We start from the raw sequence: 46,084 nt of genomic DNA on the forward strand, positions 1-46,084 counted from the left end.
CAAAGCCTGACCCAGCCATATCGGCGCTGCCCTAATTTTAGGCAGGTCGCGACATACTGGTCGCCAGCATCCTCCAAATCACCGATTGCGCTTGATTTTCTGCCGTGACGCCAGTGAAATGGCCTCACAGGGGAGTATGCGATTGGCAGCGTTCGACGAAATGCTTCCGGAAATCTCCGGATTGAGAAAACCGTATTCGGCTTACGATCGCTGGCTGAAGGAGCAGGATCCGGCCAGGCTTACTGAAAAGATGCAGGACGCCGAACGCGTCTTTCGCAAGACCGGTATCACCTTTGCCGTCTATGGCGAGCAGGAAGCCTCCGAACGCCTGATTCCCTTCGATATTGTTCCGCGCATCATTTCCGGCAACGAGTGGCGACGGCTGACGCAAGGCATCGAGCAGCGCGTCCAGGCGCTGAACGCGTTTCTCGACGATATCTACCACCGCCAGGAGATCTTGCGCGCCGGGCGCGTCCCCAAGGAGTTGATCGCCAAGAACGAGGCGTTCCTGCCGGAGATGATCGGAGTGCGGCCGCCGGCGGGCGTCTACACCCATATCATCGGCGTCGATATCGTGCGCATCAGCGAGAACGAGTTCTACGTGCTGGAGGACAATGCGCGCACGCCGTCCGGCGTCTCCTATATGCTGGAGAACCGCGAGACGATGATGCAGCTCTTTCCCGAGCTGTTCCAGCAGATCAAGGTGCGGCCGGTGGAAAACTATCCGCAGCTCTTGCGCCAGTCGCTGGCGGCGGTGCGGCCGCAAAGCACCAAGGGGGCGCCGACCATCGCCGTGCTGACGCCGGGCAGCTTCAACTCCGCCTATTTCGAACATGCCTTCCTTGCCGACCAGATGGGCGTGCAGCTTGTCGAGGGGCAGGATCTGCGCGTCGTCGATGGCCACGTCGCTATGCGCACGACCGAAGGCTACAAGCAGATCGACGTGCTTTATCGAAGGGTGGACGATTCTTTCCTCGATCCGCTGACCTTCCGTCCGGACTCGGCACTTGGCGTGCCGGGCATCATGGATGTCTACCGCGCCGGCAACATCACCATCGCCAATGCGCCGGGAACAGGCATTGCCGACGACAAGGCGATCTATTCCTATATGCCCGAGATCGTCGAATTCTACACCGGCCGCAAGGCGATCCTCGGTAACATCCCGACCTGGCGCTGCTCGGAGCCGGACAGCCTGAAATACGTGCTCGAACATATTGACGAGCTGGTGGTGAAGGAGGTGCACGGGTCCGGCGGCTACGGCATGCTGGTCGGGCCGGCGGCGACCAAGAAGGAATGCGAGGATTTTTCCAAGAAACTCGCGGCGAAGCCATCGAACTACATCGCCCAGCCGACACTGGCGCTGTCGACCTGTCCGATCCTGACCGATAAAGGGCTGGCGCCGCGCCATGTCGATCTCAGGCCTTACGTGCTGGTATCCGATCGCATCCAGATCGTGCCGGGCGGGCTGACGCGCGTGGCGCTGAAGCAAGGCTCGCTGGTGGTCAACTCCTCGCAGGGCGGCGGCACCAAGGATACGTGGGTGCTGGATGATTAATTTTCATTTGAAGGTTTTTGGATGCTTTTAGGCCGCACTGCCAACGGGCTCTACTGGATGAACCGCTACATAGAGCGGGCAGAAAACATGGCACGGCTGGTCGATGCCGGGCTGCGCATGGCGCTGACCCGTACCCAGAACGCTTCTGAGGAGTGGAATTCGGTGCTACTCAGCGCCGGTTCGGACGCTGCCTTCACGCAGAAATATTCCGACTATACCGCCGCCAATGTCGCGGATTTCCTGCTGCGCGACACATCGAACCCGTCGAGCACGATGGCGTCGATCGAGACGGCCCGCAACAACGCCCGCATGGTGCGCACCGCCCTGACGCGCGAAACCTGGGAAAGCATCAACGAGGCCTGGATGTCGCTGAAGCGCATGCTGGCCAAGCCGATCGACGAACGCGATCTGCCCAGCGTGCTCGACGCGATCAAGCGCGAAACGGCGCTGATCCGCGGTTCGTTCTACGGCACTATGCTGCGCAACGAGATCTTCGATTTCTCGCAGCTCGGCACCTATGTCGAACGTGCCGACAACACGGCACGCATCCTGGACGTGAAATACTACGTGCTGTTGCCGTCGATCTCGTGGGTCGGTTCGACGCTCGACAACTACCAGTGGGAATCGATCCTGCGCTCGGTGTCAGCGCACCGCTCCTATCGCTGGGTCTACGAGGCCGACTACAAGCCGAGCAACATTGCCGACTATCTGATCCTCAACGTTCGCATGCCGCGCTCGCTGACCTTCTGCTATCGGTTCCTGACGGAGCATCTCAGATTCCTGGGCGACGATTATGGCGAGCGCCATGCCTGTCATGTGACAGCCGGCAAGACCCAGGCCATGCTGGCGGCCGGCTCGATCAAGGACATATTCGACGCCGGCCTGCATGAATTCCTGGCGAATTTCATCCGCGACAACATCAGGCTCGGCGACGAGATCGCGCAGGACTACAGGTTTTATTGAGTATGATCCCGGAAAGTGGAAGCCGGTTTCCGGAAAAGGTTATGCTCAGGGGACGAGAGCAATGCGGCTGAAGATCACTCACCGGACCGAATACCGCTATGATGCGCCGGTGCACTATCTGTTGCAGCGGTTGCGGCTGCTTCCGGTCAGCGGACCGACGCAGACCGTTTTGTCCTGGGCGCTGAAGATCGAGGGGGCGCGCGAGGAAGTGCGCTTTAACGACCATTTCGGCAACGACACGCGGCTTTTGAGCGTCGAAGGTGACCGCGATTTCATCACCGTCGAGGCATCAGGCGAGGTGGTGACCCGCGACACCGCTGGCGTTTCCGGGCCACATCAGGGTTTCGCGCCGCTCTGGCTGTTTGGCCATGAAACCCCGTTGACCACGATCGGCGGCGGCATTCGCGAACTCGCGGCCTCGGTCGGCGAGGGGACCGATATCGAAAGATTGCACCGGCTGATGGCCGTGATCGGCGAGCGCGTCGCCTATACGCCGGGTACCACCAATGCGGCGACCCCGGCCGAGGACGCGCTGGCGCTCAAGACCGGCGTCTGCCAGGACCATAGCCACATCTTCGCCGCCGCCGCGCGCGCCATGGGGTTTCCGGCCCGCTATGTCAGCGGCTATTTGATGATGGATGCGGCGGTCGAGCAGGCGGCAAGCCATGCCTGGGCCGAGGCGCATGTTGCAGGCCTAGGCTGGGTCGCGTTCGACGTCGCCAACGGCATTTCACCTGACGAACGCTATGTAAAGGTGGCGACCGGTCGTGATTACCGCGACGCCACGCCGGTGTCGGGAATTCGGCTGGGACAAGCGGAAGAACAGCTTGCGGTCACCGTCACCGTGGAGCAGTAATCCACGGCAAGATTGCTGCCAAAGAGATTCGATGACCTATTGCGTCGGCATGAAGATCGATCGCGGGCTCGTGTTCATGTCGGACACGCGCACCAATGCCGGCATGGATTCGATCTCGACCTTCAAGAAGATGCATGTCTGGGAAGAACCGGGCGAGCGCGTAATTGTGCTGATGTCGGCCGGCAATCTGGCGACGACGCAGGCCGTCGTCAGTTTGCTCGACGAACGCACCAAGGCGGTGGCCGATCGCCACGCGACCCTGCTTGAAACGCCTTCTATGTACCAGACGGTGCGGATGGTCGGCGACACCGTCAAGGAAGTCATCGCCAGTTCGTCACCCGCGGGCGAAAAGGCGGATTCCTATTTCAATGCCTCGTTTATCCTTGGCGGCCAGATCAAGGGCAGCGCGCCGCGGCTGTTCATGATCTATCCGGAAGGCAATTTCATTGAATCGACCGACGACACGCCGTTTTTCCAGATCGGCGAGACCAAATACGGCAAGCCGATCATCATCCGCGCCTATGAAAAGACGATGAGTTTCGCCGAGACGGTGAAACTGCTGCTGGTGTCGTTTGACTCGACGCTGAAATCGAACCTGTCGGTCGGTCTGCCGCTCGACCTGCTGTTCTACGAAAAGGATGCCTTCAAAGTCAGCCTGAAGAAGCGAATTGCCCAGGACGACCAATACTACCGCACCATTTCGGACGGCTGGTCGAACGCGCTGAAGGCTGCTTTTGCGAGCCTGCCCGATTTTCCCGAATGAAAGCCTCCGTTTTTCGTGCTCTTTGATTGCTGGGCTCGATGCGACGGAGAGGAAAAATGAATAGCGACGAATTCCGGGAATGGTCGCTGTACGCGGCCGAATGGGGTGCCGACTACAGGAGCACACTTCGCGAACGGCCGGTGCGGCCGCTTGTCGAACCGGGCGAAATCTCTAGAAGCATCGACGTCTCGCCGCCGGAAAAAGGCGAAACGATGCAGGCAATCTTCGCCGATTTCGAGCAAAAAATCCTGCCGGGCATGACGCATTGGCAGCATCCGCGCTTCTTCGCCTATTTCCCGGCCAACGCCGCACCGGTCTCGGTGGTGGCCGAATATCTGGTCTCGGTGATGGCCGCGCAATGCATGCTCTGGCAGACCTCGCCGGCTGCGACCGAACTCGAGACGCGCGTCGTCGACTGGATGCGTCAGGCGCTTGGCCTGCCGGAAGGGTTTTCCGGCGTTATGCAGGATTCGGCATCGTCGGCGACGCTTGCCGCCGTGCTGACCATGCGCGAGCGTGCGCTCGACTGGCAGGGCAACAAGAAGGGCCTGCAAGGCCAGCCGATATTGCGCGTCTATTCTTCCGACCAGGTCCATACTTCCATCGACCGGGCGATCTGGGTATCGGGCATCGGCGAGGACAATCTCGTGCGCATTCCGGTTGCCGGCCGCCTTCGCGCCATGGATGTCACAGCCCTCGAAACGGCGATCGTCGCCGACCGGGATGCGGGCATGCTGCCGGCCGGCATCATCGCTTGTGTCGGCGGCACCAGCACCGGCGGCACCGATGACATCGCCGGCGTCGCCGCTGTGGCAAACCGGTACGGGCTCTATCTGCATGTCGATGCCGCCTGGGCCGGATCGGCGATGATATGTCCGGAATACCGACATTTCTGGGCGGGCGTGGAGCAGGCGGATTCCATCGTCTTCAACCCGCACAAATGGCTGGGCGCGCAGTTTGACTGCTCGATACAGTTCATCCGCCGGCCGGAAGACCTGGTGCGGACGCTCGCCATCAAGCCGGATTACCTGAAGACGCATGGACGCGACGGCATCATCAACTATTCCGAATGGTCGGTGCCGCTCGGGCGGCGCTTTCGCGCACTGAAACTATGGTTCCTGCTGCGCGCCCATGGGCTGGAGAATCTGCGGACCATGATCCGCAGCCATGTCGCCTGGAGTGAAGGCCTTGCCGCGCGGCTGGCTCGGGAATCGGATTTCGAGATCGTCACGGAACCGATGCTGTCGCTGTTTTCGTTCCGGCATCTGGCGGCGGCCGGTATCGATTCGGACGAGCACAATCTGCGGCTGGTCAACGCGATCAACGACGATGGCCGCATCTACCTGACGCAGACACGGGTGGACGGACAGGTCGCGATCCGCTTTCAGGTCGGTCAATTCGAGACGACGGCGGCGGATGTCGACACCGCTTTCGAGGTCGTCACCGAAATCGCCCGCGGTCTGGGTTGAGTTGAATTGGTCGGCAAAGTTGCGGCGAGGTTTGTCTTTGGACGCATGTAATTTCGTTAGCCGGCTTATGCCTTTTCATCACTTTCGTTTTCCGCTATAGACAAGAAAAACGAAAACGGGAGGTCCCCAATGTATCTGTCGCCGCGTCATTCCGAAATCATCCAGATGGCCAAGGACAATGGCCGCGTGCTGGTCGACGATCTGGCAACGCATTTCAACGTGACGCCGCAGACCATCCGCAAGGACCTTAACGATTTGTGCGACCAGCGGCTGCTTTCCCGTATCCATGGCGGGGCGCTGTTTCCGTCCGGCATCGAGAACATGGAGTATGAAGCGAGGCGCAAGATCGCCGCCGAGGAGAAGGAGGCGATCGGCCGCGCAGCAGCCAGGTTGATCCCGGACAATGCCTCGCTGTTCATCAATATCGGCACCACGACGGAGTCGGTCAGCAAGGCGCTCCTCGATCATACCGGCTTGATGGTCATCACCAATAATATTAATGTTGCCAATAGGATGCGTATATATCCTTCGATCGAGGTGGTGATTGCCGGCGGCGTCGTGCGCGGCTCCGATGGCGGCGTGGTCGGCGAGGCGGCGGTCGATTTCATCAGGCAGTTCAAGGTCGACTACGCGGTGATCGGCGCCTCGGCGATCGACCATGACGGTGCGTTGCTCGATTTCGATTTTCGTGAAGTCAAGGTGGCTCAGGCGATCATCGCCAATGCAAGGCATGTCATCCTCGTTTCCGACCAGACCAAGTTCGAGCGAACGGCGCCGGTTCGCATCGGCCACCTGTCGCAGGTCAACACCTTCATCACCGACCGCTGCGACATCCCGTCGGTGTGCAAGATCTGCCAGGAAGCAGAGGTTCAACTGATCGAAACGTCGCTTTCCTAGAGGGTTGCCGTTGCGGCAACGGCGGCTGTTTATATTTCGTTTGACATTCGTTCCCATTTCGAAATAATCCCCCTACGGTTTCGTAAAAACCTAAAAATGCTGCAATGCGAAATCCGGGAGGACTATTGTGGGCGCACCTCCGATCCATGACATCTTCGTCATCGGTGGCGGTATCAACGGCTGCGGCATTGCCCGCGATGCGGTTGGGCGCGGCTACTCGGTTTTCCTTGCCGAAATGAACGATCTGGCCAGCGGCACTTCCTCCGGCTCGACCAAACTGATCCATGGCGGCTTGCGCTATCTCGAGTTCTACGAGTTCCGCCTGGTGCGCGAAGCGCTGATGGAACGCGAGATTCTCTGGAAGAACGCACCGCACATCATCTGGCCGATGCGCTTCGTGCTGCCCTATGCCAAGGGCCTGCGACCGGCCTGGCTGATCAGGCTCGGCCTTTTCCTTTACGACCACATTGGCGGGCGCAAATTGCTGCCGGCGACCAAGACGCTGGACATGGCAAAGGACCCAGCCGGCAAGCCGCTGAAACCGTTGTTTCGCAAAGCCTTCGAATATTCCGACGCCTGGGTCAACGATGCGCGGCTGGTGGCCCTGAACGCCCGCGACGCCGCCGATCGCGGCGCAACGATCCGAACCCGCACGAAAGTCATGGCCGCACGCCGGGAAGGCCAGCTTTGGACGGTCAGACTGGAAAATACACAGACCGGGGAGGCCGAAGAGGTCAAGGCGCGGCTTTTGGTCAATGCCGCCGGTCCATGGGTCGACCACGTGCTGTCGGCTACGGTCGGCTTGAACGATGTGCACAATGTCCGGCTGGTCCAGGGTAGCCATATCGTCATCGGCAAGAAGTTCGACGATCCGCGCGCCTATTTCTTCCAGAACAAGGATGGCCGCATCATCTTTGCCATTCCTTACGAGGAAGAGTTCACGCTGATCGGCACCACCGACCAAGACTATTCTGGCGACCCGCACGACGTGAAGATCAGCGATGCCGAGATCGATTATCTTTGTGCTGCGGCGAGCGAATATTTCGCGAAACCGGTCAAGCGTTCGGACATCGTCTGGACCTATTCCGCCGTGCGCCCGCTTTATGACGACGGCGCCTCGAAGGCGCAGGAAGCAACCCGCGATTATGTGCTGAAGACCGACGGCGGCGAGGGCACGGCGCCGATCATCAACACTTTCGGCGGCAAGATCACCACCTATCGCCGGCTGTCGGAATCGATGCTCGAGAAAATCGAGGGTTTTCTCGGCAAGCGCGGCAAGCCGTGGACGGCAAACGCGCCGCTTCCGGGCGGCGATTTCCCGGCGAGCGGGTTCGACACCGAAGTGGCGAAATTGAAGACGGCCTATCCGTTCCTCGACGCGCGTCTGGCGCGCCGCCTGACCCGGCTTTACGGGACTCGCGCAAGGATGCTGCTGGGCCTCGCCAGGTCGAATGCCGACCTTGGTCGCAACTTTGGCGCCGATCTCTACGAGGCCGAGGTCCGCTATCTCGTTCAAAATGAATGGGCGATGACGGCTGAAGATGTATTGTGGCGCAGGACCAAGCGCGGCCTGCAGCTGAGCCGCGAGCAGACGGCAGCGCTCGACGAATTCATGCGCGGGATAAGCCGGCGCCATGTCGCGGCTGCCGAATAGTCATGCAGAAAGCCTGGGAGGAGGCATCATGCTGGAACTGAGAAACGTGACGAAGACGGTCGGCGCGACGGAGCATATACGCGACGTGTCGCTGACGCTTCAGCACGGCTCGCTCAACGTCCTTCTCGGACCGACGCTTTCCGGCAAGACCAGCCTGATGCGGCTGATGGCCGGCCTTGATGTGCCGACATCCGGTTCGGTCTGGTTCGATGGCAAGGATGTCACCGGCATCCCGGTGCAGAAGCGTAACGTCGCCATGGTCTACCAGCAGTTCATCAACTATCCGGCGATGACCGTTTACGAGAACATCGCCTCGCCGCTGAGGGTGGCCGGGACCGAGCGGACAAAGATCGACAAGGAGGTGCGCAATGCCGCAGCCCTTCTCAAGCTGACACCCTTCCTCGACCGCACGCCGCTCAGCCTCTCCGGCGGCCAGCAGCAGCGCACCGCGCTGGCGCGCGCCATCGTCAAGAACGCCAGCCTCGTGCTGCTCGACGAGCCGCTCGCCAACCTCGACTACAAGCTGCGCGAGGAGCTGCGTGCGGAATTGCCGAAAATATTCGCCGCGACCGGCAACATCTTCGTCTACGCCACGACGGAGCCGCACGAAGCCTTGCTGCTCGGTGGCAACACGGCGACGCTTTCCGAAGGCCGCATCACCCAGTTCGGCCCGACGATCGACGTCTTCCGCAGGCCGAACGACCTCGTCACGGCCAAGACATTCGCCGATCCGCCGCTCAACACGATCGTGCTGAAGAAGAGCGGTTCGAGCTTCCTTCTTGATGGTGGGGTGAACCTCCCGGTGCCGGCCGCGCTCGCCGGTATTGCCGATACGAGTTACACGATCGGCTTCCAGCCCCACCATCTCTCTCTTGCTCGGCCGAGCCCGTCGGCGGTTCCGGTGAGAGCCAAGGTCTCGGTCACCGAGATCACCGGTTCGGAAAGCTTTGTGCATCTCGACTTCGCCGATGTCCGCTGGGTGATGCTGGAGCACGGCATCCTGGTGTTCGAGCCGGACCAGACCATCGAGGTGTTCATCGATCCGCGGCACATCATGGTTTTCGACGCGAACGGCCGCTCGGCCGCGCCGCCACAGATGCTGGCGGCTTGAGGGAGGAGGGCACATGGCGCGCATCGACTGCAATCACATCCGCCACGCCTACGGGCCGCATCCGAAGTCGGACAAGGACTATGCGCTGAAGGAGGTGCATCACGCGTTCGAGGACGGCGGCGCCTATGCGCTGCTTGGGCCGTCGGGCTGCGGCAAGACTACGCTGCTCAACATCATTTCCGGCCTGCTGTACCCGTCGCATGGCGAGCTTCTGTTCGACGGCAAGGACGTGACCAATCTGTCGACGCAGGAGCGCAATATCGCCCAGGTGTTCCAGTTCCCGGTCATCTACGACACCATGACCGTCTACGACAATCTGGCGTTCCCGTTGCGCAACCGCGGCGTTTCGGAACCTGACGTCGACCGAAAGGTCCGCGAAACACTGGAAATGACCGGTCTGGCCGATATGGCCAAAAGAAAGGCGAGGGGGCTGACTGCCGATCAGAAGCAGAAGATCTCGCTCGGACGCGGGCTGGTGCGCTCTGACGTGAACGCGATCCTGTTCGACGAGCCGCTGACCGTCATCGACCCGCATATGAAGTGGGTGCTGCGCTCGCAGCTGAAGCAGCTGCACAGGCGCTTCGGTTTCACCATGGTCTATGTCACGCACGACCAGACCGAGGCGCTCACCTTCGCCGAGAACGTCGTCGTCATGTATGAGGGCGAGATCGTGCAGATCGGCTCTCCAGCCGAACTGTTCGAGCGTCCCAAGCATACATTCGTCGGCTATTTTATCGGCTCGCCGGGCATGAACGTCATGCCGGTCGCGGTCGAAGGCAGGAGCGCGCGGCTCGGCAGCCAGACGATCGAATTGCCGGGCGCGCCCAAGGCCGGAATCAAAGGCTCGATCGAACTCGGCATCCGCCCCGAATATGTCAGGCTTGGCGCTAGCGGCATGCCAGTTTCAATCCGGAAGGTCGAGGATATTGGCCGCCACAAGGTGGTGCGCGCCAATTTCGAAGGCCGCGACATCGCGGCGATCGTCGGCGAGGACGAGGATATCCCCGCCGATCCGAAGATCGCTTTCGACCCGGCCGGCATCAACATCTATGCCGATTCCTGGCGCGTCGAGATGGGAGGCTGAACTCCATGGATAAGACCTGGAACAACAAGGCGTGGTTCATGGTGCTTCCGGTGCTGGTGCTGGTGGCGTTCAACGCAATCATCCCGCTGATGACGGTGGTCAACTATTCAGTTCAGGAGACGTTCGGAAACAACCTGTTCTTCTTTGAAGGCGTTAAGTGGTTCCAGGAAGTCCTTAATTCGCCGCGCTTCCACGCATCGCTCCTGCGCCAGTTCGCCTTCACCGGGTTAATCCTGCTGATCGAGGTGCCGCTAGGCGTGGCGGTGGCGCTTGCCATGCCGCGTTCCGGCCCATGGGTCGCGGTCTGCCTGGTGTTGATGTCGCTGCCGTTGCTGATCCCATGGAACGTCGTCGGCGCTATGTGGAACATCTTTGCGCTGCCGGACATCGGGCTGCTCGGTTATGTTATCAACGCGATGGGCATTAGCTACAATTTCACCAGCCAGCCGCTGTCGGCCTGGTTCACCGTCGTCCTGATGGACGTATGGCATTGGACCTCGCTGGTGGTGCTGCTCGCCTATGCAGGCCTCGTCTCGATACCCGACGCCTACTATCAGGCTGCAAAGATTGACGGTGCATCACGCTGGTCGGTGTTCCGCTTTATCCAGCTGCCCAAGATGAAGCGCGTGCTGACCATTGCCATGCTGCTGCGGTTCATGGATTCCTTCATGGTCTACACTGAACCGTTCGTACTGACAGGCGGGGGACCGGGCAATGCCACGACCTTCCTGTCGATCGATCTTGTCAAGGCAGCGCTCGGCGAATTCAACCTCGGAATCGCGGCGGCCATGAGCATCATCTACTTCCTGATGACGCTGCTGGTGTCGTGGCTCTTCTACACCCTGATGACCCAATCCGAAGCGGAGGGCTGAGATGACATCAGTGAAGGAAGGCCTTGGGGATAAAAGGGGCGACGTTTTGATGCGAGAGCAGACAACGCCGCCACCGGCGTCGAATGCGGCGGGTCTCCAGTCGGCGAGCGTAATGAGCGGACGCCGCCGGGAGGCGCGCTTCCTTTGGCTCGTGCCGACGGTCTACATCATCTTCCTGATGCTGCCGATCTACTGGCTGCTCAACATGTCGTTCAAGACGACGAACGAAATCCTTGGCGGCTTTTCATTGTGGCCACGCAGTTTCACGGTGGCGAGCTATGTCGAGATCCTCACCAACCCCGTTTGGTACAATGGCTACATCAGCTCCATCAGCTATGTATTTATCAACACTGCGATTTCGGTCAGCGTGGCGCTGCCCGCTGCCTATGCCTTCTCGCGCTACCGCTTCCTTGGCGACAAGCATCTGTTCTTCTGGCTGCTGACCAACCGCATGGCGCCGCCGGCGGTTTTCGCACTGCCGTTTTACCAGCTCTACTCGGCCATCAATCTCTTCGACACACCATGGGCCGTTGCGCTGGCGCACTGCCTGTTCAACATACCGCTCGCAGTGTGGATTCTCGAAGGCTTCATGTCTGGCGTGCCGAAGGAGATCGACGAGACGGCCTTCATAGACGGCTATTCCTGGCCGCGGTTCTTCGTGAAGATATTCATGCCGCTGATCGCTTCCGGCATCGGTGTCACGGCGTTCTTCTGCTTCATGTTCTCTTGGGTGGAGCTGTTGCTCGCCAAGACGCTGACGTCTGTCGCCGCGAAGCCGATCGCCGCCGTGATGACCCGGACGGCGAGCACATCGGGCTACGAACTCGGATTGTTGGCGGCCGCCGGCGTGCTCACCATCGTTCCGGGCGCGATCGTCATTTGGTTCGTCCGGAACTATATCGCCAAGGGGTTTGCGCTCGGCCGCGTCTAGCGGGGGCGCGGGAAGGAGTAAAGACGATGGATCTGTCATGGATGGCCTGGACTTGGCAGACCGCCACCTTCTTCGGCGTGATCCTGCTTCTTCTGGTCGGGATGACCGTGTGGGAGTGGGCCAGTCCTGGCGGAGCGCCGCGCCATGGCATTCTCGGGCTCGATACTACGCGTGGCGACCGACTGTTCATTTCGCTGCTAGGCAGCGCCTACATCCATCTCGCTTGGCTGGGTCTTGTCGGACCCAACCTGTGGTGGGCACTCGCCCTCTCGATCGTCTACGCCATCGGCGTTTTTCGATTCGTCTAGGGGGAGAAACTGTTGGAGCGGCCGCACAACGACCGCTCCGATCGCACTTGAAACCGAAATGGGAGGAACCTCATGCGACGTCACCTACTAACATCGACAACGGCACTAGTCCTGCTGCTCGGGGCCAGTCAGGCCTACGCAGGCATGGACGAAGCCAAGACATTCCTTGACACGGAAATCAATGGTCTTTCGACCCTTGATCGCTCGGCTCAGGAAGCCGAAATGCAATGGTTTGTCGATGCCGCGAAACCCTTCGCCGGCATGGAAGTCAACGTGCTGTCGGAAGGTATCCCGACACACACCTATGAATCGACCGTGCTCACCAAGGCGTTCGAGGCGATCACCGGCATCAAGGTCAACCACCAGATCCTCGGCGAGGGCGAAGTCGTCCAGGCCGTGCAGACCCAGATGCAGACCAACCGCAACCTTTATGACGCTTATGTCAACGACAGCGACCTGATCGGCACCCATTCGCGGCTGCAGCTTGCCGTGAATCTCACCGATTTCATGGCCGGCGAAGGCAAGGATGTCACCCTTCCGACGCTCGATCTCGAAGACTTCATTGGCATCAAGTTCACGACCGGCCCGGACGGTAAGCTCTACCAACTCCCGGACCAGCAGTTCGCCAACCTCTACTGGTTCCGCAAGGACTGGTTCGACAAGCCGGAACTCAAGGAAAAGTTCAAGGCCAAGTATGGCTACGATCTGGGCGTCCCGGTGAACTGGTCCGCCTACGAGGACATCGCCGAATTCTTCTCCAAGGACGTGAAGGAAATCGACGGCGTTCAGGTCTTCGGACACATGGACTACGGCAAGCGCGCACCCGATCTTGGTTGGCGCATGACTGACGCGTGGCTGTCCATGGCCGGTACCGGCAGCCCCGGCGAGCCGAATGGCATCCCGATCGACGAATGGGGCATTCGCATGGAGGCGGGCACCTGCAATCCGGTCGGCGCGAGCGTTTCGCGCGGTGGCGAGGCGAATGGTCCGGCGTCGGTCTATGCCATCGCAAAGTGGGACGAGTGGCTGCGCAACTTTGCGCCTCCCGGAGCAGCGAGCTACGATTTCTACCAGTCGCTGCCCGCGCTGAGCCAAGGCAACGTGGCCCAGCAGATCTTCTGGTACACGGCTTTCCTCGCCGACATGGTGAAGCCCAAGTCGGAAGGCAACAACACGGTCGATGATGAGGGCAATTTGTTGTGGCGCATGGCCCCGTCGCCACATGGCCCGTACTGGAAGGAGGGGCAGAAGATCGGCTATCAGGACGTGGGCTCTTGGACGATCCTGAAATCGACCCCGGCCGATCGTGCCAAGGCCGCCTGGCTTTATGCGCAGTTCGTCGTGTCGAAGACCGTGTCTTTGAAAAAGTCCCATGTCGGGCTCACTCTGATCCGCGACTCCGACATTCGGCATCAGTCGTTTACCGACCGCGCGCCCAAACTCGGCGGCTGGGTGGAGTTCTACCGCTCTCCAGACCGGGTTGCCTGGTCGCCGACCGGCATCAACGTGCCCGACTACCCGAAGCTCGCCCAGATATGGTGGCAGCAGATCGGCGACGTGAACTCCGGGGCGTTCACGCCGCAGCAGGCGATGGACCGCCTCGCTGAGGAAATGGACATCACGATGGCCCGCATGCAGGCCGCCGACGAGTCCGCTAAGGTCTATGGCGGCTGTGGTCCACGACTCAACGAGCCGAAAGATCCGGCCGAATGGTTAGGCAAGCCGAATGGTCCTAAGGCCAAACTCGAGAACGAGAAGCCAAAAGGCGAGACCATCGTCTATGAGGAACTGATCAAGCGCTGGACCACCCAGTAGGCTTGCCGAACCGCGAAAGCGGAAAGAGGCTACAGGGAGGCGGCGCGAGCCGTCTCCCTTCTTTGCGAATGATGGGGGACACAGCATGACCGGACACATCCTAGCAATCGACCAGGGAACGACATCGAGCCGGGCGATCCTGTTCGACCGTGAGATGAAGGTGGTGGGCAGTGGGCAGAAGGAATTCACCCAGCATTATCCGGCTTCCGGCTGGGTCGAGCACGATCCGGAGGAAATCTGGTCGAGTGTCGTGGCGACGGTGAAGGCTGCGCTGAAGAGCGCCGGCCGCGATGCGTCGGATGTCGCGGCAATCGGCATCACCAACCAGCGCGAGACCGTCGTCATCTGGGACAGGGCGACCGGCAAGCCGATCCACAACGCGATTGTCTGGCAGGACCGCCGCACCGCGCCGCTGTGCCAGAAATTGAAGAAGCAGGGGCTGGAGAAGAAGTTCACCAGAAAGACCGGCCTGCTGCTCGATCCCTATTTCTCCGGCACCAAGATCGCCTGGATGCTGGACAAGGTGAAGGGCGCCAGGAAACGCGCCGAGAAGGGCGAATTGCTGGCTGGCACCATCGACAGCTTTCTGATCTGGCGGCTGACCGGCGGCAAGGTTCACGCCACGGATGCCACCAATGCCTCGCGAACGCTGGTCTTCAACATCGAAAAGAATGCCTGGGACGACGAGCTTCTGGCCATTCTCGGCATACCGGAAAAAATGCTGCCACAGGTGAAGGATTGCGCTGACGATTATGGAATCACAGAGAAAAGCCTGTTCGGCGCAGAAATAAAGATCCTCGGCGTGGCCGGCGACCAGCACGCGGCGACCATCGGCCAAGCCTGTTTCGAGCCGGGCATGATGAAATCCACCTACGGCACCGGCTGCTTCGCGCTGCTCAACACCGGCAGCGATCTGGTGCGCTCGAAGAACCGGCTGTTGACCACCATTGCCTACAGGCTGAACGGCAAGACTACTTATGCGCTGGAAGGGTCGATCTTCATTGCAGGTGCTGCCGTCCAGTGGCTGCGCGACGGCATCAAGGTGATCGGCAAGGCCGAGCAGAGCGGCGTGCTGGCGGCGAGCGCCGACCCGACTCAAGATGTGTATCTGGTGCCGGCTTTCGTCGGGCTCGGCGCGCCGCATTGGGACGCCGAGGCGCGCGGCGCCATCTTCGGGCTGACCCGCAATTCGGGCCCGGCCGAATTTGCCCGCGCCGCATTAGAATCCGTGGCTTTCCAGACCCGCGATCTGCTCGACGCGATGCGCAGGGACTGGAAGGGCGCGTCAGTAAAGACCGTGCTTCGGGTCGATGGTGGGATGGTGGCGTCGGACTGGACCTTGCAGCGGCTGGCCGACATCCTCGATGCGCCGGTCGACCGCCCGACAATCCTTGAGACGACCGCGCTCGGCGCGGCATGGCTGGCCGGCTCGAAGGCGGGTGTCTGGCCGAAGACAAGGGAATTCGCCAAGAGCTGGGCGCTCGAACGGCGGTTTCAGCCGGATATGAATGTCTCGGTCCGTTCCTCAAAGCTCGCCGGCTGGCGCGATGCCGTGCGCAGGACGCTGAGCACGCTGTAGATTCGCGCACAAAAAGCCTGCGCCGTTGCCGGCGCAGGCTCTTCAACGACCCTTATTCAACTCTGCCCAAGGTTATCAATAGGGCGAGATGCACTGCCGGCGGGGTCCGTAGTAGGGCTGATACGTGTTGTCATATGCCCGGTAAGATCTGTAGCGGCTGTAGCACCACTCCACGTGTGAATCGCCCCGATAGATGCGGCGGGGCTGATTGTTAATGATCGCGCCGGTGATCAGCGCCCCAGTGGCGAAGGCAGCCAGCGGGAACCAGTAGTCGCCGTGACGGCGATAGCCGCGACGCCAACTGCGATAGCCGCGATGGCCGCGCCAATACCTGCCGTCGTCACCGGCGAAATCGCGACGGCGGAAATCGCGGCGGAAATCACGGCGGAACTCACGGCGGAAATCGCGGCGGGAAAAATCGCGATCGCCGTCGAAATTACGCCTCCACCGCCAGTGGTCGACGGTCTGGACATCCGACGAGACGTTCTGACCTAGCGGCACGTAAATGGGCTGGGCGTTGACGGGCACGATTTCCGCTACTGCGAATGACGCTGACAGCGCGGTCGCCAGCAAGCCCGACATGATCCTGTTCATGATCTTCTCCTTGAAAGCGTCGTCCCTTGTAGCGACAAAAACGGGCAGGTTGCGCAATTGTTCCGCCCAAAAAAGCAAGCTGCTGATTTGTAATGCGTCTCGGTTTTGTGCGAGACAGCCGCTCCGACCTTATCGAAACGGTTTGCGAGGCGTCACGAGACCGCAAAAGCCCGGCTTACGCGCCCACTTTTCCGGTTGACCGGTCGAGGCACTCTCCCTATGTTCCGCGCAATTTCGAGGGCGGCATTCTGAGCCCGCGGGAGCGCGTAGCTCAGCCGGTAGAGCAACTGACTTTTAATCAGTAGGTCCAGGGTTCGAATCCCTGCGCGCTCACCATTGTTTCACGTTAAAATTCAGTTATTTAGGCTTATCCGCGGATTACTGCCACGACAAACGCGACCAGCAACAGGCGGATGAGGCGAGCATCGAGGCAGCTCTCCCAATGAATCGTGTGTTAGACATCCGGAAAACTTCGATCACACCAGCGAGACGTTCCCGCCGGCGTGGCGCTCCAGCCGGCCGGCGAGGTCGAGTTCCAGCAGCACCATGAAAACCTGGGCGGGATGCAGGCCGGTGTGGCGGATGATTTCGTCGATCGCCACCGGCGTCGGGCCGAGGGCTTCGATAACGCGGGCGCGGTCGTCTTCGCCGGGCGGTGGCGTTGCCGAAAAGTCGGGCGGCTCCCCAAGCGGCGCCGTCCTTGGCGCCAGCGCGCCGACCAGCGGCGCGATCGCACTGGTGATGTCCGATGCCTCGGTGACCAAAGTGGCGCCGTCTTTGAGCAAGGCGTTGGCGCCGGCGGCGCGCGGATCGAGCGGCGACCCGGGGACGGCGAAGACCAGCCGGCCCATCTCGCCGGCAAGCCTGGCGCTGATCAGCGAGCCGGAGCGTTGCGCGGCCTCAACCACGACCAGCCCCAATGCCGCGCCGGCGACAAGGCGGTTGCGGCGCGGAAAATCCTGGGCGCGCGGCTGCCAGCCGAACGGCATCTCTGAAATAACGGCGCCGCCGCGCTCGGCAATCTCGTTACAGAGTTCGGCATTCTCGGGCGGGTAGGGCAGGTCGAGGCCGCCGGCCAGCACACCGATCGTGCCTGACGCAAGGCTGCCCAGATGTGCTGCCGTGTCGATGCCGCGCGCCAGGCCGGAGACGATGCCGTAGCCGTCGCGGCCGAGTTCGGCGGCGAGCGTTCGCGCCATCTTGATACCGGCCAGCGAGGCGTTGCGGGCGCCGACGATGGCAACTGCCGGCAGCCGGAACACCGCGCCTTCGCCCTTGACCGCGAGCAGCGGCGGCGGATGGTCCATGCTTTTCATCAATGGCGGATAGTCGGCCTCGCCGATGCCGACGAAGCGGGCGCCGGCCCGCCGGGCTGTCTCCAGTTCCGCCTCGGCCTCGGCAATCGACGGGATGCGGACGATATTTCTGGCGCCTCCCGAAATCATCAGCTCGGGCAGCATCTCGATCGCCGTCTCGGCCGAGCCGAAGCGGTTGATCAGGTCGCGAAAGGTGGCCGGGCCGACATTCGGCGTGCGGATCAAACGAAGCCAGCTCAACCGCTGCCGGTCGCTGAGCCGCGGTCCGGCGGCGCGCGGGTTCACTCCCTGGCCCCGATCTTGCCCTCGGTGCCGGCCAGCAGCCGCGCAATGTTGGCCCGGTGTTTTACGATGACGATCAGGCTCATCAGCGCGAACAGCCCGGCAATCGCAGGCGTGCTGAGGACATAGAGCGCGATCGGCACGACGACTGCTGCCGTCAGCGCCGCCAGCGAGGAATAGCGGAACAGGAAAGCGACGGCCAGCCAGACGACGGCGAAGATCAGTGCCACCTGCCAGGCCAATGCAATCAGCACGCCGAGATAGGTGGCCACACCCTTGCCGCCCTTGAAGCCGAGCCAGACCGGAAAGAGATGGCCGAGGAAGGCGCCAAGGCCCGCCCAGGGCCCGAGTTCCGGAGCAAAGCGAACGGCGATCAGCACGGCCGCCGTGCCTTTCAGCGCGTCGAGCAGCAGCGTGGCGGCGGCCAGGCCCTTGTTGCCGGTCCGCAGCACATTGGTGGCGCCGATATTACCGGAGCCGATGTTACGGACGTCACCAAGGCCGGCGGCGCGGGTGATCAGGAGCCCGAACGGGATCGAGCCGAGCAGATAGCCGAACACCAGCGCCAAGACGATGTCGTAAGCCATTGTTCCCCCCAACTCCAACTGCCGGCTTTAGGGAGTGTTGAGATTCAGGTTAGGCCGAGCCGAGAATAGTGGTTTCCGAGAACCGGAACGCAGCGTACTTTTGGGTACGCGAGTACCGCAAGCACAGGAAACCGCCGTTCGCAGGCCGGCATCACCTGAATATCGACACTCCCTAGGCTGAAAACACTGTGCGGCCCGCCACCATCGTTTGCAAGACCTTGCCCTGCAGCCGCGCGCCTTCGAAACAGGTGTTTTTCGAGCGCGAACGGATGCCGCTTTCGCTGACGATCCACGGTTCGTCGAGATCGACCAGCGCAAGATCGGCGACCGCGCCAGGTTTCAGCGTACCGCCGTGCAGGCCGAACAGTCTTGCCGGCGCTGTGGACAAGGTCTCGACCAGCCTAAGCAGCGTCACGTCGCCATTGTGATAGAGCCGCAGCGCCGCGCCCAGCAGCGTTTCCAGCCCGATGGCACCGGCCGCGGCATCGGCGAAGGGCAGGCGCTTGGTGTCGACGTCCTGCGGGTCGTGCGAGGATACGATGAGGTCGATCGTGCCGTCCTTGACCGCCTCGATCATCGCCAGCCGGTCTTCCTCGGCGCGGAGCGGCGGCGTCAGCCGGAAGAAGGTGCGGTATTCGCCGACATCGTTCTCATTGAGCGACAGATTGTGGATCGAGACGCCTGCTGTGACATTCGCGCTGTCGCCTTTCGCCCGCGTCACCGCGTTCGCCGCCATAGCCGTCGAGATCTTGGCCGCGTGATAGGCGCCGCCGGTCAGCCGCGCCAGCGCAAGATCGCGCTCCAGCGGAATGGACTCGGCCTCGCGCGGAATGCCGGCAAGGCCGAGCCAGCTGGCATAGAGGCCTTCATTCATGACGCCGGACGAGGCGAGGTCAGCGTCTTGTGTTTCATGCGCGATCACGCCGCCGAAATCGCGCGCATAGGTCAGCGCGCGGCGCATTACCAGTGCGCTTGATATGGTGTGTCGCCCGTCAGTGAAGGCGACCGCGCCGGCCTCGCGCAGCAGGCCGAATTCGGTCATCTCGCGGCCTTCGAGGCCCTTGGTGATCGCCGCCGCTGGAAAGATGTTGACGATCGCCGTATCCTTGGCGGTGCGCAGCACGAATTCGACCAGCGCGACATTGTCAATTACCGGGTCGGTGTCGGGCATCATGACGATGGAAGTGACGCCGCCGGCCGCCGACGCCACGCTGGCCGAAGCGATGGTTTCGCGGTGCTCGCCGCCCGGTTCGCCGATGAAGACGCGCGCATCGATCAGGCCCGGGATGATCGCCTTGCCGGCGCAGTCGATGACGATAGCATCTTGCGGAGCGCCCTGGTTCAAGGCCGCCTTGCCGGCAGCGACGATCTTGCGGCCCTCGACAATGACCGTGCCGACATCGTCGATGCCGCGCGACGGATCGACGATGCGGGCCTGGCTGAAGACCGTTGTGCTCATTGGGCAACTTCGCGGTTGCGGCGGGGGTCGAGCAGCGCTTCCATCACTGCCATGCGCACGGCAACACCCATCTCTACCTGCTCCTGGATTACGCTCTGCGGCCCGTCGGCGATTTCCGAGGCGATCTCCACGCCGCGGTTCATCGGGCCGGGATGCATGACCAACGCGCCGTCCTTGGCCGCTTTCAGCTTCTCGGCGTCGAGGCCGAAATAGTGGAAATATTCGCGCACCGAAGGCACGAAGGCGCCTTCCATGCGCTCGCGCTGCAGCCGCAGCATCATCACCACATCCGCGTCCTTGAGCCCTTCGGCCATCGAACGGGTGACGATCACGCCCATTTTCTCGATGCCGGCGGGCAAAAGCGTCGACGGCGCCACGACGCGGACCTGGGCGCCGAGCGCATTGAGCAGCATGATGTTGGAACGCGCCACGCGCGAATGCAGGATGTCGCCGCAGACCGCCACGATCAGCTTCGACAGCTGGCCCCTGGCGCGGCGGATGGTCAGCGCGTCGAGCAGCGCCTGCGTCGGGTGCTCATGGGCGCCGTCGCCGGCGTTGATCACCGAGCAGCCGACTTTTTGCGCCAGCAGGGCGGCGGCACCCGCCGACTGGTGGCGGATGATCAATATGTCAGGGCGCATAGCGTTCAGCGTCATCGCCGTGTCGATCAGCGTCTCGCCCTTCTTCACCGAAGAACTGGCCACCGACATGTTCATGACGTCGGCGCCGAGCCGTTTTCCAGCCAGCTCGAACGACGACTGCGTGCGGGTCGAGGCTTCGTAGAAGAGGTTGATCTGGGTGCGGCCGCGCAGCGTCGAGGTCTTCTTCTCCGACTGCCGCGAGATCGCGACCGCCCGGTCCGCCCTGTCCAGCAAAAGCTCGATGTCGGCGGGGGAAAGATCGCGGATGCCCAGAAGATGGCGGTGGGGATAGAGTGGCAGGGACGAAGCGTCGGTCATCTCAAGGCGCTGCTATAGGGTGGAGGACCTTTGGCTGCAAGCACCAGCTTTGGATTGTGGCCTTTCTCCCCGGTATTTTCGTCGCGCGCGTTGTGCGGCTTGGGCTATATCTAGCTGATGGCTCCGGATTCGTGGCCTTGTGATGATAAGGACAGTGCGTGACCGACGACGCGACCAACCAGCCGCCGCCGCTGGCAGGCGGCAACGCCTGGCGGGGAGATCCGTTGCTGATCCAGCTTGCCGAGCGTTTTTCCGATCCGGTGCGCAAGGATCTCGATGGGCTTGGCCGTTTCGTGCTGACGCAGGAGGCGCAGGAGCTGGCCCGCCTCGCCAATGTCGAGACGCCGAAGCTCAGGACCCATGACCGGCAGGGCCGGCGCATCGATCTGGTCGAGTTCCATCCTGCCTATCATGCGCTGATGCGCCGGTCGGTGGCGAACGGACTGCATTCGTCGGTCTGGGAAAATGGCGATGCCGAGATCGGCCGCCGTCATCAGGTGCGCGCTGCCCGTTTCTACCTGACGGCCGAGCTCGAAACCGGGCATCTCTGTCCCGTCACCATGACCAGCGCATCGCTGGCAGCGCTGATGGCAAGCCCGAAGCTGTTTCGCGAATGGGCGCCGCGCGTGACGACACGCAAATATGACCAGAGCCAAAAGCCGCCGGTCGAAAAGGCCGGGCTTACGCTCGGCATGGGCATGACCGAGAAGCAGGGCGGCACCGACGTCCGCGCCAACGTCACCAGGGCCGAGCGCGCCGGCAGCAGCTTCTATCGGCTGACCGGCCACAAATGGTTCATGTCGGCGCCGATGTCGGATGCGTTCCTGGTGCTTGGGCAGGCGCCGGAAGGGCTTTCGTGCTTTCTCGTTCCTCGCATTCTCGGCGATGGTTCGGGCAACGGCTTCCGCTTCCAGCGGCTGAAGGACAAGCTCGGCAACCGCTCCAACGCCTCGTCCGAAGTGGAGTTCGTCAACGCCATCGGCGAGATGGTCGGCGAGCCAGGGGCGGGCGTCAAGACTATCATGGACATGGTGACGCTGACCCGGCTCGACTGCGCGATCGCCTCGTCGGCGATCATGCGTGCCGGGCTGGCCGAGGCCGTCCACCACACCCGTCACCGCCAGGTGTTTGGAACCAATCTGATCGAGCAGCCGCTGATGCAGCGCGTGCTGGCCGACATGGCGCTCGACGTCGCCGCGGCCACCGCGCTGTCGTTCCGGCTGGCGCGCTCCTTCGACGAAGCGGCCGGCGACCGTGGCGAGGCGGCCTTCGCTCGCGCCATGACGCCGGTTGTAAAGTACTGGATCTGCAAGATCGCACCACCGCTGCTCTACGAGGCGATGGAATGCCTCGGCGGCAATGGCTATGTCGAGGAGGCGCCGCTCGCCCGCTACTATCGGGAAGCTCCGGTCAACGCGATCTGGGAGGGATCCGGCAACGTCATGGCGCTCGACGTGCTGCGCGTGCTGGGGCGCGCACCCGGCCTGTTCGAGGAGGTGCTGGCCGGCATCGATCGCGATCTCGGCGCCGGCGGACGCGGCACCGTTGGTGTACTCAAGGCGGCAATGCAGGTCGCGGCAACCGATGAGGGCTCGGCCCGTCTGCTCACCGAGCAACTGGCGCTGTCGGCGGCAGCGGCGGAGCTTCGCAGGCTGGGAGCAGGGCGGATCGCCGACGCCTTCGTCGAGACGCGCCTCGCCGGCCAGTGGCGCAACACTTATGGCATGCTCGATTCACGCCATGACGCGCGCATGATCATCGACACGCTCTATCCGCCGGTCACCTGAAAGTACTTCGGGAAGGTTCTCATCGTCTGTCGCGCCGCTGTGGATGACCGTTAACCTTAACAAATGGTTTCCATTGCGATGGCGGGCCGCAAAGCCCACTGTCCTGTTTACGGAAGCAGGAACGCCATGCGGCATATATTGAGCTCCTTTCTGGCCTTGCACTGGGCGGTGGTTTTCGCCCTGCTGGCGTTCCTCTGCATCGACGGGAATCGCGGTGTTGCGGCAGCGCTTGGCGTGCTCGGCGTCGCCGTCCAGGACACCCGCTTTGCCGACCTCGAAAACGCCGTCGTAGTGGCACCGCTTGCTGTAGCGCTGCTTGTCGTCGCGGTGCTGTTCTGCTGGGCCTTTGTCGAAACTCTGTTTAGCGACCCGAGAAATCCGGACGCCACCGACGGCGTCGTGCGGGTCGCCTTCATCTCCGCCTCCGGCGTACTGTCGCTGATCGTCGTCGGCGGCGCTGCGCAAGGCGTCAACGGGCTGTTCATGGTTGTCGCGGTGCAACTGGCGGCACTGCTGGCTTCCTATGTCGCCATGCTCGCAGAGCAGCGGTCAGCCCTTGCCGCAGCGATTCCGGGCACCGGTGAAATCCGCGACGCCGCGCATGTGATGGCGAAGGCGGCGGCGCACAACTCGGCGCTCTCGCGCATTTCCGGACGTCCGGACGCAAACTTGAGGGCGGATACGAACGTGAGGGATGGCCGCTGATGCGCACCTTGTTCGTGCTATGGGCGGCCCCGCTCGCCCTGTTCTGGGGCTGGTTCTTCCTGTCGCTCAACGACATCAATTTCGGCTACGTCATGCTGAGCCGCCAATTGCATGATCTCGTCTTCCAGCTCTATGGGGAAATGCTTGGCATTGATCCGGTGCTCATTCCCGGCATGGTGGCAAAGGCCTGCATCCTCGACAGTCTGCTGCTCATGGCGTTTTGGGCGTTTCGCCGCCGCCGGGTGATCGGTGGCTGGATTAGGATAATGCGCGACCGTTATGTCGACCAGGCACCGACGCCGAGCGCTTGAAGCCGGTCGAGAACGCCCTGCAAAATAAAGGCAGCCGCGGCCGAATCGATCTTGCCGGCGCGTTTGCGGCGCGAAAAATCCATCTCGATCAACGTCCGCTCAGCCGCCACCGTCGACAGTCGCTCGTCCCACAAAACGAAGGGTAGGTCGGTCACACCAGCCATGTTGCGGGCGAACGCGCGGGATTTCTGGGCGCGCGGGCCTTCCGACCCGTCCATGTTGATCGGCAGGCCGAGCACCACGGCGCCGACATTCTCTTTCTGCAGCAAGGCGAGCAGCACAGCTGCATCCAACGAGAATTTCCTGCGCATGATGACCGGACGCGGGTGGGCGAAGGCAAAGCCCCGGTCGGACACCGCCACGCCAATCGTCTTGTCGCCGAGGTCGAGCCCGGCCAGCGTCTTGCCGCCGCTGAGCCGCGCCGGCAACTCTTCAATGGTGATGATGCTCAACGGCCTTCCTTGGACTACACGCCGCAAAGGACGCTGTGGGACTTTAATTTCACTGCCGGCGTTCTATCCTTTGGCGAAGCAGAAATCGAGGAAAGCGTTCATGAAACTGACCTGGTACGGACATTCCGCATTCCGCATCGAAACCACTGACGCGAAAATCCTCATCGATCCCTATCTGATCGGCAATCCGTCATGGACGGGCGGCTGGGAAGAGCCGGCGGAAGGAGTCACGCATGTCCTTTTGACCCATGGCCATAGCGATCACATCAGCGGTGCGCTCGAAGTGCTTGGGAAAACCGGCGCCATGCTGGTCGCCAATTTCGAGGTCTGCATGTATCTGGTCGGCAAGGGCGCCAGCGACAAGAAGATCAATCCCGGCAATATCGGCGGCACCGTCGATTGCGGCGGTTTCACCACTACCTTCGTCCAGGCGCTGCATTCATCGTCGTTCCAGGGTGACAATGGCCAGAACACCTATCTTGGCAATCCGGGCGGTCTCGTCCTGCATTTTCCGGAGGACAAGACGCTCTATCATTTGGGCGACACCGATATCTTTTCCGATATGGCGCTGATCAACGAATTGCATGAGCCGAAGATCGGCATCGTGCCGGTCGGCGACCGCTTCACCATGGGTGGCGCGGTGGCAGCCCTTGCCTGCCGACGCTTCTTTCAGTTCGAGACTGTCATCCCCAGTCACTTCGGCACGTTCCCGATCATCGACCAGACCGCCGACAAGTTTGTCGCGGGGTTGGAGGGATCCGGCGTGAAGGTGGCGTTGCCGGAGATCGGCGGGACGATTGCCTTGTAGAGGATGCCCCAGGCGGCAGCTATTTGCGCTGCGACGGCGTGGCCCTGCCATAGGCCTTCAGGCCCGGTTCTTGGCACGATGCATGTTGCGCGGCACGCGCCGCGCCGCTATAGCGCGGACTGGTTTTCCAGAGGCACAAACAACTATGTCCGTTGATGTCAAGACAGTGAAGCGCGTCGCGCGTCTCGCCCGCATTGCGGTGAGCGAGGAGGATGCAGAGCGCATGACCGGCGAGTTGAACGCCATTCTGGGTTTTGTCGAGCAATTGAACGAGGTCGACGTTTCCGGCGTCGAGCCGATGACTTCGGTGATTCCGATGGAGATGAAGAAGCGCCCGGACCTCGTCACCGACGGCAGCAAGGCGGCCGACATCGTCGCCAACGCGCCGGCCACCGAAGAGAATTTCTTCCTCGTTCCGAAGGTCGTGGAGTAGCGGGCCGATGGCAATCGAGATCGCCATCGAGACGCCGCTGCAGGACGATGTGCGCGGGCTGGTTAGGGAGCTCAACGACGCGTTGCTGGAACTGACGCCGCCGGAGCACTGCTATCACATGACCGTCGAACAGATGGCCGACAACGACACAACCGTCTTCGTCGCTCGCGACAACGGCCTTGCCATCGGCTGCGGCGCGCTGAAGCGCCACGATGGCGCCCTCGGCGAGGTCAAGCGCATGTACACGCGGCCTTCGCATCGTGGACAGAAGATCGGCGCCAGGATCGTCGAGCGGATCGAGGCGCTGGCGCGCAATGAAGGGCTGAAGCGTTTGGTGCTGGAAACCGGCGACCGCCATCCGGCGGCGTGGACCGTCTATGAGTGCGCCGGATTTTCGCGCTGCGGCCCGGTGCTGGAATACCCTGATACCGAGTGGTCGGTGTTTTACGAAAAGAGCCTTGCCTGATGAACGACCTGACGCACCTGACGATATCGCAAGCCCGCGCCAAGCTGCGCGCCAAGGAAATCACCGCAGCCGAGATCACCGAAGCCTATCTCCAGGCGATCGAGCGGGCCAATCCGACGCTCAACGCCTATGTCGTCGTTACCGATGACAAGGCGCGCGACATGGCCAAGGCCTCGGACGCGAAGCTGGCGAAGGGCGAGGGCGGGTCGCTCGAAGGCATTCCGCTCGGGATCAAGGACCTGTTCGGCACCGAAGGCATCCACACCCAGGCCTGCAGCCATGTGCTGGATGGGTTCACGCCGCACTACGAATCGACCGTCACCGCCAATCTGTGGGCCGACGGCGCCGTCATGCTCGGCAAGCTAAACATGGACGAGTTCGCCATGGGCTCCTCCAACGAGACCTCCTTTTACGGCCCTGTCGTCAATCCGTGGCGGCGTTCGCGCCTCGACACGGTGGTGATGCCGACCACGCATCAGGGCGATGGCGGTTTTGTCTCGGCCGGCGGCACCCGGACCGCGCGCACGCTGGACAACGCCCGTCTCGTGCCGGGTGGCTCGTCAGGCGGCTCGGCCTCCGCCGTTTCCGCGCTCCTATGTGCCGGCGCCACCGCCACCGACACCGGCGGCTCGATCCGCCAGCCTGCCGCCTTCACCGGCACGGTCGGCATCAAGCCGACCTACGGCCGCTGCTCGCGCTGGGGTATTGTCGCCTTTGCTTCGTCGCTCGACCAGGCCGGACCGATCGCCCGCGATGTGCGTGACGCCGCGATCCTCTTGAAATCCATGGCCTCGGTCGATCCGAAGGACACCACCTCGGTCGACCGGCCGGTGCCGGATTACGAGGCGGCGATCGGCAAGCCGATCAAGGGCATGAAGGTCGGCATCCCCAGGGAATACCGCGTTGACGGCATGCCCGAGGAGATCGAGGCGCTGTGGCAGAAAGGCATTGCCTGGCTGAAAGATGCCGGTGCCGAGATCGTCGACATTTCGCTTCCGCATACCAAATATGCGCTGCCGGCCTATTACATCGTCGCGCCCGCCGAAGCATCGTCGAACCTCGCGCGCTATGACGGCGTCCGCTATGGGTTGCGCGTGCCGGGCAAGGACATCGTCGACATGTACGAGAAGACCCGCGCCGCCGGCTTCGGCCGCGAGGTCAAGCGCCGCATCATGATCGGCACCTATGTCCTCTCCGCCGGCTACTACGATGCCTACTATCTGCAGGCGCAGAAGGTGCGGAATCTCATCAAGCGGGATTTCGAAAATGCATTCACGGCCGGCGTCGATGTCATCCTGACACCGGCGACGCCGTCGGCGGCCTTCGGCATCGCCGATGAGGACATGGCCGCCGACCCGGTCAAGATGTACCTCAATGACATCTTTACGGTGACGGTGAACATGGCTGGACTGCCGGGCATCGCCGTGCCCGCAGGACTAGACGCCAAGGGCCTGCCGCTCGGCCTGCAGCTGATCGGCCGGCCCTTCGACGAAGAAACTTTGTTCCAGACCGCCCACATCATCGAACAGGCGGCGGGTACGTTCCAGCCGGAAAAGTGGTGGTAGTGTCGTCACCCATCTGAAGGGTGAGGCATGTTCTACTATCTTTCCAAGCTATTTTGGCTTCTCGTCCAGCCGTTGAATCTGGCGATCATCCTGCTGCTGGTCGCGTTGCTTGCTGCCTTGGTCGGCCGTAGAAAGCTGTTTGCCACCGGCAGCGGGATGGCCTTTCTCATCCTTGCCCTCTCGACCTGGACCTCGCTCGGCGCACTGATGCTCAACCCGCTGGAAGAGCGCTTTCCGCGCCCGCCGCTGCCGGAAAAGGTCGATGGCATCATCGTGCTCGGAGGCGGCATGGAGGGCGCCGTCAATTTCGTGCGTGGCGGCTATGAACTGAGTGCCAGTGGCGATCGGATGGTCGCGGCGGCCGTGCTGGCACGGCATTTTCCGACAGCGAAAGTCGTCATCTCAGGGGGCACCATCGCGATAATCGGCGAAGGCGAGGGCGATGCAGAGACGGCGCCGCGTCTGTTCGCCGCGCTTGGTGTGACGGCCGATCGGCTGATCCTCGAAAACAAATCCCGCAGCACCTACGAAAACGCCGTCTTCACCCGGGAACTGGTCACCCCGAAACCGGGCGAGACCTGGCTGCTGGTGACCTCGGCCTTCCACATGCCGCGCGCCAAGGCGCTGTTCGACAAGGCCGGCTTTGCCGCCGTTCCCTGGCCGGTCGATTACCGCACCTCCGGCAAGCAAGGCATCGGCCTGTTCCGCGACGATCCCTTCGGTTCGCTGCAGACCACCACCACGGCGGTCCGCGAATGGATCGGGCTTGTCGCCTACTGGCTGTCGGGCCGCATCGATCGGCTTTTTCCCGGACCGGGTGTTGGCTCGGGCGGCTGACCGATCACGGCTTGCCGCGCCGCTGAGAAGAACTGGCGACGCACCAGAACCGCCAGCAAAAGCAGCGTCGACAGTACGAACACCGTTGGGTCGACGAACCAGCCGAGATAGCCGATCGAGAAGAAGACGCCGCGCATGCCGGAATTGAAATGTTTTCCGGCCAGCATGTTCATGCGCGCCGCCCGCCATACCGCGGTTTCGCTGACCGGGTTGCGTGAAGCCTTGCCGTGCGAGATCGGCACCGCACCGATCAGGATCGAGCAATAGTTGAACAGCCGGTAGGCCCAGCCGAACTTGAAAAAAGAATAGGCAAGGATCAGCACCAATCCGAACACCTTCATCTGAAAGGCGGAGCGGGATGATGTCGCGCCGAGCGGCAGGTCGCTCAGCACCGAAAGAACCTGATCGGAGGCGCCGACCAGGGCAAAACAGCCGCCGATCGCAATCAGCGAACTGGAGGCGAAGAAGGCGGTTCCCTGTTGAAGACCTGCCATAATGGCGGTGTCGACGATGCGGACCTCGCGTTCGGCCATGGTCCGCATCCAGGCTTCGCGCTGGGCGTTCATCGCCGTCGTCAGCGATACGCGGCTGACCGGCTTTCCGTCGGAGGCGAGCGTATGCAGCACCCAGGCGACGAGGAAGAAAGCCAGCGCCGCCAGATCAGCCGTCGACAGATGGAAGGAATCGCCCATGCGATCCTTTTACCACAAGCGGTGGCGCCGCTTCGACGGCGGAACGCAACGATGTCGCTGCCGGAGCAAACAAGGTCGGCAGGTGCAGCGCCGCGATCTTCGAAAGAGCGGAAACATCACAGGAATTCCTATATGTAAATTCCAATAGGAGAGAGCGGCGCGTGTTCCTTTCGGTTTTCGACCTGTTCAAGATCGGCATCGGACCATCGAGTTCGCACACGATGGGACCGATGACGGCTGCGCGGCGTTTTCTCGACGAGGTCGCGGGAGATGACTGGCCACGCCCGGCCGGCGCCAAGGTCGACCGCGTCGCCGCCAGCCTGCACGGCTCGCTTGCCTATACCGGCATCGGTCATGGTTCAGATCGCGCCGTAGTGCTCGGCCTTGCCGGCCAGACGCCGCAGACGGTGGACCCCGATCAGGCGGACAGCATCGTCGACCATATTGCCGTGGACAAGCGGATTGCGCCGCCCGGCCATCCCTCCTATCGCTTCGACCCGGCCACGGATCTGGTGCTGGACCGCAAAACGCCGCTCCCCGGCCACGCCAACGGCATGGCCTTCTCCGCCTATGATGCCGACGATCGCCTGCTGCTCAAGCGCATCTATTATTCGATCGGCGGCGGCTTCGTGGTTTCGGAGGAGGAACTGCAGCGGATGAAGGTGAAGGGCTCGGTGTCAACGGAAGGCAAGAAGGTTCCATACCCCTTCAAGAACGCCGTCGAGATGCTGTCGATGGCGGCGAAAAGCGGCCTTTCCATCGCCGACATGAAGCGCGTCAACGAGGAGACGCAGATGCCGCGTGAGGAGCTCGACGCCGGCCTCGACGGCATCTGGAGTGCTATGAAGAGCTGCATCGAGCGCGGCCTGTCGCAGGACGGCATCATGCCGGGTGGGTTGAAGGTGCGCCGTCGCGCGCGGCGATTGCACGACAAGCTGCAGGAGCAGTGGCAGCAGAACCGGCCCAACCCGCTGCTCGCCAACGACTGGCTGTCGATCTATGCCATGGCGGTGAACGAGGAGAACGCGGCCGGCGGGCGCGTCGTCACCGCGCCGACCAATGGTGCTGCAGGCACGCTGCCCGCGGTGCTGCGCTATTGGCTGCATTTTCATCCCGAGGCCGACCAGCCAAGCATTCGCGATTTCCTGCTGACCGCGGCGGCGATCGGCGGCATCATCAAGACCAACGCTTCGATCTCGGGCGCCGAAGTCGGCTGCCAGGGCGAGGTCGGTTCGGCCTCGGCGATGGCGGCAGCGGGGCTGTGCGCGGTCATGGGCGGCACGCCCGAGCAGGTCGAGAACGCTGCCGAGATCGCGCTCGAACATCATCTCGGCATGACCTGCGATCCGGTCGGCGGCCTGGTGCAGGTGCCCTGCATCGAGCGCAACGCGCTCGGCGCCGTCAAGGCGGTGACTGCCGCTTCGCTGGCCATCAAGGGCGACGGCGTTCATTTCGTGCCGCTCGATGCCGCAATCGAGACCATGCGCCAGACCGGCCTCGACATGAACGAGAAATACAAGGAAACCAGCCTCGGCGGACTGGCCGTCAATATCGTGGAATGCTGAGCAAACCTGGCACTGCGAACACTGGCACTGTGGAGAAAGTCGACCCGACCGTTGACGCCTTCGCACGCCGGACTAAACCTTAATTCATGTCTCTCAATCTCATAAAGCTCTGTGTTGGCTGCGACAGCGTCGAAGATCTCGAAGAGTGGGTCGCCTTCCGCCTCGACGAACGGCGGCGCGCCGGTGAACCGGTCGAGCATTACCACACCACCCGCATGACGCCGACGCGTGGCGCCGAGGTCACCGATGGCGGTTCCCTCTACTGGGTGATCAAGGGCAATGTGCAATGCCGCCAGTTGATCTCAGAAATCCGTCCTTTCACCGATGACGAGGGCATTGGCCGCTGTCATCTGATGCTCGATCCCGCGGTCGTGCGCACCGAATGGCAGCCGCGCCGCGCCTTTCAAGGCTGGCGCTACCTGAAACCGTCGGACGCACCGGCCGATCTCGGCAAGGGTAGAGCGGGATTGGTCGAGATGCCGCCGAAACTCAGGCGCGAGCTTGCCGATCTCGGCCTTCTCTAGGAACGCCTCCAAAGCTGCCGTGATCGCTGGCCCTCCGGGTCGCCTCATGCTGGGCTTGCAAGCTGGGCGACAACGCCACATCTTGAATGTCATGAGCGACAAGAAGCAGCCCGTGCCCGCAAAGGCCAATCCGGCGCCGGTCGAACCCCAATCGAGCACCGGCGAGATCGACGCCTTTATCCGTCAGGCAAGAACGCTCGCTGCGTCCGCGACCGGTTCTGGCAGGCTGATTCTCTCGCTCGACGCGACGATGAGCCGCCAGCCGACCTGGGACCTCGCCTGTGCGCTGCAGGGCGAGATGTTCGACGCCGTCGGCAAGGCCGGAGCGCTCAAGGTACAATTGGTTTATTTTCGTGGTCTCGGCGAGTGCCGCTCATCCGCATTCGTCACCGATACGGAGGCGCTGAAACAGTTGATGACGCGGATCGAATGCCGCAGCGGCCACACCCAGATCGGCAAGGTGCTCGCTCATGCGCTGAGACAGACGACGGCGGCCAAGGTCAACGCGCTGGTCTATATCGGCGATGCGATTGAAGAAAATATAGACGATCTGGCCGAAAAGGCCGGCAGCCTCGGCCTGCACGGCGTTCCTGTCTTCGTCTTTCAGGAAGGCCATGACGCCGGCGCAGAGAAGGCATTTAAGGAAATTGCGCGGCTGTCCAAAGGTGCTTGGTTCCGATTTGATCGGCGGGCCGCCACAACCTTGGCCAGCCTGCTTTCGGCGGTCGCCGTGTTCGCAACTGGCGGGCTGAAGGCACTGGAGGCCAGGGGCAGGCCGGAAGACCGGCTGATGATCGAGCATCTGCGGAGCGGCAGGAAATAATGGGCCCGACTATCGCATTCGTGGCGTTGCTTTTTTTGCTGCTCGGCGTGGCCACGATCTTTCTCCGCGCCGACCCCGCGAGACTCGCAAGCGGGATGAGGACGCTTGGGCCTGTCCTGCTGGCGCTGATAGGCGTCGCCGTGCTTCTGGTCGGACGCGAAGGTATCGGCGGCCTGATCCTGTCGACGGCGCTCGCCTGGTATGGCTCCATGCGGATGAAGCGGCCGACAACGAAACTGGAGCCGGGCAAGCATTCGACGGTGCGCACCGCGGCACTCGAAATGGAGCTTGATCACGATACCGGCAGTCTGGAGGGGCTCGTGCTCGCCGGCCGCCATGAAGGCAAGATGCTTGGCGCGATGAGCCTTGCGGAATTGCAGCAACTTTATCGCGAACTCCCCGGGGACCCGGAGAGCCGCCAGTTGCTAGAGACGTATCTTGACGGCAGATTTCCCATCTGGCGCAAAGACGCTGAGGCGGATGGTGGCGACGGGCTGGGTGTTTCGCCAGGTTCGGGCGCCATGACTAAGGAGGAGGCCTACAAGATCCTTGGTCTTGAAGCGGGGGCCGCCGCGGCGGATGTCCGCAAGGCGCACCGCCGCCTGATGCAGCGCCTGCACCCCGATATCGGCGGCACGTCTTTTCTGGCGGCGCGGATCAATGAAGCCAAGGACGTCTTGCTCTCCAATCACAACTAGTCTCCTTCGACGCAGAATTTTCCGGGAGATTGTTTGCACGCCGTCTACTGCTGGACGGCGTAGCACTCGATTTTCTTTTTCTTCAGAGCGTTGCAGGCTTTCCAGGCAGCAGTCTTCGAACCAAAGCCGAACCGGGCGCGGTAGTAGGTGACGCCGTCCTTTTCGAAGGCGACGGTGAAACCTGTGGCATCGGCGAGAATCGAAGGCGCCTGCTTGCTCGTCTCGTCCAGGAGAGCCTGGGCTTCGGATTGTTTTGGCGAAGAGGCGACCTGGACTGCCCAGCCGGACGGCACCGATGCCGTGTTGACGGGATCGACCGCCGCCGGTTCGGCGTAGGCTGCTGCGACCCTTGCCGTCGCGACATCGTCGGCCGTGGCCGCGGCCACTGCGTTGACCTTCATGGTCTGAGAGACGGGCCTAGTCTGGACGACGGGGGTGGTTTCTTCAACGGTGGGCTCGGTTTCCTCAACCAGTGAGGCAATGGCGTCATCGTCCGGGGCATCGTCGTCCGGCCTGCTGTCCGGCGTCGGCGCGTCGCGCTTGGGCAGGAACACTTTTGCCAGCGCGCTGATCGGGTTGCCGCCGCTGGCCTTGGCGACCAGCATGCCGCTGCCGCGCGACGACGCCTTCGGCATGTAGGTTTTGATCAATGCGGCCATCTGGTTGTCGCGGCTGCCGCCGGATTTCCCGCCTATCACCACCGCGACAATGCGGCGATCGCCGTCGTCAACCGAGGAGACGAGATTGTAGCCGGAGGCGCGGGTGTAACCGGTCTTGATGCCGTCGACGCCCCTGATGCGCCCAAGCAGGCGGTTATGGCCGTTGATGCGCTTGCGGCCGTAGAGAAAGGAACGCTGCGAGAAATAGCCGTAATACTGCGGAAAATGCTCCCGCAGCGCGATGCCGAGCACCGCCATGTCGCGCGCGGTCGTGAATTGACCGGGATTTGGCAAGCCGTGGGCGTTGCGGAAAACAGTACCCTTCATGCCCAGCGCCCGCGCCTTGGCTGTCATCATGTGAGCGAAATTGGCTTCATTGCCGCCAAGAAGCTCGCCGAGCGCCGTTGCCGAGTCGTTTGCCGACTTGGTCACCATCGACAGGATCGCGGTCTCGACCGTGATCGCGCCGCCCCGCCTGACGCCAAGTTTCGTCGGCGGTTCAGCAGCAGCATTGGCCGAAAAGACGACCCGGGAGTTCTTGCTGATCTTGCCGTTCGCCATGGCCTCGAAGGCCAGGTAAAGCGTCATCATCTTGGTGAGCGAGGCCGGATAGCGCCGACCATCGGCATTCGAAGAATAAAGCACCTTGCCGGTCTTGGCATCGATGACGATGGCCGCCGACCTCGCCGCCATGGACGAAGCAGCGTCGGCAACGACGAATGTCATCGCCAAAGCGAGGATCATGATCGTTTTCAAAGAGGACGCGGATTTGGAGAAAATGCCCGACAACGCCTGACGCACCGATGGTTCCTTTGAATTTTTTGTTGCTGTAGGCGGCAAAGGTCCTGCCTCACTTCAAGCCAAGCTATCGCGGTCAGCGTTACCAATCCGTTTATGGTAACCGCCGTGTTCACCATTTTCTTCGGGCTTGAGCTTATCTTTATTCGAATTTTAGCCATTGCCGGTGGCTGGGCCTGTGTGTTGGGCCGATGTGCTGGCGTCGCCCTCGGCGAAACATTGACTTTTTGTGCAGTGCGCAATATATGACTTGCATTGCACAACGCGGCCCCGGACAGGTGCGCGTCCACCGTCAACGGCAACTGTCAAGGGAGCGTGAAATGACCCAGACCTATGAAGATTTCAGCAAATACGGCAAGGAGTTTGCCGACACCGGCCTGAAGAGCTTCGCATCCCTTTCCAAGGGTGCGCAGGCTATCGCCACCGAGGCGGGCGAGTACACCAAGAAAAGCTTCGAGGCCGGCAGCGCAGCAGCCGAGAAACTTTTGTCGGCCAAATCGCTGGAGAAGGCGATCGAGATCCAGTCCGATTTTGCCAAGCAGTCGTACGAAGCCTTCGTCACCGAAGCGACCAAGATCGGTGATCTCTATGCCGAACTCGCCAAAGAAGCCTACAAGCCGTTCGAATCAATCGTCGCAAAAGCGAAATAATCTCGCTATAATGTGACGACGGCCCTCGGGCCTGCAAGACAGACCCGGTCGCGAACGCGCGGCCGGGTTTTTTCATGGCAATTTGAAAATCAGAGGGCTCTGCCGCCTTCACGATTTCGAAAATCGGCCAAGTTTGGCCACCTAGCCATATTGTCAGCTAAACAGAAGGGCTTAAAATCATTCATCGAAGACCTACATGTCGAACTCACATGGGGATTCGAAAAGGCAGGGCTACGTGACGATTGGTTTGACTGCCACGAGAGATGTGGTGCGGATGCAAAACGGCAACGGCGGCAATGAGGCCGGTCGCGGCACGGCTGTCATCACGCGCACCAAAACCAAGACCAAGAAGCCTAGCCTTTATCGGGTCCTCATTCTCAACGACGACTATACGCCCATGGAATTCGTGGTTCACGTGCTGGAGCGTTTTTTCCAGAAGGACCGTGAAGCCGCCACACGCATCATGCTACATGTTCACAATCATGGAGTGGGCGAGTGCGGGGTCTATACATTCGAGGTGGCCGAGACCAAAGTGTCTCAGGTCATGGATTTCGCCCGACAGAATCAGCATCCGCTGCAATGCGTGATGGAGAAGAAGTGAGGTAACATGCCGGCTTTCTCCCAAGGCCTGGAAAAGGCGCTTCACCAGGCGCTGACGCTCGCCAATGAGCGGCACCACGAATACGCAACCCTTGAGCATTTGCTGCTCGCTCTCATCGACGACACCGAGGCGGCCGCGGTCATGCGCGCCTGCAACGTCGATCTCGACGAGCTGAAGCACACGGTTCTCACCTATATCGACACCGAGCTCGACAATCTCGTCACCGGCTACGACGAGGATTCCAAGCCGACGGCCGGTTTCCAGCGCGTCATCCAGCGCGCGGTGATCCATGTGCAGTCGTCCGGCCGCGAGGAAGTCTCCGGCGCCAACGTGCTCGTCGCGATCTTCGCCGAGCGTGAGAGCCATGCCGCCTATTTCCTGCAGGAACAGCAGATGACCCGCTACGACGCGGTCAACTACATCTCGCATGGCATCGCCAAGCGCCCCGGCGCATCGGAGACGCGGTCGCCGCGCGGCGCCGATGACGAGCAGGGCGGCCAGAGCGGCGCCGAGCCGCAAGAGGACGGCGGCAAGAAAAAGCAGCAGCAGGACGCGCTGACCGCCTATTGTGTCAATCTGAACAACAAGGCCAAGGCCGGCAAGATCGATCCGCTGATCGGCCGCGAGTCCGAGATCAACCGCACCATCCAGGTGCTGTGCCGCCGCTCGAAGAACAATCCGCTCTATGTCGGCGACCCCGGCGTCGGCAAGACGGCGATCGCCGAAGGCCTTGCCAAGCGCATCGTCGAGGGCGACGTGCCGGAAGTGCTGCACAACGCCACCATCTTCGCGCTCGACATGGGAACATTGCTGGCCGGCACCCGCTATCGCGGCGATTTCGAGGAGCGGCTGAAGCAGGTCGTCAAGGAACTCGAGGATTATCCGGGCGCGGTTCTGTTCATCGACGAGATACACACCGTGATCGGGGCAGGGGCGACGTCGGGCGGCGCCATGGATGCGTCGAACCTGTTGAAGCCGGCGCTGTCGTCCGGCGCGATCCGCTGCATCGGCTCGACCACCTACAAGGAGTTCCGCCAGTTCTTCGAGAAGGATCGCGCTTTGGTGCGGCGCTTCCAGAAGATCGACGTCAACGAGCCGACCATCGAGGACGCCATCGAGATCATGAAGGGTCTGAAGCCGTATTTCGAGGAGTTCCACAAGGTTCGCTACACGGCTGAGGCGATCAAGGCCTCGGTAGAACTGTCGGCGCGCTACATCAACGACCGCAAGTTGCCGGACAAGGCGATCGACGTGATCGACGAGACCGGCGCCTCGCAGATGCTGGTGCCGGAGGCCAAGCGCAAGAAGACCATTGGCATCAAAGAGATCGAAGCGACGATCGCCACCATCGCCCGCATTCCGCCGAAGACGGTTTCCGCCGACGACGAGAAGGTGCTGGCCGGTCTCGACGTCGAGCTGAAGCGCGTCGTCTACGGTCAGGACACCGCGATCACGGCGTTGACCTCGGCGATCAAGCTGGCGCGGGCCGGCCTGCGCGAACCGGAGAAGCCGATCGGCTCCTATCTGTTCTCCGGACCGACCGGCGTCGGCAAGACCGAAGTGGCAAAGCAGCTCGCCGCCTCCCTTGGTGTCGAGCTGATCCGCTTCGACATGTCGGAATATATGGAACGCCACACCGTCTCGCGGCTGATCGGCGCGCCTCCAGGCTATGTCGGCTTCGACCAGGGCGGCCTGTTGACCGACGGCGTCGACCAGCATCCGCACTGCGTGCTGTTGCTGGACGAGGTCGAGAAGGCGCATCCGGACCTGTTCAACATCCTGTTGCAGGTCATGGACCACGGCAAGCTGACCGACCACAACGGCAAGCAGATCGACTTCCGCAATGTCATCCTGATCATGACCACCAATGCGGGCGCCTCGGATGCGCAGCGCGCGGCGATCGGTTTCGGCTCGACCAAGCGCGAAGGCGACGATGTCGAGGCGATCAACCGGCTGTTCACGCCGGAATTCCGCAACCGTCTCGATGCGATCATCCCGTTCGGCTCGCTGCCGGTTCCGGTCATCCACCAGGTGGTGCAGAAGTTCGTCATGCAGCTCGAGGCCCAGCTCTCCGAGCGTGGCGTCACCTTCGACCTGTCGCAGGAGGCGATCGCCTGGCTGGCCGAGAAGGGCTATGACGAACGTATGGGTGCGCGGCCGCTCGGCCGCGTCATCCAGGAGCACATCAAGAAGCCGCTGGCCGACGAGGTGCTGTTCGGCAAGCTCAAGAAGGGCGGCACGGTGCGTGTCACCGTCGAGAAGAAGGAGACCGGCGAGACCGGCCTGAAGCTCGAGTCGCTCGCCGACGAGGCGCCGGTCAAGCCGAAGAAGGAAGAACCGGACGACACGCCCAAGCCCAAGAAAGCTGCCATCAAAAAGCCCGTCGCGAAAAAGGCGATCGTGCAGAAGGCGGAGCCCAAGGGCAAGGATGGCGGCAAGCGCAGCTTGGTGCCGCAACTGCCCCGCAAAGGGTGATGACCTGAAAACTAAAAAAGCCCCGGAAACGGGGCTTTTTTGTTGGATGAGGAGGTAGTGAGTGGCCGAAGGCGTTTGGCGTGCGACCTCCGGCTTCAGTTTCCCAGCGCCGTTCGTATCTTGCCGGCGTTCTCAGCCAACACTTCTGGTTTCTCCATCTGACCGCTATGCGGCTTCAAAGGAATGCCCTCGAAGCGTGGAATGATGTGAACATGGAGGTGAAAGACGGTCTGGCCCGAAGCAGGCTCGTTGAACTGCATGACTGTGACACCATCGGCATCGAAGGCCTTTTTTACTGCCCGCGCAACTTTCTGGACATTTGCGAGGAGCGGGCCGAATACTGCCGGATCGGCATCGAGCAGGTTGCGCGACGGCGCCTTCGGCACAACCAGCGTGTGACCCGGCCCTTGCGGCATTACATCCATGAAGGCGACGACTGCGTCATCTTCATAGACGCGATGCGACGGGATTTCACCGCGTAGAATTTTCGCGAAGATATTGCTGCTGTCGTAAATGGTTTCGGCCATGGCGTGCGCTCCGGATTGTGCCTTGCTCTACCGCATCGACCCGAAAATCGGAATCGATTTTCGGAAAGTACGATGCGGAGATTCAAAGTGTTAGAGCCTACTTTGTGCGTCCAATTGGACGCACATCGCTCTAGTCGCCCGCCAGATCCTTGCGGAACGGCGTGTGCTCTTCAAGATAGTCGCCCATCCGCTCCACTTCGCGCCGCTCGCGCCTGAGATAGTCGGCGACCGCATTGCGCAAGCCGGGATGCGCGATGTAATGCGCCGAATGCATGATCACCGGCCTATAGCCGCGCGCCAGCTTGTGCTCGCCTTGCGCGCCCGCTTCGACCACTTTCAGCTTACGGTCGATCGCGAAGTCGATCGCCTGGTGATAGCAGACCTCGAAATGCAGGAACGGATGGTCTTCGATGCAGCCCCAGTTGCGGCCGTAGAGCGCATCGGAACCGATGAAATTGATAGCGCCGGCAATGTAGCGTCCATTGCGCTTGGCCATCACCAGCAGGATGTCGTCGGCCATGCGCTCGCCGATCATCGAGAAAAACTCGCGGCTGAGGTAGGGCCGCCCCCATTTTCTGCTGCCGGTATCCATGTAGAAGGCAAAGAAGTCGTCCCAGATCCTTTCGGTGAGATCCCTGCCGGTCAGCCAGTCGATCGAGATGCCGTGGGCGAGCGCCTCGCGCCGCTCCTTCTTCATTGCCTTGCGCTTGCGCGACGCCAGAGTGGCGAGAAAATCGTCGTAGGTCGAATAACCTTCATTGAAGAAGTGGAACTGCTGGTCAGTGCGGTGCAAAAAACCCGCCGCTTCCAGCGCCCCGACATCCTTCTGCTGCGCGAAGGTTACGTGCGCGGAAGAAACGCCGAGCTTGTCCGTCACCGCCTTCAGGCCCGCTGCCAAGCCGGCTTTCACGGCGCGACTGTCCTCGCCCTTGTTGACCAGCAGGCGAGGACCGGTGACCGGCGTGAACGGCACGGCGCATTGCAGTTTTGGGTAGTAACGCCCGCCGGCGCGCTCGAACGCGTCGGACCAGCCGTGATCGAAAACATACTCGCCCTGGCTGTGCGATTTCAGGTAGCAGGGAACGGCACCGAGCAGTTTTCCCTGCGCTGTCTCCAGCCTGAGATGATGGCCCTGCCAGCCGGTGCGCCGCACGGCGCAGCCAGAATCCTCAAGCGCGCTCAGAAAAGCGAATGAAACGAGGGGGTTGTAGCCGTTTTCTGTATCGCCGCGTGCGGTACCGCCGAGGCCATCCCATTCCGCGCAGGTAAAGGCTCCGATGCCGGAGGCAACCCGGATCGCATACGCTCCACTCGCCGTTTGCCCGTCGCCTTCATCGCCTTGATCCATGGGGCTTATCTAAGTTCCGTGCCGGTCCATGCAAGCCCGGTTCAAGCGACCGGTACAAGATCGGGTTCGAACCCTTCGAACGTCATCTGATCGGCATATCTGAAGGTCAGGTCGACCGCCGGTTGGTCGAGCACGGTCCAGGTGATGACCGGCATCTTGAGCCTTTCGCGCACGAAACTGACAAACCTGTTCGGCAGGTCGCCGGCGGCGTAGGAGGTGAAGGCGATGTCGTGCGCCAGCATGGCGAAATGCGCCTCGATCAGCTTGACGTCCGTGCCATAAGCGGTCAGCCCGCCCGGAATGCCGGGCGCCTGTTTGGGGAAATCGCGGATCAGCCAGTGGTCGAACGACATGATCGCCGCCTTGCCCTTGTAGCGCTTGAGCATCTTGCCGACGCTTTCCACCAGGCCTTCGTCCCGGCCGGGAACCCCTTTCAGTTCGACGACCATCGGCACACGACCATCGACCAGGTCGAGTGCCTGCTGCAGCGTCGGCAGATGGTCTGATGTGCCGCCAACCTTGAGTGCTGTCATCTCCGCTGCCGTTCGCTGCCAGACGAAGCCGTCCTGGCCGGTCAGCCGCTTCAGATCGCCATCGTGAATGACCACGGGGATGCGGTCAGACGACAGATGCACATCGCATTCGATCGCATAGCCGCGTTCAGCCGCCGCGGCAAAGGCGGAAAGCGTGTTCTCCCACCGCGTCTTGTTTATGTCGTGGAGGCCGCGATGGGCAACGGGTCGGGCGGTCAACCAGGAAAGATCGGTCATATCTGGCTCATTCGACTTCGAAGATGGCTTCGATTTCCACTGCGGCATTAAGCGGCAGGGAGGCGGCGCCGACGGCGGAGCGGGCATGTTTGCCGTGATCGCCGAGCACTGCAACCAGAAAATCCGAGGCGCCGTTGGCAACCAGGTGCTGCTCGACAAAATCCGGCGCCGAGGCGACGAAGACGGTGATCTTCACCAGGCGGCGGATTTTCTCGAGATCGCCAAGGGCTGCCTTGGCCTGCGCCAATACGTTGATCGCGCAGTATTTTGCCGCTTCCTTGCCGCTTGCGGTGTCGACATCGCGGCCGAGCAGTCCGCTCGCCTGCAGCTTGCCCTCGCTGAGCGGCAGCTGCCCGGCGGTGAACAGCAGATTGCCTGACCTGCAGTAGGGCACGTAGTTGGCGGCGGGCGCGGCGGCGACCGGAAGCGCTACGCCGAGATCGCTTAGCCGCTTTTCGATTGTTTCAGTCATGGTATTTCCCTATTGCTTGATGACGCCGGGCAGGCCGGGCCGAAATTGCTATTTTTGCCTCGCTTCCGCCACGACTTTTTTTAAGCTGGACCCTCTTTCCCTGCGGCCTGCCATCAGGCGCGATGATCGGAGCCCCTCATGCGCGCAACACGCCTCGCATTCCACGCTGCCTTGCTGCCAGCAGTGTTCTCGATGGCGCCGGCTTTTGCCGTACCGGCGCTGCAAGCGCATCGCGCGGTTTACGATCTGAGCCTGGACAAAGCCTCCGATCGCTCCGGCATTACCGGCATTTCCGGCCGCATGGTCTATGAGTTCAACGGCTCACCTTGCGAAGGCTACACGGTGAAGTTCCGCTTCGTCACCCAGATCGCCACCAACGACAATGCAACAAAGCTGACCGACCAGCAGACGACCACTTTCGAAGACGCCGAAGGCAAGACGTTCTCGTTCGTGACAAAATCCTTCGTCGACCAGAACCTCGACAAGGAGGTCAAGGGCACCGCGACGAAGGAGACGACGGGCCTCAAGGTCGACATCGACAAGCCGGAGAAGAGCAGCCTCGAACTCGCCGCCACCCAGTTTCCGACCCAGCATCTGGCCGAACTGATCGACAAGGCCGAAAAGGGCGAAAATTTCTACGAAACCAACCTGTTCGACGGCTCGGAAGATGCCGACAAGGTGATGACCACCACCGTCGTCGTCGGCAAGAAAGCCGATGCCGACAAGGCTGATCCGGAAGCGCCGGCACTGGCGAAACTCGCCACCGACAAATACTGGCCAGTCGACATCGCCTATTTCGACGGCACCGACAAGTCAGGCGAGGAGGTGCCAGAGTACCGGATCAGCTTCAAGCTGCATGACAATGGCATTACCCGCGACCTCGTCATGGACTACGGCGAGTTCTCGATGACCGGCAAGCTGGTCAATCTGTCGTTGTTCGATCAGTCGAAAGCCTGTCCGCCGAAATAGGCCCGCAAGGCGGCGGCGAATGACTTGAACACGCCGCAATTCCATCTCAACCTCAACGCCGATGGAGTCGATCGGGGGGTGGGTTGAGCAGAATCGATGTGTTCGTGGCGCCGAAGCCCAATCCGGCGCTGATCAAGGTCATGACTGTAGTCAACCGGGTTGTCATGCTGCATGGCATTCCCGGGTTTCGCGACCTGTTGCCGTTCAACCGCCTTGCCGGATTGCGCGGCGTCGCCAATGTCCGTCATATCGACTTTCCCGACGACGACCGGCAGCGGCTGAAGGCCTGTTGCGGCGCCGGCACGGCGACGTTCATCACGCCCAACCATCCGGAATTCTTTACCGACTGGATGATCGACAAGGAGATCGTCTCGCAGGTCAGTCCGCTCGCGGCATCCTGGGCCACGCATGGCGTCGTCAACGGCCTCGGCAGGATCATGCAGAAATTCTGGCTGGCCAACAATCTGATCGCCCAGATACCCGGCAACAGCGGGGCTGCCAAGGAACACTCGATCGCCTGGGCGCTGAAAGGGCATGGTGTTCTCTTGCATCCCGAAGGCGGCGTCGGCTGGCATGCCAATGTCGTCGGTCCGCTTCTTCCGGGGGCGGTCGAGATGGGGTTCGAAGCGCTCAAACGCAGTCGCGCTACGGATCAGGATTCCAGGGTTTGGATCGCACCGGTTGTCTGGAAGCTCGCCTTCACCAAAAATGTCGAGCCGGCGCTGGCGCAGGAATGCGCCTATGTCGAGAGGAGCTTGAAGATCGAACGCGGTGCCGCCGATACCCTGCCGGAGCGCGTCCACCATATCTATGCGACGCTGCTGTCGCGCGATGAGATTGCCTGTGGCATGGTGCCCGACGAACGGGCTTCGTATGCCGCGCGTCAGACTCAACTGCTGCTCGAATTAAGCCGACGCCTGGGGGAGGGTATTTCGGTCGATCCCGCTGTCAACGAGATCGCCGAGCTTTTAGGCAGGTCGCGCCGCTGGCTGCGGGAAGGCACCTGCGACGCCGAGCGACAAAAACAGATCCGCGCGCTGGCGGACATGATCCTGCGTCTCCAACGTGTCGGACCGTGGGCCTCAGCCAACCCGCGCATCACGCAAGAGGAGATCGCCGAGCATCTGAAGCGCATCCGCAACGACTATTGCAAGGGCACGCTGCGCGACACGATCAACCGCTTCGTGCCACAGCCGGCCGGGCCGCGCTGCGCGCATGTCCGGGTGCCGGAACCGTTGGGATTGCACGCCTTTCCGGGCTCGATCGACGATGCGCTCGCCGAACTGCACAGCCGTATGCAGGAGGCCGTCACCTGGACGGTAGCCGTACTCGAAGCCGCCGGCGGCTTCATTTTCTATCCGAATCCCTTCTATCATCGCTAACAGTGGATATTGGTTCCATGTGAGCTGGCTCCGCTGGTCGGCGCAAGATGAAGGAGTGCGGCAAGCCTCATGGCGGTCTATGTCGACGCGGCGATCTGGAAATGGGTCGGCCACCGCTGGTGTCACCTGCTGGCCGACGACACCGATGAGCTGCATCGTTTTGCAGCACGGCTCGGCATCAAGCGTTCGTCCTATCAGGGACCGCCGAAGACATCGGCGCCGCATTATGACATAACCGGCTTCGAGCGCGACCGCGCGGTGCGGCTAGGCGCCATCGAATGCAGCCGCGAAGAGATCGTTGCTGTTTTCCGGCGTGTCCGGGTGCCGAAGGGGAAGATACGACTATAGCCGGGTGCGCTGATCGCCGCACGCTGAGCCGCAAGACACCGCAGCGCTTGCGTTTGTCGCGCATCCCCTCTATATGCGCGCTCATTCCACACACGGACTTTGGTGTCTGCCCGGGAGAAATCCGGCTGAAACCTCCGGTGGCGTTCGAGGACAAAGTCCAGAAATGCCTGTGTCCGTGGAGGCTAACCGGAAAAGGAAATAAGAATGGCTCTGCCTGATTTCAGCATGCGCCAGCTTTTGGAAGCTGGCATACACTTCGGCCACCAGACCCACCGCTGGAACCCGAAGATGGCGCCCTATATCTATGGCGCCCGCAACAACATCCACATCATCGACCTCTCGCAGACGGTGCCGCTGCTGCACCAGGCGCTGAAGCAGGTTTCCGACACCGTCGCCAAGGGTGGCCGCGTGCTGTTCGTCGGCACCAAGCGCCAGGCGTCCGACATCGTCGCCGACGCCGCGCAGCGCTCGGCCCAGTACTATGTCAACTCCCGCTGGCTCGGCGGCATGATGACCAACTGGAAGACGATCTCGAATTCTATCCAGCGCCTGCGCAAGCTGGACGAGATGCTGGCCGGCGAGGCCCAGGGGCTCACCAAGAAGGAGCGCCTCAACCTTGATCGCGAGCGCGAGAAGCTCGACAAGGCGCTGGGCGGCATCAAGGACATGGGCTCGACGCCGGACCTGATGTTCGTGATCGATACCAACAAGGAAGCGATCGCCATCCTCGAGGCCAAGCGCCTTGGCATCCCGGTCGTCGCCATCATCGATTCCAACTGCGACCCGGACAAGATCGATTTTCCGATCCCCGGCAATGACGACGCGGCCCGCGCCATCCAGCTCTATTGCGATCTGATCGCCAAGGCTGCAATCGACGGCATCGCTCGCCAGCAGGGCGCGCTCGGCGTCGACGTCGGCGCTTTGGCCGAGGCTCCGGTCGAGCCGGCACTCGAGCCGACGCCGACCGCCGAGACACCGGCCGCCCAGACACCGGAAGCATAACAGCGAAGGCCGGTTTCGGCCTTCATCTTTCTCATATTCTGGCGCGCTAAGCGCCGGTGCCAGGCGCATCATCGAAGACCGGTGGTGCGTCGGTGCATTTTAAACAAAGAGGCGACAATGAGCATTTCGGCTGCACAGGTCAAAGAACTCCGCGACTTGACCGGCGCGGGCATGATGGACTGCAAGGCGGCGTTGAACGAGACCAACGGCAACATGGAAGAGGCCGTCGACTGGCTGCGCAAGAAGGGCATCTCCAAGGCCGACAAGAAGGCCGGCCGTACCGCGGCCGAGGGTCTGATCGGCGTCGATTCCGGTATCCGCGAGGCGGCCGTCGTCGAGGTCAATTCCGAAACCGACTTCGTTGCCCGCAACGCCGCCTTCCAGGAGATCGTCGCCAACGTCGCCAAGGTCGCGCTCGCCTATGGCGGCAAGACCGAGGCCGTCGCAGCCGCACCGTATCCGGGTTCGGACAAGTCGGTCGCCGACACGATCAAGGATGCCGTCGGCACGATCGGTGAGAATCTTGGCTTCCGCCGTTCGGCCAAGCTCACCGTAGAGCACGGCGCTGTCGCGACCTACGTCCACAATGCGGTTGCCGACGGCCTTGGCAAGCTCGGCGTGCTGGTCGCCATCGAGACGACAGGCAACGCGCAGGCCGCCAACGCCTTTGCCCGTCAGGTCGCCATGCATGTCGCCGCCACCAACCCGATGGCGCTGACGACGGAGCAGCTCGATCCGGCCGCGGTCGAGCGCGAGAAGGCGATCTTCGCCGACCAGGCGCGCCAGTCCGGCAAGCCGGAGGCGATCATCGAGAAGATGGTCGAGGGCCGTCTGCGCAAGTTCTACGAAGAGGTCGTGCTGCTCAAGCAGGTTTTCGTGCTCAATCCCGACATCACCGTCGAGAAGGCGCTGACGGATGCCGAGAAGGAAATCGGCGCACCGGCCAAGATCACTGCCTATCTGCGCTTCGCGCTCGGCGAGGGCATCGAGAAGGAAGAAACCGATTTCGCGGCGGAAGTCGCGGCGGCTGTCAAGAAGTAAACCGCACTCTATCTTTCTGAAAAGACTTTACGGCCGGGTGTCCACGAGGATGCCCGGCCGATTTCTTGCGCGGCGTCGATGAAGGCCAGACGGTTGGCGACAAGCCGGCTGGCTTTCTGCCGGATCTGCTCATGCCCCGATCTGCTCGTGCCCGGATCTGCTCGTGCAAGATGCATTTGCCGGCGTAAGCTAAAGGCTGGAAGAGAGTTTTCCGGTTCGGGGGGGGGCCGGGCGGGGGGCGGGCGGCGGGGATATGGGGCCCCCAAATTTTGGGGGGGCGCGGCGCCGCGGGGGCCCCCGCCCCCGCGCCGCCGCGCGCAAT

46 protein-coding genes and 1 tRNA gene are annotated in these 46,084 nt (G+C 62.0%); 35 read left to right on the forward strand and 12 right to left on the reverse strand.

Translation table 11 applies throughout. The annotated features are described in order from the left end of the window. Positions 1-142: 142 nt before the first annotated feature. The 14 genes from NKH36_RS16230 (at position 143) to glpK (ending at position 15,857) form a co-directional block, all read left to right on the forward strand. Entirely contained in the window at positions 143-1,555 is a 1,413-nt protein-coding gene (locus NKH36_RS16230; RefSeq protein WP_352963001.1) for a circularly permuted type 2 ATP-grasp protein, read from the forward strand. 21 nt (positions 1,556-1,576) lie between these two features. Continuing rightward, positions 1,577-2,518, forward strand: coding sequence for an alpha-E domain-containing protein (locus tag NKH36_RS16235; protein ID WP_352955368.1), 942 nt, complete (start codon positions 1,577-1,579; stop codon positions 2,516-2,518). Between the two features lie 61 nt (positions 2,519-2,579). Beyond that, a complete protein-coding gene (locus NKH36_RS16240) occupies positions 2,580-3,374 on the forward strand; it encodes a transglutaminase family protein (protein ID WP_352962998.1) in 795 nt (264 codons plus the stop codon). Between the two features lie 31 nt (positions 3,375-3,405). Next, positions 3,406-4,137: a proteasome-type protease gene (locus NKH36_RS16245; protein WP_352962995.1), complete on the forward strand. Its 732-nt coding sequence runs from the start codon at positions 3,406-3,408 to the stop codon at positions 4,135-4,137. Positions 4,138-4,193: 56 nt separating this feature from the next. After that, positions 4,194-5,606 carry a pyridoxal phosphate-dependent decarboxylase family protein gene (locus NKH36_RS16250; RefSeq protein WP_352962993.1) on the forward strand — a complete coding sequence of 471 codons (1,413 nt, stop codon included), beginning with the start codon at positions 4,194-4,196 and terminating at the stop codon, positions 5,604-5,606. A gap of 129 nt (positions 5,607-5,735) precedes the next feature. After that, positions 5,736-6,503: a DeoR/GlpR family DNA-binding transcription regulator gene (locus NKH36_RS16255; RefSeq protein WP_352962990.1), complete on the forward strand. Its 768-nt coding sequence runs from the start codon at positions 5,736-5,738 to the stop codon at positions 6,501-6,503. A gap of 127 nt (positions 6,504-6,630) precedes the next feature. Next, positions 6,631-8,157: a glycerol-3-phosphate dehydrogenase gene (gene glpD / locus NKH36_RS16260; RefSeq protein ID WP_352962987.1), complete on the forward strand. Its 1,527-nt coding sequence runs from the start codon at positions 6,631-6,633 to the stop codon at positions 8,155-8,157. Positions 8,158-8,185: 28 nt separating this feature from the next. After that, entirely contained in the window at positions 8,186-9,268 is a 1,083-nt protein-coding gene (locus NKH36_RS16265) for an ABC transporter ATP-binding protein (RefSeq protein ID WP_352962984.1), read from the forward strand. A gap of 13 nt (positions 9,269-9,281) precedes the next feature. After that, positions 9,282-10,352 (forward strand): ABC transporter ATP-binding protein, encoded by a 1,071-nt coding sequence (locus NKH36_RS16270; protein ID WP_352962981.1) that lies wholly within the window; start codon positions 9,282-9,284, stop codon positions 10,350-10,352. A gap of 5 nt (positions 10,353-10,357) precedes the next feature. Then, positions 10,358-11,224 carry a carbohydrate ABC transporter permease gene (locus NKH36_RS16275; RefSeq protein ID WP_065007669.1) on the forward strand — a complete coding sequence of 289 codons (867 nt, stop codon included), beginning with the start codon at positions 10,358-10,360 and terminating at the stop codon, positions 11,222-11,224. 112 nt (positions 11,225-11,336) lie between these two features. Continuing rightward, positions 11,337-12,155: a carbohydrate ABC transporter permease gene (locus NKH36_RS16280; RefSeq protein WP_352962978.1), complete on the forward strand. Its 819-nt coding sequence runs from the start codon at positions 11,337-11,339 to the stop codon at positions 12,153-12,155. 26 nt (positions 12,156-12,181) lie between these two features. After that, the gene (locus tag NKH36_RS16285) at positions 12,182-12,463 is read left to right on the forward strand and encodes a DUF2160 domain-containing protein (RefSeq protein WP_027151937.1); all 282 of its coding nucleotides are present in this window, start codon (positions 12,182-12,184) and stop codon (positions 12,461-12,463) included. Between the two features lie 72 nt (positions 12,464-12,535). Further along, complete coding sequence (locus NKH36_RS16290; RefSeq protein WP_352962975.1) at positions 12,536-14,278, forward strand: ABC transporter substrate-binding protein; 1,743 nt, start codon at positions 12,536-12,538, stop codon at positions 14,276-14,278. 85 nt (positions 14,279-14,363) lie between these two features. Further along, positions 14,364-15,857: a glycerol kinase GlpK gene (gene glpK / locus NKH36_RS16295; protein WP_352962972.1), complete on the forward strand. Its 1,494-nt coding sequence runs from the start codon at positions 14,364-14,366 to the stop codon at positions 15,855-15,857. A gap of 75 nt (positions 15,858-15,932) precedes the next feature. On the opposite strand, the gene NKH36_RS16300 is transcribed toward glpK, so the two are convergent. Beyond that, positions 15,933-16,451 (reverse strand): BA14K family protein, encoded by a 519-nt coding sequence (locus NKH36_RS16300; RefSeq protein ID WP_352962969.1) that lies wholly within the window; start codon positions 16,449-16,451, stop codon positions 15,933-15,935. Between the two features lie 260 nt (positions 16,452-16,711). Here NKH36_RS16300 and NKH36_RS16305 point away from each other — a divergent pair. Then, positions 16,712-16,787, forward strand: a tRNA-Lys gene (locus NKH36_RS16305). A 140-nt stretch (positions 16,788-16,927) separates the two neighbouring features. Here the strand turns inward: NKH36_RS16305 and dprA are convergent. The 4 genes from dprA to NKH36_RS16325 all read right to left on the reverse strand — a co-directional run bounded on the left by dprA (position 16,928) and on the right by NKH36_RS16325 (position 21,054). Then, positions 16,928-18,052 carry a DNA-processing protein DprA gene (gene dprA, locus NKH36_RS16310; RefSeq protein WP_352962965.1) on the reverse strand — a complete coding sequence of 375 codons (1,125 nt, stop codon included), beginning with the start codon at positions 18,050-18,052 and terminating at the stop codon, positions 16,928-16,930. Further along, a complete protein-coding gene (gene plsY / locus NKH36_RS16315) occupies positions 18,049-18,636 on the reverse strand; it encodes a glycerol-3-phosphate 1-O-acyltransferase PlsY (RefSeq protein ID WP_352962962.1) in 588 nt (195 codons plus the stop codon). Before plsY ends, dprA begins: the two co-directional genes overlap by 4 nt. 172 nt (positions 18,637-18,808) lie before the next feature. Next, positions 18,809-20,095, reverse strand: coding sequence for a dihydroorotase (locus NKH36_RS16320; RefSeq protein WP_352962959.1), 1,287 nt, complete (start codon positions 20,093-20,095; stop codon positions 18,809-18,811). Then, positions 20,092-21,054: an aspartate carbamoyltransferase catalytic subunit gene (locus NKH36_RS16325; RefSeq protein WP_352962956.1), complete on the reverse strand. Its 963-nt coding sequence runs from the start codon at positions 21,052-21,054 to the stop codon at positions 20,092-20,094. The genes NKH36_RS16320 and NKH36_RS16325 overlap by 4 nt, the downstream gene beginning before the upstream one ends. Before the next feature lie 158 nt (positions 21,055-21,212). On the opposite strand from NKH36_RS16325, the gene NKH36_RS16330 reads away from it, so the two are divergent. From NKH36_RS16330 to NKH36_RS16340, 3 genes are all read left to right on the forward strand, one after another. After that, positions 21,213-22,841, forward strand: coding sequence for a DNA alkylation response protein (locus NKH36_RS16330; protein WP_352962953.1), 1,629 nt, complete (start codon positions 21,213-21,215; stop codon positions 22,839-22,841). A gap of 126 nt (positions 22,842-22,967) precedes the next feature. Next, positions 22,968-23,546, forward strand: a complete 579-nt coding sequence (locus NKH36_RS16335) for a hypothetical protein (protein WP_352962950.1) — start codon at positions 22,968-22,970, stop codon at positions 23,544-23,546. Then, positions 23,546-23,857, forward strand: coding sequence for a DUF6105 family protein (locus tag NKH36_RS16340; protein WP_352962947.1), 312 nt, complete (start codon positions 23,546-23,548; stop codon positions 23,855-23,857). Before NKH36_RS16335 ends, NKH36_RS16340 begins: the two co-directional genes overlap by 1 nt. Here NKH36_RS16340 and ruvX read toward each other — a convergent pair. Then, entirely contained in the window at positions 23,824-24,309 is a 486-nt protein-coding gene (gene ruvX, locus NKH36_RS16345; RefSeq protein WP_352962944.1) for a Holliday junction resolvase RuvX, read from the reverse strand. The two genes, NKH36_RS16340 and ruvX, sit on opposite strands and share 34 nt — an antisense overlap. Before the next feature lie 100 nt (positions 24,310-24,409). Here ruvX and NKH36_RS16350 point away from each other — a divergent pair, with 100 nt between their 5' ends. The 5 genes from NKH36_RS16350 to NKH36_RS16370 all read left to right on the forward strand — a co-directional run bounded on the left by NKH36_RS16350 (position 24,410) and on the right by NKH36_RS16370 (position 28,418). Further along, on the forward strand, positions 24,410-25,117 hold the full coding sequence (locus NKH36_RS16350) for a metal-dependent hydrolase (RefSeq protein WP_352962942.1): 708 nt from the start codon (positions 24,410-24,412) through the stop codon (positions 25,115-25,117). 145 nt (positions 25,118-25,262) lie between these two features. Continuing rightward, positions 25,263-25,550, forward strand: a complete 288-nt coding sequence (gatC, locus tag NKH36_RS16355; RefSeq protein ID WP_352962939.1) for an Asp-tRNA(Asn)/Glu-tRNA(Gln) amidotransferase subunit GatC — start codon at positions 25,263-25,265, stop codon at positions 25,548-25,550. A 7-nt stretch (positions 25,551-25,557) separates the two neighbouring features. Next, entirely contained in the window at positions 25,558-26,016 is a 459-nt protein-coding gene (locus tag NKH36_RS16360) for a GNAT family N-acetyltransferase (RefSeq protein WP_352962937.1), read from the forward strand. After that, positions 26,016-27,581: an amidase gene (locus NKH36_RS16365; protein WP_352962934.1), complete on the forward strand. Its 1,566-nt coding sequence runs from the start codon at positions 26,016-26,018 to the stop codon at positions 27,579-27,581. Before NKH36_RS16360 ends, NKH36_RS16365 begins: the two co-directional genes overlap by 1 nt. Positions 27,582-27,608: 27 nt before the next feature. Beyond that, positions 27,609-28,418 (forward strand): YdcF family protein, encoded by an 810-nt coding sequence (locus NKH36_RS16370; protein ID WP_352962931.1) that lies wholly within the window; start codon positions 27,609-27,611, stop codon positions 28,416-28,418. Here NKH36_RS16370 and NKH36_RS16375 read toward each other — a convergent pair. Continuing rightward, positions 28,355-29,110, reverse strand: a complete 756-nt coding sequence (locus NKH36_RS16375) for a DUF599 domain-containing protein (protein ID WP_352962928.1) — start codon at positions 29,108-29,110, stop codon at positions 28,355-28,357. The two genes, NKH36_RS16370 and NKH36_RS16375, sit on opposite strands and share 64 nt — an antisense overlap. A 161-nt stretch (positions 29,111-29,271) precedes the next feature. Between NKH36_RS16375 and NKH36_RS16380 the strand changes: the two genes are divergently transcribed. From NKH36_RS16380 to NKH36_RS16395, 4 genes are all read left to right on the forward strand, one after another. Continuing rightward, positions 29,272-30,675 carry an L-serine ammonia-lyase gene (locus NKH36_RS16380; protein ID WP_352963256.1) on the forward strand — a complete coding sequence of 468 codons (1,404 nt, stop codon included), beginning with the start codon at positions 29,272-29,274 and terminating at the stop codon, positions 30,673-30,675. 86 nt (positions 30,676-30,761) lie between these two features. Beyond that, entirely contained in the window at positions 30,762-31,199 is a 438-nt protein-coding gene (locus NKH36_RS16385; protein WP_352962922.1) for a DUF1489 family protein, read from the forward strand. Positions 31,200-31,290: 91 nt separating this feature from the next. Beyond that, on the forward strand, positions 31,291-32,022 hold the full coding sequence (locus NKH36_RS16390) for a vWA domain-containing protein (RefSeq protein WP_352962921.1): 732 nt from the start codon (positions 31,291-31,293) through the stop codon (positions 32,020-32,022). Beyond that, positions 32,022-32,720: a DnaJ domain-containing protein gene (locus NKH36_RS16395; protein WP_352962920.1), complete on the forward strand. Its 699-nt coding sequence runs from the start codon at positions 32,022-32,024 to the stop codon at positions 32,718-32,720. The genes NKH36_RS16390 and NKH36_RS16395 overlap by 1 nt, the downstream gene beginning before the upstream one ends. A 44-nt stretch (positions 32,721-32,764) precedes the next feature. Here the strand turns inward: NKH36_RS16395 and NKH36_RS16400 are convergent, their stop codons facing one another. Then, on the reverse strand, positions 32,765-34,180 hold the full coding sequence (locus tag NKH36_RS16400; protein WP_352962917.1) for a D-alanyl-D-alanine carboxypeptidase: 1,416 nt from the start codon (positions 34,178-34,180) through the stop codon (positions 32,765-32,767). A gap of 317 nt (positions 34,181-34,497) precedes the next feature. On the opposite strand from NKH36_RS16400, the gene NKH36_RS16405 reads away from it, so the two are divergent. The 3 genes from NKH36_RS16405 to clpA all read left to right on the forward strand — a co-directional run bounded on the left by NKH36_RS16405 (position 34,498) and on the right by clpA (position 37,903). Further along, entirely contained in the window at positions 34,498-34,827 is a 330-nt protein-coding gene (locus NKH36_RS16405) for a phasin family protein (protein WP_352953473.1), read from the forward strand. Positions 34,828-35,101: 274 nt separating this feature from the next. Further along, positions 35,102-35,428, forward strand: a complete 327-nt coding sequence (gene clpS / locus NKH36_RS16410) for an ATP-dependent Clp protease adapter ClpS (RefSeq protein ID WP_352963027.1) — start codon at positions 35,102-35,104, stop codon at positions 35,426-35,428. A 6-nt stretch (positions 35,429-35,434) separates the two neighbouring features. Further along, positions 35,435-37,903 (forward strand): ATP-dependent Clp protease ATP-binding subunit ClpA, encoded by a 2,469-nt coding sequence (clpA, locus tag NKH36_RS16415; RefSeq protein WP_352962913.1) that lies wholly within the window; start codon positions 35,435-35,437, stop codon positions 37,901-37,903. A 95-nt stretch (positions 37,904-37,998) separates the two neighbouring features. On the opposite strand, the gene NKH36_RS16420 is transcribed toward clpA, so the two are convergent. The 4 genes from NKH36_RS16420 to NKH36_RS16435 all read right to left on the reverse strand — a co-directional run bounded on the left by NKH36_RS16420 (position 37,999) and on the right by NKH36_RS16435 (position 41,020). Beyond that, entirely contained in the window at positions 37,999-38,430 is a 432-nt protein-coding gene (locus NKH36_RS16420; protein ID WP_352962911.1) for an HIT family protein, read from the reverse strand. A gap of 130 nt (positions 38,431-38,560) precedes the next feature. Then, positions 38,561-39,778 carry a GNAT family N-acetyltransferase gene (locus NKH36_RS16425; protein ID WP_352962910.1) on the reverse strand — a complete coding sequence of 406 codons (1,218 nt, stop codon included), beginning with the start codon at positions 39,776-39,778 and terminating at the stop codon, positions 38,561-38,563. Between the two features lie 41 nt (positions 39,779-39,819). After that, entirely contained in the window at positions 39,820-40,548 is a 729-nt protein-coding gene (locus NKH36_RS16430) for a glycerophosphodiester phosphodiesterase (RefSeq protein WP_352962909.1), read from the reverse strand. Between the two features lie 7 nt (positions 40,549-40,555). Next, entirely contained in the window at positions 40,556-41,020 is a 465-nt protein-coding gene (locus tag NKH36_RS16435; protein ID WP_352962908.1) for a RidA family protein, read from the reverse strand. 138 nt (positions 41,021-41,158) lie between these two features. Between NKH36_RS16435 and NKH36_RS16440 the strand changes: the two genes are divergently transcribed. The 5 genes from NKH36_RS16440 to tsf all read left to right on the forward strand — a co-directional run bounded on the left by NKH36_RS16440 (position 41,159) and on the right by tsf (position 45,762). Beyond that, positions 41,159-41,989, forward strand: a complete 831-nt coding sequence (locus NKH36_RS16440; RefSeq protein ID WP_352962907.1) for a cell envelope integrity EipB family protein — start codon at positions 41,159-41,161, stop codon at positions 41,987-41,989. Positions 41,990-42,072: 83 nt separating this feature from the next. Further along, complete coding sequence (locus NKH36_RS16445; RefSeq protein ID WP_352962905.1) at positions 42,073-43,371, forward strand: hypothetical protein; 1,299 nt, start codon at positions 42,073-42,075, stop codon at positions 43,369-43,371. A gap of 69 nt (positions 43,372-43,440) precedes the next feature. After that, the gene (locus NKH36_RS16450) at positions 43,441-43,719 is read left to right on the forward strand and encodes a DUF4031 domain-containing protein (protein ID WP_352962902.1); all 279 of its coding nucleotides are present in this window, start codon (positions 43,441-43,443) and stop codon (positions 43,717-43,719) included. Positions 43,720-43,923: 204 nt separating this feature from the next. Further along, on the forward strand, positions 43,924-44,721 hold the full coding sequence (gene rpsB, locus NKH36_RS16455; RefSeq protein WP_095492864.1) for a 30S ribosomal protein S2: 798 nt from the start codon (positions 43,924-43,926) through the stop codon (positions 44,719-44,721). Positions 44,722-44,838: 117 nt separating this feature from the next. After that, positions 44,839-45,762: a translation elongation factor Ts gene (gene tsf, locus NKH36_RS16460; protein WP_352962900.1), complete on the forward strand. Its 924-nt coding sequence runs from the start codon at positions 44,839-44,841 to the stop codon at positions 45,760-45,762. The last annotated feature ends 322 nt before the right edge of the window (positions 45,763-46,084 follow it).

This window comes from Mesorhizobium sp. M1312 (assembly GCF_040318115.1).
Lineage (GTDB): Bacteria > Pseudomonadota > Alphaproteobacteria > Rhizobiales > Rhizobiaceae > Mesorhizobium.

What these genes read in the sequence shown, in the direction of transcription:
- NKH36_RS16430 (WP_352962909.1), bottom strand. Translation starts at nt 40,548, where the DNA reads ATGACCGATCTTTCCTGGTTGACCGCCCGACCCGTTGCCCATCGCGGC.
- NKH36_RS16340 (WP_352962947.1), top strand. Translation starts at nt 23,546, where the DNA reads ATGCGCACCTTGTTCGTGCTATGGGCGGCCCCGCTCGCCCTGTTCTGG.
- NKH36_RS16235 (WP_352955368.1), top strand. Translation starts at nt 1,577, where the DNA reads ATGCTTTTAGGCCGCACTGCCAACGGGCTCTACTGGATGAACCGCTAC.
- NKH36_RS16375 (WP_352962928.1), bottom strand. Translation starts at nt 29,110, where the DNA reads ATGGGCGATTCCTTCCATCTGTCGACGGCTGATCTGGCGGCGCTGGCT.
- NKH36_RS16385 (WP_352962922.1), top strand. Translation starts at nt 30,762, where the DNA reads ATGTCTCTCAATCTCATAAAGCTCTGTGTTGGCTGCGACAGCGTCGAA.
- NKH36_RS16435 (WP_352962908.1), bottom strand. Translation starts at nt 41,020, where the DNA reads ATGACTGAAACAATCGAAAAGCGGCTAAGCGATCTCGGCGTAGCGCTT.
- rpsB (WP_095492864.1), top strand. Translation starts at nt 43,924, where the DNA reads ATGGCTCTGCCTGATTTCAGCATGCGCCAGCTTTTGGAAGCTGGCATA.
- tsf (WP_352962900.1), top strand. Translation starts at nt 44,839, where the DNA reads ATGAGCATTTCGGCTGCACAGGTCAAAGAACTCCGCGACTTGACCGGC.
- NKH36_RS16320 (WP_352962959.1), bottom strand. Translation starts at nt 20,095, where the DNA reads ATGAGCACAACGGTCTTCAGCCAGGCCCGCATCGTCGATCCGTCGCGC.
- NKH36_RS16290 (WP_352962975.1), top strand. Translation starts at nt 12,536, where the DNA reads ATGCGACGTCACCTACTAACATCGACAACGGCACTAGTCCTGCTGCTC.
- NKH36_RS16280 (WP_352962978.1), top strand. Translation starts at nt 11,337, where the DNA reads ATGAGCGGACGCCGCCGGGAGGCGCGCTTCCTTTGGCTCGTGCCGACG.
- clpS (WP_352963027.1), top strand. Translation starts at nt 35,102, where the DNA reads ATGCAAAACGGCAACGGCGGCAATGAGGCCGGTCGCGGCACGGCTGTC.
- NKH36_RS16360 (WP_352962937.1), top strand. Translation starts at nt 25,558, where the DNA reads ATGGCAATCGAGATCGCCATCGAGACGCCGCTGCAGGACGATGTGCGC.
- NKH36_RS16440 (WP_352962907.1), top strand. Translation starts at nt 41,159, where the DNA reads ATGCGCGCAACACGCCTCGCATTCCACGCTGCCTTGCTGCCAGCAGTG.
- NKH36_RS16285 (WP_027151937.1), top strand. Translation starts at nt 12,182, where the DNA reads ATGGATCTGTCATGGATGGCCTGGACTTGGCAGACCGCCACCTTCTTC.
- NKH36_RS16275 (WP_065007669.1), top strand. Translation starts at nt 10,358, where the DNA reads ATGGATAAGACCTGGAACAACAAGGCGTGGTTCATGGTGCTTCCGGTG.
- NKH36_RS16250 (WP_352962993.1), top strand. Translation starts at nt 4,194, where the DNA reads ATGAATAGCGACGAATTCCGGGAATGGTCGCTGTACGCGGCCGAATGG.
- NKH36_RS16370 (WP_352962931.1), top strand. Translation starts at nt 27,609, where the DNA reads ATGTTCTACTATCTTTCCAAGCTATTTTGGCTTCTCGTCCAGCCGTTG.
- clpA (WP_352962913.1), top strand. Translation starts at nt 35,435, where the DNA reads ATGCCGGCTTTCTCCCAAGGCCTGGAAAAGGCGCTTCACCAGGCGCTG.
- NKH36_RS16420 (WP_352962911.1), bottom strand. Translation starts at nt 38,430, where the DNA reads ATGGCCGAAACCATTTACGACAGCAGCAATATCTTCGCGAAAATTCTA.
- plsY (WP_352962962.1), bottom strand. Translation starts at nt 18,636, where the DNA reads ATGGCTTACGACATCGTCTTGGCGCTGGTGTTCGGCTATCTGCTCGGC.
- NKH36_RS16255 (WP_352962990.1), top strand. Translation starts at nt 5,736, where the DNA reads ATGTATCTGTCGCCGCGTCATTCCGAAATCATCCAGATGGCCAAGGAC.
- NKH36_RS16450 (WP_352962902.1), top strand. Translation starts at nt 43,441, where the DNA reads ATGGCGGTCTATGTCGACGCGGCGATCTGGAAATGGGTCGGCCACCGC.
- NKH36_RS16335 (WP_352962950.1), top strand. Translation starts at nt 22,968, where the DNA reads ATGCGGCATATATTGAGCTCCTTTCTGGCCTTGCACTGGGCGGTGGTT.
- glpK (WP_352962972.1), top strand. Translation starts at nt 14,364, where the DNA reads ATGACCGGACACATCCTAGCAATCGACCAGGGAACGACATCGAGCCGG.
- NKH36_RS16270 (WP_352962981.1), top strand. Translation starts at nt 9,282, where the DNA reads ATGGCGCGCATCGACTGCAATCACATCCGCCACGCCTACGGGCCGCAT.
- NKH36_RS16245 (WP_352962995.1), top strand. Translation starts at nt 3,406, where the DNA reads ATGACCTATTGCGTCGGCATGAAGATCGATCGCGGGCTCGTGTTCATG.
- NKH36_RS16265 (WP_352962984.1), top strand. Translation starts at nt 8,186, where the DNA reads ATGCTGGAACTGAGAAACGTGACGAAGACGGTCGGCGCGACGGAGCAT.
- NKH36_RS16405 (WP_352953473.1), top strand. Translation starts at nt 34,498, where the DNA reads ATGACCCAGACCTATGAAGATTTCAGCAAATACGGCAAGGAGTTTGCC.
- NKH36_RS16395 (WP_352962920.1), top strand. Translation starts at nt 32,022, where the DNA reads ATGGGCCCGACTATCGCATTCGTGGCGTTGCTTTTTTTGCTGCTCGGC.
- gatC (WP_352962939.1), top strand. Translation starts at nt 25,263, where the DNA reads ATGTCCGTTGATGTCAAGACAGTGAAGCGCGTCGCGCGTCTCGCCCGC.
- NKH36_RS16300 (WP_352962969.1), bottom strand. Translation starts at nt 16,451, where the DNA reads ATGAACAGGATCATGTCGGGCTTGCTGGCGACCGCGCTGTCAGCGTCA.
- NKH36_RS16350 (WP_352962942.1), top strand. Translation starts at nt 24,410, where the DNA reads ATGAAACTGACCTGGTACGGACATTCCGCATTCCGCATCGAAACCACT.
- NKH36_RS16425 (WP_352962910.1), bottom strand. Translation starts at nt 39,778, where the DNA reads ATGGATCAAGGCGATGAAGGCGACGGGCAAACGGCGAGTGGAGCGTAT.
- NKH36_RS16240 (WP_352962998.1), top strand. Translation starts at nt 2,580, where the DNA reads ATGCGGCTGAAGATCACTCACCGGACCGAATACCGCTATGATGCGCCG.
- NKH36_RS16325 (WP_352962956.1), bottom strand. Translation starts at nt 21,054, where the DNA reads ATGACCGACGCTTCGTCCCTGCCACTCTATCCCCACCGCCATCTTCTG.
- NKH36_RS16390 (WP_352962921.1), top strand. Translation starts at nt 31,291, where the DNA reads ATGAGCGACAAGAAGCAGCCCGTGCCCGCAAAGGCCAATCCGGCGCCG.
- NKH36_RS16365 (WP_352962934.1), top strand. Translation starts at nt 26,016, where the DNA reads ATGAACGACCTGACGCACCTGACGATATCGCAAGCCCGCGCCAAGCTG.